This window comes from Streptomyces sp. NBC_00234 (assembly GCF_036195325.1).
GTDB lineage: Bacteria > Actinomycetota > Actinomycetes > Streptomycetales > Streptomycetaceae > Streptomyces.
In genome coordinates, this window is record NZ_CP108101.1 from 55706 (window position 1) to 112233 (window position 56528).

At 69.1% G+C, this 56528-nt stretch carries 51 protein-coding genes and 5 pseudogenes (2 of these 56 running past the window's edge); 24 read left to right on the plus strand and 32 right to left on the minus strand.

Annotation, left to right across the window (positions count from 1 at the left end):
• Positions 1–137 carry the 3' portion of an ArsR/SmtB family transcription factor gene (locus OG230_RS00305; protein WP_328908075.1) on the plus strand. Its footprint begins 400 nt before the window's first position, so 137 of the gene's 537 nt are visible here — the last part of the coding sequence; its start codon lies beyond the left edge, outside the window; it ends in the stop codon at positions 135–137.
• Complete coding sequence (locus OG230_RS00310) at positions 134–1429, plus strand: MFS transporter (RefSeq protein WP_328908076.1); 1296 nt, start codon at positions 134–136, stop codon at positions 1427–1429. The genes OG230_RS00305 and OG230_RS00310 overlap by 4 nt, the downstream gene beginning before the upstream one ends.
• Positions 1430–1659: 230 nt before the next feature.
• On the opposite strand, the pseudogene OG230_RS00315 reads toward OG230_RS00310, so the two are convergent.
• Both OG230_RS00315 and OG230_RS00320 read right to left on the minus strand, forming a co-directional pair.
• A pseudogene (locus OG230_RS00315) lies at positions 1660–2400 on the minus strand (transposase family protein).
• Between the two features lie 169 nt (positions 2401–2569).
• Positions 2570–3139 carry an SMI1/KNR4 family protein gene (locus OG230_RS00320; RefSeq protein ID WP_328908077.1) on the minus strand — a complete coding sequence of 190 codons (570 nt, stop codon included), beginning with the start codon at positions 3137–3139 and terminating at the stop codon, positions 2570–2572.
• Between the two features lie 1305 nt (positions 3140–4444).
• Here OG230_RS00320 and OG230_RS00325 point away from each other — a divergent pair.
• The 5 genes and pseudogenes from OG230_RS00325 to OG230_RS00345 all read left to right on the plus strand — a co-directional run bounded on the left by OG230_RS00325 (position 4445) and on the right by OG230_RS00345 (position 7088).
• Complete coding sequence (locus OG230_RS00325; protein ID WP_443051620.1) at positions 4445–5776, plus strand: LCP family protein; 1332 nt, start codon at positions 4445–4447, stop codon at positions 5774–5776.
• 154 nt (positions 5777–5930) lie between these two features.
• Positions 5931–6083 (plus strand): annotated as a pseudogene (locus OG230_RS00330) (IS5/IS1182 family transposase); the annotation flags it as partial.
• Between the two features lie 56 nt (positions 6084–6139).
• A pseudogene (locus OG230_RS00335) lies at positions 6140–6784 on the plus strand (transposase family protein); the annotation flags it as partial.
• Between the two features lie 23 nt (positions 6785–6807).
• On the plus strand, positions 6808–6966 hold the full coding sequence (locus OG230_RS00340; protein WP_328908079.1) for a tetratricopeptide repeat protein: 159 nt from the start codon (positions 6808–6810) through the stop codon (positions 6964–6966).
• Positions 6951–7088, plus strand: a complete 138-nt coding sequence (locus tag OG230_RS00345; RefSeq protein WP_328908080.1) for a hypothetical protein — start codon at positions 6951–6953, stop codon at positions 7086–7088. Before OG230_RS00340 ends, OG230_RS00345 begins: the two co-directional genes overlap by 16 nt.
• A gap of 28 nt (positions 7089–7116) precedes the next feature.
• Here OG230_RS00345 and OG230_RS00350 read toward each other — a convergent pair whose 3' ends face one another.
• The gene (locus tag OG230_RS00350) at positions 7117–7353 is read right to left on the minus strand and encodes a hypothetical protein (protein ID WP_328908081.1); all 237 of its coding nucleotides are present in this window, start codon (positions 7351–7353) and stop codon (positions 7117–7119) included.
• Here OG230_RS00350 and OG230_RS00355 point away from each other — a divergent pair.
• The 3 genes and pseudogenes from OG230_RS00355 to OG230_RS00365 all read left to right on the plus strand — a co-directional run.
• The gene (locus tag OG230_RS00355; protein WP_328908082.1) at positions 7352–8362 is read left to right on the plus strand and encodes a quinone oxidoreductase family protein; all 1011 of its coding nucleotides are present in this window, start codon (positions 7352–7354) and stop codon (positions 8360–8362) included. The two genes, OG230_RS00350 and OG230_RS00355, sit on opposite strands and share 2 nt — an antisense overlap.
• Positions 8363–8755: 393 nt before the next feature.
• Positions 8756–9146, plus strand: a pseudogene (locus tag OG230_RS00360) (ATP-binding protein); the annotation flags it as partial.
• Between the two features lie 173 nt (positions 9147–9319).
• A pseudogene (locus OG230_RS00365) lies at positions 9320–9844 on the plus strand (SMI1/KNR4 family protein); the annotation flags it as partial.
• 211 nt (positions 9845–10055) lie between these two features.
• Here the strand turns inward: OG230_RS00365 and OG230_RS00370 are convergent.
• Positions 10056–10877, minus strand: a complete 822-nt coding sequence (locus OG230_RS00370; RefSeq protein ID WP_328908084.1) for a class I SAM-dependent methyltransferase — start codon at positions 10875–10877, stop codon at positions 10056–10058.
• 151 nt (positions 10878–11028) lie between these two features.
• On the opposite strand from OG230_RS00370, the gene OG230_RS00375 reads away from it, so the two are divergent.
• Entirely contained in the window at positions 11029–11283 is a 255-nt protein-coding gene (locus tag OG230_RS00375) for a hypothetical protein (protein WP_328908085.1), read from the plus strand.
• Between the two features lie 292 nt (positions 11284–11575).
• On the opposite strand, the gene OG230_RS00380 is transcribed toward OG230_RS00375, so the two are convergent.
• The 3 genes from OG230_RS00380 to OG230_RS00390 form a co-directional block, all read right to left on the minus strand.
• Entirely contained in the window at positions 11576–12343 is a 768-nt protein-coding gene (locus tag OG230_RS00380; protein ID WP_328908086.1) for an RNA ligase family protein, read from the minus strand.
• A 215-nt stretch (positions 12344–12558) separates the two neighbouring features.
• On the minus strand, positions 12559–12780 hold the full coding sequence (locus OG230_RS00385) for a hypothetical protein (protein ID WP_328908087.1): 222 nt from the start codon (positions 12778–12780) through the stop codon (positions 12559–12561).
• A 248-nt stretch (positions 12781–13028) separates the two neighbouring features.
• On the minus strand, positions 13029–13157 hold the full coding sequence (locus OG230_RS00390) for a hypothetical protein (RefSeq protein WP_328908088.1): 129 nt from the start codon (positions 13155–13157) through the stop codon (positions 13029–13031).
• A 5-nt stretch (positions 13158–13162) separates the two neighbouring features.
• Here OG230_RS00390 and OG230_RS00395 point away from each other — a divergent pair, with 5 nt between their 5' ends.
• The 4 genes from OG230_RS00395 to OG230_RS00410 all read left to right on the plus strand — a co-directional run bounded on the left by OG230_RS00395 (position 13163) and on the right by OG230_RS00410 (position 16910).
• Positions 13163–13756: a DinB family protein gene (locus OG230_RS00395; protein WP_328908089.1), complete on the plus strand. Its 594-nt coding sequence runs from the start codon at positions 13163–13165 to the stop codon at positions 13754–13756.
• Between the two features lie 490 nt (positions 13757–14246).
• Positions 14247–16211 carry a HelD family protein gene (locus OG230_RS00400; protein ID WP_443051468.1) on the plus strand — a complete coding sequence of 655 codons (1965 nt, stop codon included), beginning with the start codon at positions 14247–14249 and terminating at the stop codon, positions 16209–16211.
• A 145-nt stretch (positions 16212–16356) separates the two neighbouring features.
• Positions 16357–16620 (plus strand): hypothetical protein, encoded by a 264-nt coding sequence (locus OG230_RS00405; RefSeq protein ID WP_328908091.1) that lies wholly within the window; start codon positions 16357–16359, stop codon positions 16618–16620.
• Positions 16617–16910: a DUF6221 family protein gene (locus tag OG230_RS00410; protein WP_328908092.1), complete on the plus strand. Its 294-nt coding sequence runs from the start codon at positions 16617–16619 to the stop codon at positions 16908–16910. The genes OG230_RS00405 and OG230_RS00410 overlap by 4 nt, the downstream gene beginning before the upstream one ends.
• A 138-nt stretch (positions 16911–17048) precedes the next feature.
• Here OG230_RS00410 and OG230_RS00415 read toward each other — a convergent pair whose 3' ends face one another.
• From OG230_RS00415 to OG230_RS00455, 9 genes are all read right to left on the minus strand, one after another.
• Positions 17049–17909 (minus strand): hypothetical protein, encoded by an 861-nt coding sequence (locus tag OG230_RS00415; protein ID WP_328908093.1) that lies wholly within the window; start codon positions 17907–17909, stop codon positions 17049–17051.
• Positions 17906–18475, minus strand: a complete 570-nt coding sequence (locus tag OG230_RS00420) for a sigma-70 family RNA polymerase sigma factor (RefSeq protein ID WP_328908094.1) — start codon at positions 18473–18475, stop codon at positions 17906–17908. The genes OG230_RS00415 and OG230_RS00420 overlap by 4 nt, the downstream gene beginning before the upstream one ends.
• Positions 18472–18633 (minus strand): hypothetical protein, encoded by a 162-nt coding sequence (locus tag OG230_RS00425; RefSeq protein WP_328908095.1) that lies wholly within the window; start codon positions 18631–18633, stop codon positions 18472–18474. The genes OG230_RS00420 and OG230_RS00425 overlap by 4 nt, the downstream gene beginning before the upstream one ends.
• Before the next feature lie 455 nt (positions 18634–19088).
• On the minus strand, positions 19089–20024 hold the full coding sequence (locus OG230_RS00430) for a PmoA family protein (RefSeq protein WP_328908096.1): 936 nt from the start codon (positions 20022–20024) through the stop codon (positions 19089–19091).
• Positions 20025–20324: 300 nt separating this feature from the next.
• On the minus strand, positions 20325–21116 hold the full coding sequence (locus tag OG230_RS00435) for an alpha/beta hydrolase (RefSeq protein WP_328908097.1): 792 nt from the start codon (positions 21114–21116) through the stop codon (positions 20325–20327).
• A gap of 205 nt (positions 21117–21321) precedes the next feature.
• Positions 21322–22143, minus strand: coding sequence for an alpha/beta fold hydrolase (locus OG230_RS00440; RefSeq protein WP_328908098.1), 822 nt, complete (start codon positions 22141–22143; stop codon positions 21322–21324).
• Positions 22144–22424: 281 nt separating this feature from the next.
• Positions 22425–25208, minus strand: coding sequence for a helix-turn-helix transcriptional regulator (locus tag OG230_RS00445; RefSeq protein WP_328908099.1), 2784 nt, complete (start codon positions 25206–25208; stop codon positions 22425–22427).
• 648 nt (positions 25209–25856) lie between these two features.
• Positions 25857–28697, minus strand: a complete 2841-nt coding sequence (locus tag OG230_RS00450; RefSeq protein WP_328908100.1) for an ATP-binding protein — start codon at positions 28695–28697, stop codon at positions 25857–25859.
• A 330-nt stretch (positions 28698–29027) separates the two neighbouring features.
• A complete protein-coding gene (locus OG230_RS00455) occupies positions 29028–29663 on the minus strand; it encodes an alpha/beta hydrolase (protein WP_328908101.1) in 636 nt (211 codons plus the stop codon).
• A gap of 536 nt (positions 29664–30199) precedes the next feature.
• Here OG230_RS00455 and OG230_RS00460 point away from each other — a divergent pair.
• Positions 30200–30958, plus strand: a complete 759-nt coding sequence (locus OG230_RS00460) for an MBL fold metallo-hydrolase (RefSeq protein ID WP_328908102.1) — start codon at positions 30200–30202, stop codon at positions 30956–30958.
• Between the two features lie 161 nt (positions 30959–31119).
• Here OG230_RS00460 and OG230_RS00465 read toward each other — a convergent pair whose 3' ends face one another.
• The 8 genes from OG230_RS00465 to OG230_RS00500 all read right to left on the minus strand — a co-directional run bounded on the left by OG230_RS00465 (position 31120) and on the right by OG230_RS00500 (position 38475).
• The gene (locus OG230_RS00465) at positions 31120–32649 is read right to left on the minus strand and encodes an alpha/beta hydrolase (protein ID WP_328908103.1); all 1530 of its coding nucleotides are present in this window, start codon (positions 32647–32649) and stop codon (positions 31120–31122) included.
• Positions 32650–32839: 190 nt separating this feature from the next.
• Positions 32840–33691 (minus strand): aldo/keto reductase, encoded by an 852-nt coding sequence (locus tag OG230_RS00470; RefSeq protein WP_328908104.1) that lies wholly within the window; start codon positions 33689–33691, stop codon positions 32840–32842.
• A gap of 62 nt (positions 33692–33753) precedes the next feature.
• Positions 33754–34731: an aldo/keto reductase gene (locus tag OG230_RS00475; protein WP_328908105.1), complete on the minus strand. Its 978-nt coding sequence runs from the start codon at positions 34729–34731 to the stop codon at positions 33754–33756.
• A gap of 88 nt (positions 34732–34819) precedes the next feature.
• Positions 34820–35659, minus strand: coding sequence for an SDR family oxidoreductase (locus tag OG230_RS00480; protein WP_328908106.1), 840 nt, complete (start codon positions 35657–35659; stop codon positions 34820–34822).
• The gene (locus tag OG230_RS00485) at positions 35656–35910 is read right to left on the minus strand and encodes a carboxymuconolactone decarboxylase family protein (RefSeq protein ID WP_328908107.1); all 255 of its coding nucleotides are present in this window, start codon (positions 35908–35910) and stop codon (positions 35656–35658) included. The genes OG230_RS00480 and OG230_RS00485 overlap by 4 nt, the downstream gene beginning before the upstream one ends.
• Complete coding sequence (locus OG230_RS00490) at positions 35907–36944, minus strand: alcohol dehydrogenase catalytic domain-containing protein (RefSeq protein WP_328908108.1); 1038 nt, start codon at positions 36942–36944, stop codon at positions 35907–35909. Before OG230_RS00490 ends, OG230_RS00485 begins: the two co-directional genes overlap by 4 nt.
• Before the next feature lie 56 nt (positions 36945–37000).
• On the minus strand, positions 37001–38035 hold the full coding sequence (locus OG230_RS00495; protein ID WP_328908109.1) for a zinc-dependent alcohol dehydrogenase family protein: 1035 nt from the start codon (positions 38033–38035) through the stop codon (positions 37001–37003).
• A gap of 68 nt (positions 38036–38103) precedes the next feature.
• Positions 38104–38475 carry a DUF2255 family protein gene (locus OG230_RS00500; RefSeq protein WP_328908110.1) on the minus strand — a complete coding sequence of 124 codons (372 nt, stop codon included), beginning with the start codon at positions 38473–38475 and terminating at the stop codon, positions 38104–38106.
• Between the two features lie 269 nt (positions 38476–38744).
• On the opposite strand from OG230_RS00500, the gene OG230_RS00505 reads away from it, so the two are divergent.
• Positions 38745–39656: a helix-turn-helix transcriptional regulator gene (locus tag OG230_RS00505; protein WP_328908111.1), complete on the plus strand. Its 912-nt coding sequence runs from the start codon at positions 38745–38747 to the stop codon at positions 39654–39656.
• 1069 nt (positions 39657–40725) lie between these two features.
• Here the strand turns inward: OG230_RS00505 and OG230_RS00510 are convergent.
• Complete coding sequence (locus OG230_RS00510) at positions 40726–41106, minus strand: winged helix-turn-helix transcriptional regulator (protein ID WP_328908112.1); 381 nt, start codon at positions 41104–41106, stop codon at positions 40726–40728.
• Positions 41107–41245: 139 nt separating this feature from the next.
• Between OG230_RS00510 and OG230_RS00515 the strand changes: the two genes are divergently transcribed.
• Together OG230_RS00515 and OG230_RS00520 are read left to right on the plus strand one after the other, a co-directional pair.
• The gene (locus OG230_RS00515) at positions 41246–41653 is read left to right on the plus strand and encodes a RidA family protein (protein WP_328908113.1); all 408 of its coding nucleotides are present in this window, start codon (positions 41246–41248) and stop codon (positions 41651–41653) included.
• A 460-nt stretch (positions 41654–42113) separates the two neighbouring features.
• Positions 42114–42329: a DUF6243 family protein gene (locus tag OG230_RS00520; protein WP_328908114.1), complete on the plus strand. Its 216-nt coding sequence runs from the start codon at positions 42114–42116 to the stop codon at positions 42327–42329.
• A gap of 195 nt (positions 42330–42524) precedes the next feature.
• On the opposite strand, the gene OG230_RS00525 is transcribed toward OG230_RS00520, so the two are convergent.
• Positions 42525–42986: a DUF3237 domain-containing protein gene (locus OG230_RS00525; protein WP_328908115.1), complete on the minus strand. Its 462-nt coding sequence runs from the start codon at positions 42984–42986 to the stop codon at positions 42525–42527.
• Between the two features lie 359 nt (positions 42987–43345).
• On the opposite strand from OG230_RS00525, the gene OG230_RS00530 reads away from it, so the two are divergent.
• Together OG230_RS00530 and OG230_RS00535 are read left to right on the plus strand one after the other, a co-directional pair.
• Positions 43346–44992, plus strand: coding sequence for an ABC transporter substrate-binding protein (locus OG230_RS00530; protein WP_328908116.1), 1647 nt, complete (start codon positions 43346–43348; stop codon positions 44990–44992).
• Positions 44993–45021: 29 nt separating this feature from the next.
• Positions 45022–46470, plus strand: coding sequence for an amidase (locus tag OG230_RS00535; RefSeq protein WP_328908117.1), 1449 nt, complete (start codon positions 45022–45024; stop codon positions 46468–46470).
• 451 nt (positions 46471–46921) lie between these two features.
• On the opposite strand, the gene OG230_RS00540 is transcribed toward OG230_RS00535, so the two are convergent.
• From OG230_RS00540 to OG230_RS00560, 5 genes are all read right to left on the minus strand, one after another.
• Entirely contained in the window at positions 46922–47710 is a 789-nt protein-coding gene (locus tag OG230_RS00540; RefSeq protein ID WP_328908118.1) for an ABC transporter ATP-binding protein, read from the minus strand.
• Positions 47703–48698, minus strand: a complete 996-nt coding sequence (locus OG230_RS00545) for an ABC transporter ATP-binding protein (protein WP_328908119.1) — start codon at positions 48696–48698, stop codon at positions 47703–47705. Before OG230_RS00545 ends, OG230_RS00540 begins: the two co-directional genes overlap by 8 nt.
• Entirely contained in the window at positions 48695–49552 is an 858-nt protein-coding gene (locus tag OG230_RS00550; RefSeq protein ID WP_328908120.1) for an ABC transporter permease, read from the minus strand. Before OG230_RS00550 ends, OG230_RS00545 begins: the two co-directional genes overlap by 4 nt.
• Positions 49549–50502, minus strand: a complete 954-nt coding sequence (locus OG230_RS00555) for an ABC transporter permease (protein ID WP_328908121.1) — start codon at positions 50500–50502, stop codon at positions 49549–49551. Before OG230_RS00555 ends, OG230_RS00550 begins: the two co-directional genes overlap by 4 nt.
• A 120-nt stretch (positions 50503–50622) precedes the next feature.
• Complete coding sequence (locus OG230_RS00560) at positions 50623–52296, minus strand: CocE/NonD family hydrolase (RefSeq protein WP_328908122.1); 1674 nt, start codon at positions 52294–52296, stop codon at positions 50623–50625.
• Positions 52297–52396: 100 nt separating this feature from the next.
• Here OG230_RS00560 and OG230_RS00565 point away from each other — a divergent pair, with 100 nt between their 5' ends.
• Entirely contained in the window at positions 52397–52963 is a 567-nt protein-coding gene (locus tag OG230_RS00565; protein WP_328908123.1) for a TetR/AcrR family transcriptional regulator, read from the plus strand.
• A gap of 239 nt (positions 52964–53202) precedes the next feature.
• Here OG230_RS00565 and OG230_RS00570 read toward each other — a convergent pair whose 3' ends face one another.
• Positions 53203–53793 carry a histidine phosphatase family protein gene (locus OG230_RS00570; protein ID WP_328908124.1) on the minus strand — a complete coding sequence of 197 codons (591 nt, stop codon included), beginning with the start codon at positions 53791–53793 and terminating at the stop codon, positions 53203–53205.
• A 437-nt stretch (positions 53794–54230) separates the two neighbouring features.
• Here OG230_RS00570 and OG230_RS00575 point away from each other — a divergent pair, with 437 nt between their 5' ends.
• Positions 54231–56012, plus strand: a complete 1782-nt coding sequence (locus OG230_RS00575; protein ID WP_328908125.1) for a histidinol-phosphate transaminase — start codon at positions 54231–54233, stop codon at positions 56010–56012.
• Positions 56009–56528 carry the 5' portion of a phosphatidate cytidylyltransferase gene (locus tag OG230_RS00580; RefSeq protein ID WP_328908126.1) on the plus strand. Its footprint extends 284 nt past the window's final position, so 520 of the gene's 804 nt are visible here — the first part of the coding sequence; its start codon is at positions 56009–56011; its stop codon lies beyond the right edge, outside the window. Before OG230_RS00575 ends, OG230_RS00580 begins: the two co-directional genes overlap by 4 nt.

The following is a 56528-nucleotide window of genomic DNA, read 5'->3' on the forward strand; positions in this document are numbered from 1 at the left end:
CGCAGCTGGGGGCGCGGTTGCAGGCTCTGGCGGACGAGTACCGGGAGCTGTCCGATCCGTCGCTGCCGGACGCGTCGCTCGTCTTCGCGCTGTTCCACCCGGCACCGCGCGAGCAGGCCGAGGGGGGCACCAAGTGACTTCAGACGTGAGGAAGTTGCCGACCGGATTCGGACGGCTGTGGACTGCGCAGACGGTTTCCTCGCTCGGTGACGGGGTGTCGCATGCCGCGCTGCCGCTGCTCGCATTGACGTTGACGCGGGATCCGATGGCGCTCGCCGTCGTCACGGCCGCCGGGACGCTGCCGTGGCTGCTCTTCGGGGTGCTCGGCGGTGCGCTGGTGGACCGCTGGGACCGCCAGCGCACTATGTGGGTCGCGGACACGGCGCGTGCGGTGCTGCTCGCGATACCCGCGGCGGCGGCCGTGCTCGACGTGCTGAGCATTCCGCTGCTCGCGGCCGTCGCCTTCCTGCTCGGCCTCGGCGGACTCTTCTTCGATACGGCCGCCACGGCCTATCTGCCGGATCTGCTCGGCCGCGACCCCGCACTCCTGGAGCGCGCCAACTCCCGCTTGCGCGGCGCCCAGACCGCCATGTCCGGCTTCGCTGGGCCGCCTGCGGGCAGTGCGCTGCTCGCGCTCGGGCGGGCGGTTCCGCTGCTCACCGACGCGGTCTCGTTCATGCTCTCCGCACTGCTCGTACGCACGCTGCCCGCCATGCCCCAGCCCGTGCCGGAGGTCCGCGAGTCGCTGCTTCGGCAGGCGCGGGCCGGGGCCTCGTACGTCTTCCGGAACCGGCTGCTGCTCGGCCTCGCGCTCCGCCCGGCGGTCGGGAACGTCGCCTTCCTCGCTGTGGAGACCGTCCTCGCGCTCTTCGCGCACGACCGCCTCGGCATCGACACCTACGGCTTCGGCCTGCTCCTCACGGCGGAGGCCACCGGCGGCCTGCTCGGTGCGGGCATCGCCTCCTACCTTGGCCGACGACTCGGCACCGGCACCGCACTGACCTGCACAGCCGCCATCGAAGGGCTTGCCATCCTGGGCCTGGCCGCTGCCACGAACCCGTACGTGGCCGGACTGGCGCTCGCCGTCTGCGGGGCCGGCATGGGCGCCACGATGGTGCTCGCGCCCTCCCTCCGACAGTCGATCGTCCCGGCCCACCTCATGGGCCGGGTCGCCTCCACCTCCCGCATGCTGGCCATGTGCGCCGCCCCCATCGGGGCCTTCCTCGGCGGCTGGCTGGCCACCACCTACGACATCCGCACCCCGCTCTACGCCGCCGCCGCCCTCCTCCTGGCGATGACGGCCGTCACGGCATCCATGACCAGCAACCGCCGGGTCGAAGCGGCGCTGCGCGCCGCAGCCCCGGCCGACGGCCCAGGTCACCCGGCATCCAAGAATCCCGCCCGGGAGAGTGCACCCGACGTGTTGTGACGCCTGCCGTGAAGGCGTCACGACAAGGCTCCCGTGCGCCGGCCGACCGTGATCAATCTCGGCGGCACCTTCTGTGCCGCAACTACTCACGCTCAGACAGCCCATCGCAGCCGCCTCACCCCGGAGCCGCGCCGTCCCACGTCATGAACATCGCGCAGAGCCGGGGGCAGGTGCCTCCCGAAGAAGTGACTGTTTGCTGCCTCAAGTGCTTCTTCATTCAGTGAGCGTTTTCAGCGTTGCCTTTCCAGGGTGAGGACGGCTTTGGCGATGACGGTCATCCGGTTGGGGCTGATGCGGGATCTGCGAAAGATCTGCCAGGATTTCAGCTGTGCCATGGCGCGTTCGACTGGGGCTCTGGCTTGGGCGAGGGCGCGGTTGAGGGTGCGCCGGGTGGAGGTGAGTTCTCCGCCGGGTGGTCGTTTGAGGCCGGTGGTGACGTGCGGTCAGGCGCCGGTGTAGGCGCGGTCGGCGAGGACTGGGATGCCCTGGCGTTCGCAGATACCGATGGTCTTGTGGGTGCGGGGGGGCGGTCAGGTCGTGGGTGCGGCCCGGAAGGGCGGGTGAGATCCACAGCACCTTGCCGGCCGGCTCGGTGACGACCTGGACGTTCACTCCGTGCCGACGTTGCTTGGCGGAGTAGTCGGCGCGGCTGTCGCCGACACAGTCGCACTCGGCGAGGGTTCCGTCGAGAAGAACGAAGTCCGGGTCGTGCGCGCGCAGCGTCTTCAGCAGGCCCGGGGCCCGGTCGGCGAGCATGTTGGTGACGGCCGTGACGTAGGCATGGGCGGTGCCGACGGATATCCCGAAGGCGGCTGCCAGGTGGGCGAGGGTGTCATGACGGCGTAGGTACACGAGCGCTCGCTGGTGCGGCGGGAGTTTGCACCGTCTGTCACCCTCACGGGTGACGATGAGTATCGTGCTCACTCGACCAGGGCGTGAGGCAGGTCGAGTGAGGTGGGATAGGGCACCAATAGGGCTCCTGTGCCGTTGGGTTGAGACGTCGAACACCTCCGTCAACGGCACGCCGGCCCTGTCCGTCGCGGCCCCTGCTCTCACGCTGCCTGTGGCACCCCATCGGTGGCCACGCTGAGGATGCTCGGAGAAAAGTGTCCACCGAAACAATCGGGGAGCGCATTTGCTTCACGACCAGACGAGTCGCCCTTCGGTGGCCTCGCAGACCGGATGGTTTCCATCGGCAATCTTCGTCAGTATCTCCGCCACGGAGTCGAAATAATGAGCCAGTGATTCGTACTCGCCCGTGGTCGTGATCTCACCCACGAACCACCTGCCGATCCGCCCGTCCCGCGTGTCGATGAACTTTCCCGTCCAGCCGTCCTGGTCCGACAGGAACGGGATCCACTCATTACGCCAGAACGGATTGTCCGGCTGGCCCGGAGGGTCGAATCCACCGGGCCTGGAGCGGTTGGCGTAGAGCGTCTCCATCGCCCGGATGCCCAGAAAGAAGCTGCCCTCATCCGGGAACCCGGCGAAGCCGCAACATGCCACATCGTCGTCCACATCTTCCTCAGGAAGATCAAGATTGTTCTGCAGCAGCCACGCCCGCAGATCCTGAGGGAGGGGGATACCCATCCGTTCCTCGGCTGCCGCGAGCATCTGTTCCGTAGCGGGCCCAGGCAGATCCGCGTGTTCGGCCGGGGCGTGCTGCTCAAGAAGATTCATCACGCGGGACCAGCTCTCCACCACACTCATTCCCCTCTGCCCTCTCTGCATGGATGCCCCATACGACTGCGCCACTGCAGGGGTTACCGTTCGAAGCGTCGATGCCGGGCACCATAGTCCCGAAACGCGTTTGCAGAAAAGCCACGTTGGGGAGCGCCGACCGGAGAACCTCGCAGGGATGGTACGCCGAGCAAGCCTCCTGCCCCACCCTCACGACCACCTGACACCTTCCGGCCCGAAGTGCAGGACCGACCGCTCGGCGAGGTGACCGCCCGCCAACTCCTCCCGGACACGACCGCTGTTCCTCGGCGGACCCAGCCGAGGAGCCGCCACAGCACCAGCGAGGACGACATTCGCCGTGGCGTCCTGCACGAGGACTGCACCGGGCGCCCGGCCGCCCGGCCGCCCAGTGAGGCAGTCGAGTACACAGACCGAACTGCCCTGATCCTGTGTTTCCCAGCCGACTTCTCTCGGGCCACCCGGGCCAGCTGGCCGGAGCCCGCATCAGCCCCCACCGCATGACGTCAGTCGCCAAGGCCGTCCTCACCCTGGACAGGGCAAGCTGAAAACGCTCAGTGTCTCGATGGAGACGCCCCAGGTCTCGTCCCAGTCCTCCAGATCGCTTGCGCACGAGACGAGTGGCTGCAGGTCTTCGGGATAGCCGGGCCAATAGGCGACATCGGCCCATGGCCGCTCGCCAGAGGTCCTGGCCCTGACTCTCGTGGACGCCGACCCGGCATACCTTCCGACCTGGGCGAAGCCCGATCTCCGGCTTCGACGCCATGCTTCGTTGACGCATGACGGCTTCAACAAGATTGGGCTCATCAAGCACGAAGCCAGTTGGAGCAAGCAAAGCCTGTGCCAGATCGCCCATCGTTGGCAGATTCCTCTCTGGCTGCTCAAGCGGATCCTCAGCCCACATTTCCCCAACGAACGACCAGTGCCGCGACCGACCATGCCGGAAGACACGCACCAACGGCTCAAGGACCACTACGCGCGGGGCCTCACCGCGACGCAGTCGTGGCGATCATTCCTCGACGACCACGACACCTGGCTCACGCTGTCGGCCGTCACGCAGCTCTACCTCAGCTTTCAAGACTCCACATCAATCAAGCCGCGCCGCACTGATCAAGCCGGAGCCTCGCTGCACCAACAGCTGCACGTTCGAAACGATCGTATAAAGTCCGGTGATCGACATCGGGCGTCTGGTGTCCGGTCACGCCGGGTGGTCGGGGCGGGGCGCGGGGGGCGATTCACATTAGTGGGACACGCGGACGAAAGAGTGCTCCGGCGGCCGGGCGCTCGCGTAGACGAGCGGGCGGGAAGTCGGACGGGCTGACGCGGCGGGGCCGGATCGTTGCCTGGACCGCCGGTATCGGCGCCGTGTGCGTCCTCGGCGCCGGCGGTGCCGGTGCGTGGATCTACAACGACCTCGACGGCAACATCCATGGCGCCCACCTCGACGGCAAGCTCGGCGACGACCGCCCGGAGAAGCTCAGTCCCGGGTCGCGGAACATCCTGGTCGTGGGCTCCGACAGCAGGTCCGGGGCCAACGCCCGGTACGGCGGCATGGAGGGGGGCACCATGCACTCCGACACGCTGATGGTCCTGCACATCCCCGCGAACCGGAAGTGGGCCGCGGTCGTGTCCCTACCCCGCGACTCCTGGGTGCGAATACCGGCCTGCGACAAGGGCGACGGTACGACCTCCGAGGTCCATCACTTCAAGATCAACGAGGCGTTCTCGCTCGGCGGCACAGGCGGCGATGTGGCCGACGCCGCCGCTTGTACCATCAAGACGATCGAAGCCAATACTGGTCTGCGCATCGACAACTTCATGTCGGTCGACTTCCAGGGGTTCAAGGGCATGGTCAACGCCCTGGACGGCATAGAGGTCTGCCCTGAGCAGGCCATCCACGACAAGAAGGCCCACCTCGATCTGGAGGCCGGCTGCCAGACGATCAGGGACGAGAAGGCGCTCGGCTACGTGCGTGCCCGCTACAGCGTGGGCGACGGCTCCGACACCGGACGCATCGGCCGCCAGCAGGAGTTCATGTCGGCGCTGTCCGAGAAGGCCAAGTCGAAGATCACCGACGCCGGTGCCCTCTACCAGTTGCTGCAGTCCCTCACCAAGTCCCTGACCACGGACGACGACCTGGCCGGTGTGAAGCCGCTCACCGGCCTCGCGTCCGTGCTGAAGGGCGTCCCCGAGGACCGGTTGACGTTCCTCACCGTTCCCAGCTATCCGCGCGAAGCCGACGTCCCGACGGACAAGGCCAACGTGGTGTGGCAGTACCCGCAGGCCGCCACCGTGTTCAGCGCCCTGGCCAAGGACAGGGAGATCGACAAGAAGCGCCTGGAGGCGGACGCGAAGAATCCGCTGTACGCGTCCTCCGTGCACGTGCGAGTCCTCAACGGATCGGACACCGAAGGAAAGGCCGCCGCGGTCGCCGAGAGACTGCGCGAGGCCGGGTTCACCGTCACGGGCACCGGCAACGCGCCGCACGCCGGCCGCACCACGGTCACCTATCCCCCGGGCCTCGCCGACCGGGCCGCGGTCCTCGCGTCCCAGGTGCCCGGCGCGCACGCTGTCGAGGACGCCGCCGCCCCGGCGGGCGAGGTCACCCTGGTGGCCGGCGCCGAACTGGACGTCGACGACCTGCGATAGGGCACCACATCGAGAGACCGAGCGAGCTGTGCTTCCGCGTCTGCGACAGGACGCGGGAGTACGGACTACGCATCCGTCCCGGATGCCGTCGTGCTGAGGCGGAACCAACGGTGCTGCCGGCCCGCGGATTCGCCCGCTGACGTCGACGCCGACAATCGAGCGCACGATCTCGTGGCTGTCCGGCTACCGCAGACTCAGCCCCCGCTACGAAGGCAACCCCCGCAACTACCTGGCTTTTCTCGACCTTGCCGCTGCCCTGTGCTGCTACAGACGACTCCTCAAACTCACCACACAGGACACCACTTAAGTGACCCAGGTCACTCAAACTTCGATGGCACAGGAAAATCTCGGCATTTCCTATGTATGTGTGGGGTGTTGAGGGTCGAGGCGTTGTGGGTTGAGACGTTCACGGGTCTGCGGATGGGTCAGTTCGAACGGCTGTTGCGGGTGGTGCGTGAGCGTGGTGGTGACGGTCCGCGGATTGGGCGGCCGTGGTGTCTGCCGTTGGCGGATCGGGTGCTGCTGGTGGCTGTGTACTACCGGACGAACCTCACGATGAGACAGCTCGCGCCGCTGTTCGGCCTTTCGCCGGCCACCGTGTGCCGGGTCATCCAGCGGATGGGACCGCAGCTGGCTCTGGAGCCGGTGGCCCGTCGGGACGAGGCGGTCGACCGGCTGTGGAACGTGGACGGGACGTTGCTCCCAGTCCGGGACCGCAAGGTCGCAGCCTCCTCCCGTAACTACCGGTTCTCGGCAAACGTGCAGCTCATCATCGATGCGGACACCCGCCTGGTCATCGCAACGGCCCCTCCGGTGCCGGGCAACCGGGCCGATGCCCGGGTCTGGCGCGAATCCGGGCTGGCCGAGCACTGTCACGGTGTGACGGTTCTCGGTGACGGCGCCTACATCAACACCGGCCTCGTCGTCCCTCACCGAAAGCGCCCCGGCCGGCCCTGGCACGCTTCAGCACGCTCAGTCGGCGTGGAGGCGCCGCGCATAGCGCCGCGGTCCGGTCGCAGCCGCGTGACGATATGGATGTACCGCTGGCGCTGACCATAGCCGCCCTTTCGATCGGCGCCCAGGGCCGCCACGCTGAGGCTCTCGCCACATACGACGAGGCCCTGCCGGTCTTCGGCAGGATCTTCGGGGCCGATCTCCCGCTGACCTCGCCACAATGGAGCAGGCCCTGACCGAACTCGGCTACGTGAACGTCCCCGAAGAACTACTGGAGAGCGACTACGAAGGCCCCAGCGCGCTGGAGCACTTCGCAGCGCGGCCCACGTGGTGGACGCGGTTCTTCGGCCTCTGGTGATCCGCCCACCGAGCCGAGCGAACAGCTGTCATCTCGCTGAGCACGTGACGCTGTCGGGGATCTTGGAGATGTGGAGCTCAGTGTGCGTGGCCGCACTTTGATCCCGCGGCTTGTGTACGACTCCGACCGACACCTTGACGGCGGCGGCCCCGTTCGTCAGGCAGCCGGCCAGCGCGTGGCGCTGGCGGGCGTTGATCTGCATGCCGGGAATCGGATCGCCATCCACGGGGTTGGTGGGGGATGTGAGCCGGAACTGGAGAGTCATGCGAGCGATTCAGGTATACGAAGTGGGCGGTCCCGAGGTGCTGCAGGAGGTCGATGTGGACCAGCCGCGGCCGGGTCCGGGCCAGGCGGTCGTGGAGGTCGCCGCATCCGGGGTCAACTTCCTCGACGTCTACCACCGCGAGGGCCGATACACCCTCCCGCTGCCCTTCACCCCGGGCACTGAGGGCGCGGGCACGGTCGTCCAAGTTGGACCCGACGTCGCCGACGTCGCAGTGGGGGACCGGGTCGGTTGGGTGGAGATTCCCGGCACTTATGCCGAGCGGGCCGTCGTGGACTCCACCCGGCTGGTGCCGCTACCCGACGATATCGGCTTCGAGACCGCCGCCGCCGTGCTCCTGCAAGGTATGACCGCGCACTATCTCGTCAAGGACGCCTACCCGGTCCAGTGGGGCGACACGGTGCTCGTGCATGCGGCTGCTGGTGGCGTGGGGCTACTTTTGACCCAGCTCATCACCCACCTCGGCGGCAGGGTGATCGGCACGACGTCGACCACGGCTAAGGCCGAACTGGCGAAGCGTGCCGGGGCCGCTGAGGTGATCCTCTACTCCGCAGTCGACGATCTCGCAGCCGAGGTGAGGCGGCTCAACGGCGGTCAGGGACTGCCGGTTGTCTTCGACGGCGTCGGCGCGCACACCTTCGACGCGAGCCTCGCCAGCCTGCGAACTCGCGGCCATCTCGTACTCTTCGGCGCCGCAAGTGGTGCCGTGCCGCCGTTTGATCCAATTCAGCTCGCCCACGGCGGTTCGCTGACCCTGATCCGGCCCAGCCTCGGGGACTTCATCGCCGATCGGTCCGAACTGCTCCGACGCGCCGCCGATGTGTTCGAGTGGGTGCGCTCCAAGGCGCTTGAGGTCACAGTAACGGCCCGCTACCCACTGGCCGAGGCCGCCCAGGCCCACAGCGATCTGGAGGCTCGGCGTACCACCGGCAAGCTGCTCGTTGTACCCGATGCAGCCGTTATCGGATACCGCGAGGGGACGCAGAGCTGATGCCGGGAGTGCAGTTCACTCGAACTGACACCGTAAGGGCCACGCCTCGGTTAAGGGCCGACGAATGCACCACCCACCGCTTCAGCACCACAGGGCGCAGCTCTGGCGTTTCGCGAACCCGTTACCGGGGGCGTGGTCCTGCACTCGCAGAGACCGGCAGCGGAAATCCCTCTGCAAGGGAAGGCGGGATCTACCTGCCAGCCACTCCCACTGAGCTCCACATCTCCAAGATCCCCGACAGCGTCAGCTACTGAGCACGTTCATCCGTACTTCACTGAGCACATTCTCGAGTACGCCGACACGAGGAGCTGCACCACGGTCTTCCTCCGGAGCAGCGCGGGCAGGAGGCCGGCGCCGTGGAGCTTGTCGCGGCTACCGCCCTCCTGGAGCTGGGCCGCGATGGCCGGCTACCGAGTCACGTACGTGTTGGCGACGAAGCTGGTCAACGAGCTCGTCGAAGCCGCCGACGAGAAGCAGCTGACCAAGACCATCGCCTGCTACGGCCGCGTCGATCTTTTGTGCATCGACGAGCTCGGCTACATGGAACTCGACCGCCGCGGAGCCGAACTCCTCTTCCAGGTCCTGACCGAGCGGGAGGAAAGGAACAGCGTGGCGATCGCCTGGAACGAATCCTTCTCTGGCTGGACAAAGACCTTCACCGACCCCGGCTCTGCGCGGCCATCGTCGACCGCCTCACCTTCGGCGGCACCATCATCGAGACCGGCACCGACTCCTACGCCTCGCCACCACCCGCGCCCGCGCCGAGCAAAAGGCAGCTGGCTGAGCCCCGTTTCATCGGCCGGCAGGGGCCTCGATCCGCTTGTCAGACGTGTGGGGCAAGATGGCGCCATGGCACAGCAGATCTTGCCCCCGTCGGAGTCCTGGTGCCTGATCGACGCCTGGCTGGAGACGCACGCGGCCGCCGATTTCGAGCTCCTCAATCCACCAGCGACATCGGACGAGATCCGACACGCGGAACGGATCCTCGGCACCCCGATGCCCGGTGATCTCGCTGAGTCTCTGCAATGCCACAACGGCGTGAGCACCTGGGCAACCATCCTGCCGGAGCAGTCCCCGCTCGCAGTGAGCGGCATCGTGGAACATTGGCAGACCTGCATGACCGTCGCTGCGGAGAACGATGGCCTGACTGCCCGCCCCTGGGACGACGAGCCTTGGGGGCACCGACTCTGGGTTCCCTGGGCTGAGAGTGCCGATGGCGCGACGCAGGTGATCGACCTGCGTCCTGGCCCAGAGAGCCGGCGTCTCGGCTGGGCAGGCCACAGCGGTGGAGGCGACTTCACCGATTCCTGGCTTGATCTGGCGAGCCTTCTCCACGCGGTCGCGCATGCACTGCATGACGCCGGAGGCGTCCGCGGGCTGCATCCCTACCTCACCACGGAAGGTGGGATCTGGTGGGACGAAGAGGGTTGCTTCGAGCTGAACGGTCACCCGCTGAGGGCCGCCCCAGTCGGGCTGTCCTAGCCAGCAGGTTCCACGCGAACCACCCGATCGTTCCTACTTCTCACGGACATTCCCAAGACACCTGACCCGGCATCGTTCTCAGAACGCATCAACAACCGTTCTTCTGGGTGACCTACGCAGCCACCCACCGTCACGGTTCACGGAAGTTGAGCCAGAACCCGTTCCCATGGACAAAGCCACCACTCCCTACGCGGCGGTTCCCCAAGCCTGTTCACCTTGGCGGCCACGCCACGGCACGAGCCGACCGTCGGCCCCGGACTGTCCATGCCCGGGATGTAAGTGCGATTGACCCGTCCGACCGCCTCGGCACGGTCTCGCTCAACTTGTCGCGCAACCCGTCCCGAGTGGCTGGGGCCAGGGCGGCGACATAGCCAGGAGCGGGACCTTGCCCGGCCATGAACGGCTCCCAGAAGTCCGCGAAGTCGGCGAAGACCATGGGAACCTCGATCGGGGCAACCGCCACTTCGACCAACCCCGCCTCCATCCACAGCGTGCGCAGCGGATCCGGACGGCAGAACGGGAACCGGCGGCCCTCGTCCAGTGAGGCTGCCGACGGGTCCACCGCGACCGCGGTATCCCAAAAGTGCCGGAGAAACGCCATGCCCTCGGCGTAGTCCCATACGTATGCCGCGACCAGTCCGCCCGGCCGCACAACCCGGGCCCATTCGGTCACTGCCGCGCCCGGATCGGGAAGGAAATTGAGCGCCAGTCCGCTGACGGCCATGTCGAACGTTTCGTCGCGCATCGGCAGCGACAGTGCGTCGGCCACCACGAAACTCGCCGAGGCGGGAACGGCATCACGGGCCGCCACGACGAACGCGGAGGACCGGTCCAGCCCCACCACGTTCCGGGGCCGGCACCGGGACGCCACCGCTGTGGTCAACGCCCCGGTGCCACACCCCACATCCAGCCACCGCAACCCGTCCCCGCAGTTGAGCCACGCCACAAACCCTTCCGCGACCGGACGGCTCCACCGGCCCATATAACGCTCGTAGGCATCGCCGACCGCCCACACGTCACGCTGCTCGTCCATGCCACCACGATCTCCGACCAGGTCCGCACGGTCCGCAGACACGCAGTCACCGGGCCCGGCATCGCTTCATCGGCCTCCCTCCGGGCGGAGGCTGTCTCGAACGGGCCGATCCCCCTTGCTCCCGCTCTCGGCTTTGCCTCTACCTTGCCGAGTGGGCCTCCTCGCCACCGGCCTCATCGCCACCGCACCGGATCGACGGGCGACAGTCCAGTGGACCCTGAAGTGCATCGACCGCGAGCTCAAGGTCCACGAATGGGTCGACGACACCCGCGCCGACACCACATGCGCTGTCGTCCGCATCGATCCCTGGTTCGGCTCCGTCCACGAGTTCAAGACCTGCGGCTCCGGCACCAGGAAGACCTTCTACAGCACCGACAGTGCGGACATCGCGCTGTTCCTGCGCTGACACCAGCTACACCCGCAACGGGAGCCCGGACCCTTTCGAGGTGGGCCAGCGGCGGGGAGTTGGCGGTGACGCTCTCCGCATTCTCCGGAGGCAGGAGGCGGCCCCTGGCTAGGTGTCGGCGAAGCCGCACGTTTTCGGTCGGCGGGGACATAGGACATTGCTGAGATGTCCGCGAACTTCTGTGCCCCGTTGCCTGCAGCCCATCGGAACCCTGTGGCCACGGCGTTGATGCCACGTCGGCGGTTCGGGGAGCCAGGGACGGCGGGAAGCGCCGGCTCAAGGGGCGTGGCGGTCAGCGAGTACGGGCCGTCTGGGCACGGCGCTTGAGGGTCCGCGCGTAATCCTCGAATCGGGCCTTCGCGATCACCGAACGGTCGGCGGTACGCAGCACCACACCTTCCGCACGGCCAGTCGCCCGGCCGTCCAGCGCTACCTGGGTCTGCAGCCAACTGGCGTTGAGCCAGTCACTCATCCCTTCGACACTGGTCGGCAGACTTCCCGGCGCGATGACGTCGAGGCGGGGAGTGAGCGGGAGACCTTCCATGCCGGCGGCTGTCGTCAGGGCCTCCTCGGCGAGGAACGACTGCCCACCCCCCTCGCGCCATGCAGAGATGCGCTCGACCGGCCGGCCCAGAACCTCCACCGGCACCGTCGCCACGTCGAACAGCCGGTACCCGACTTGCCCGGTCCCGGTGTACTGCTTCGCCGCAGCACCCACCTTCGCTCCGTACACCTCCAGGTAGAAGACGCTGATGCTGTCCCTCACCGAGAGACCTTCGGCGACAGTACGCAGCGCCCCCACGATCCCCAGGGCCGGGTTGGTGACCCGGTCGCCTCGGGCGGCGAGAAGCTCCTCGCGGCTGCCGATGAACCAGTCCCCACCTGGAAGCTGGATGATGCGAGCGTTCGTTCCGTCCACCTTCTCGGTCAGGACCACATCGCCGACGAACGGAGTGGCGTCTTCGGTGAGAGCGCCACGCTCACCGAGCACGTGATAGGTCGGGATGGACGGGTACTTGGTTGCCGAGTTCAGGGCGGCAAGATCGATGCTGTCGCTCATGCGGGACTCCTCGGGGCGGTCAGGTCTACGTGATGCGGGCGCTGCACCAAGCGAGCATGAGCGCCTTGATCTGCTCTTCTCCGGGTGCTCCCGCTTGTGCCAGCCGACGGACATCTTCCACTGCTGAGCGTGGGGCTGCACGTCAATTCCGCACGACGAGGATCTTGAACCGTGTTGGGGGCCGCCATGCCGTGTACACAGCGTCGATGGGGCGGTCAGGCGGGTGTATCGATCATGTCGCCGGTTTCGCGGATGATCGAGCGCACTGCCTGCTGTACGGGCGTCGCCCCGAAGGAGGAGGTACGTCGCCCCGTTGATGCCGGGGCGACGTTCGCCCGGACCACGGAGGTGGGCGACAGGGCCGCCACGGCATCGGCGTGCGGATCGCGGACAGCCGGGAGCAGCGTTCCTTCCACGCCCTTGGCTGCTCCCAGCACCCCAACTCTCCCTGCATCCCCGGCCCACAGAAGGTCGATCCCCGCGACGAAGGTCTCCAGCGGGATCTCACGGATTCCCGCTGACCGGCCCTCGCCGTCGAACCAGCGAACGGAGAGGGCAGTCATCCCTGCGCGGGCGAGTACGTGGCAGCGCTCAGCGACGATCCGGCCGCTCGATCCGGCCAGCACCCCGGTCGGGTCGGGTCGGGTCGGGCAGTGGTGGACCGGTCGAGGGCTTGGAGGTTGTCTCACGTGGCACGTTTCGCGAGCTTCTTGTAGCAGGTCAGGGCAGCGGCCATGGCCATGCCTCGGCTCTGCCAGTCGTTGCGGACCACGTACGGGATCTTGAGACCTCGAGCAGCCCATGGCAGGCTCATGCCGCATGATCGATGAATTCGCGAAAGACAACCTGCACGGGAGACTGCGGCGGGACCGCCAGGCGCTGCTCTGGAAACTCGACGGCTTGTCCGAGTACGACGCCCGCCGACCTTTGACAGCGACCGGGACCAACCTCCTCGGCCTCGTCAAACACGTGGCTCTGGTCGAGGCCAGGTACTTCGGCGAGGTCTTCGACCGCCCTTCTCCGGAACCGCTGTCCCGGTGGCAGGACTCCGACGGCAGCGATCAGTGGGCGGCCGAGGACGAGACCCGCGATCAGATCATCGGGTTCTACCGGCGCACGTGGGAACACTCGGACGCGACGATCAACGAGCTTCCCCTCGACGCTCCCGGCCACGTGCCGTGGTGGCCGGAGCCTTACGCCAACACGAACCTGTTCGCTGTGATGACCCATGTCCTCAGCGAGACCGTCCGGCATGCCGGGCACGCCGACATCCTGCGCGAGGGCCTCGACGGCCGGACCGGGCTGCGCGCCGAACACGAGCAGCAGATCGACGAGGATGCCCGTGCAGCCCACCGCGCGAAGATCGAGCAAGCCGCCAGGTCGGCCGCACCAATCAAGGCTGAGAACCTCTAGCAGAATGATCAACCGCCGAGCGCGATCCAGCCCATTCTGTGCTCGTCTCCTCGGTCGGGTCGCCAGCCGAAGCGACCAGATGCCGCCAGATGCCCCCTGGCAGTGAGCTCGATAGCGCCGGTCGCCTCGGCGAACCTTCCCCCCTTCCCGAGCGCGGCAAAACATCGGCATCCAAGGTCGGGCTCCCCATAAGGCATACGCGCATCGGGAGCGCAATTAACGATATACGGAGCGGCGGAATGCCTGATACGCCATACGGCCAGCCGTCATGGATTCAGCCGCAGGGCCATGACTTACCAAGTAAGTCAAGACTTACCTTTAAGGAACTTTGATCGTATGGTGTGGCTCGAATCGAAGGAGCCCCCTGTTGTCGAAGTCGAAAATGCATGATCCCGCTGTGCGCGCGCTTGAATCGGAGCGGGATTATGTGTCCTCCTTATATGAGTTGCTCACCGAGCGGCTTTCCGAGGCACGAGTACACCGAGCGAGTGTGCTGAAGGCCCCGGCGGAAAGCGCCGGTGAGGCATACGAGAGAGAAATCGCCGCCGAGCGTCTGGCCAAGGAAATCGGCCGTCTGGAGGGCGCCGAAAAAGGGCTGGTCTTCGGGCGCATCGACTGGACGGATGGCACGGCCCTGCGCATCGGGCGGATCGGACTGCATACGGAGGAGGACGACCTGCCTCTGCTCGTGGACTGGCGCGCGAACGCGGCGCGGCCCTTCTACGAGGCGACACCGGTCCACCCGATGGACCTGCGGCGGCGCCGGCACCTGCGCCTCGAGGAGCGCACGGTCGTCTCGGTGAGCGACGAACTGCTGGACGGGACAGCCCCGACCGACGAGGACGTCGTGGGGGACGGCCCGTTGACCGAGGCTCTGTCGGCACGGCGTACGGGCAGGATGCACGCGGCCGTCGCGACGCTGCAGGTCGAGCAGGACGAGATCGTCCGCTCCGCCCACCGCGGGGTGACCGTGGTGCAGGGCGGGCCCGGTACCGGCAAGACGGTGGTCGCCCTGCATCGGGCGGCCTATGTCCTGTACGCGTTCCCGCGCGCCGCGGAGGAGGGTGTCCTGGTGGTGGGCCCGAACGCCCGGTTCCTCGACTACATCTCCCAGGTCCTTCCCTCGCTCGGAGAGAACGACGTCGTTCTGGCGACCTGCCCGGAACTGGCCGGAGTGTCCACGGACACGGTGGACCCGTTCGATACGGCGCGGCTCAAGGGCAGCTCCGACCTCGCCGACGCCTTGGCCGGCCTGCTGCGCGTCCACCAAGCCCCCGCCGGTGACTTCACCGTGCGGGTCGGACAGGAGCTGGTCCACCTCTCCGGCGAGGAAGTCGCCACGGCACGCGACGCCGCCGTGGCAGCCGTACTGGGGCACAACCTCGCGCGCCAGGTGTTCAAAGAGCTCTTGATCGACACCGTCACCGACGCGATGCAACGGGACATGGGCGACCTCCTGGAGCAGATCGACGCCGATACCGAAAGGATGACGGGCCTCAACCTCGACCGGTTCACGGGAGCCGCCCAGCGCCGTGTCGAAGGTGCGCCCGATGCAGGGCCGGCCCACGAGCTGGACCTGGACGCCATCCGAGCCGATCTCCTCGGCGACGCCGGCGTCGACCGAGCGGTCGAGGTGTTGTGGCCGCGGCTGGTACCCGGTGACCTCGTGAAGGCGCTCCTGACGAACGCCGGCGCTCTCGCCGAGCTCCTCCCCCGCCTGACCGCGCAGGAGCGGTCCCTCCTGCTGCGCGGTCCGGACGACCCGTGGACCGATGCCGATGTGCCGTTGCTGGACGAGGCGGCGAGCCTGGTCGACGGCCCGCCCGAACGGACGTACGGGCACGTCGTCGTCGACGAGGCGCAGGAACTGACCGCCATGCAGTGGCGGATGATCGTCCGCCGCTGCCCGGCAAGGGCGATGACGCTGGTGGGTGACTTCGCCCAGGCAGGTCCGGTCGCGACAGCACGCGACTGGAAGGAAGCACTGAGCCCCCACGTCGGACCGCGGTTCAAACTGCACGACCTGACCGTCAGCTACCGCACCACGCAGGAGATCCTGGAGAGCGTCCGGGACCTGCTCACGCGGATCGCTCCGGACCAGAAGCCCACACGGTCACCGCGAAGCGGTGAGAGCCCTCGCGCCGTGACCATACCTCCGGACGGGTTGGTCACCGCCGTCGTCCAGGAACTCCGCGCCCAGAGCACCACGCACCCGGGCGAGCTTCTGGGAGTGATCTGCGCGGACACCAGGGTCAGCGAGCTGACGGCCCATGGCATCGCCCACCACGCACGCATCGTGCCGGCGTCCGAAGCGCGCGGCCTGGAATTCGACGGAGTCGTCGTCATGAACCCCGAGGAAATCATCACGGCCCGCCCCGGTGGGGAAAGGGACTTGTACGTAGCCCTGACCCGGGCCACCAAGCGCCTCTGCACGATCACCGTCCAGCCCACCTGACGACTCGGCGCCCGCGTCGTCGCCGCGGGCGCACCCGGCACGGTACAGACACCGGCCCGCGCGCACGGGGCTGTTCGCCGCCTCACCTCAAATAGGGCAACCTGGTGGCCTCATAGGTGGCCAGCGATCGTGGGAAGATGAGCCCATGGCCACCGACTACACACCCGACGGCGAAGCCACTCGCCTCTACGGCCGATACAGGCGCGCCCGCGAAGCCGAAGCTGAGCTCAAAGATCCCGTCCGGGTGCAGGCGGCGGTCGACCTCAAGGCCGGCGCGACCGTCGGCCAGCTGGCGAAGCTCACCGGCCTCACCTCTGAATACTTCAGGCGCGTCGCCCGCGCCGAGGGCGTCGAGCGGCTCCGCCCGCCGACCGTGGGCAAGCTCAAGCCGGAAGCGGAGTCCGCATGACCGCCTCCCTGGTGACCTTCCTCCGGGCCAGGCTGAATGAAGAGCTGGAGAAGGCACGCTTGACCGGCAACCTGATGGTCACGCAGTCCGCACGCTTGGGCGTCCAACCCGAGGACGCCGCCAAGCAGGCCCGATTCTCCCTGGCTACGGCTGAAGCCCGGCTCGCGCTCCTTGAAGACACCGTGGTGCCGTACCTGGGAACTGCGGGACCAGCCGGGCGGAACGCCGAGTTTCAGCTTCGGCTCTTCGCTGCGCCTTACGTTGAGCACCCGGACTATCCACACGACTGAGCCCCTTCAACCATGCGTAGTGGGTGACCTGGGCCGGCTACTGGGCGCCCAGGTAACGCTGCCACCGACGGGCCGGCTGCTGCTCCCCGGGCAGCCGACCTGGTGAGGCGGCTACCCGGGGGCCTTGCCGTCGTCCGCCTACCCCCAGCACCAGGTGGGGTGTCGGCGGGCGGCGGCAATGACCGGCCGGGTGGTTTTGGGTCGTGCCTGGAGGCCGTCGCGTACCCGGGGCTTGCTGGGGGGTGTGCCTGTGGTGGCGGTGAGGGCGCGGATGTGGTCGGTGAATCCCGGGGCGGGCAGGGGCAGGTCGAAGCCCTCGACGTGGCCAACGGCCGCGGGAACGTAGTCCAGTACGGCGCCGACCGCAGCAGGCACTGCGGCGAAGTCGGTTTTGAGTGCCCCGAGGATGCGCAGCGCGGTGGGCAGCATGCTCGCGTCGGTGGTCGTCACGGCGTTGAGGGCGTCACTGACCGGGCCGGGCACGACTTCGGGTTTCATGCCGGACCCGGTGGCGGTGGGGTCGTCGGTGGAGGGGGGATCGCTCTGGATCCGCTCGGTCTGCTCGTACCACCAGGTGGCTTCGCCTTGTTCGCCGAGGGCCAGGTGGTGGAGGTAGAGGCAGTAGGAGGCGACGGGGTCGCCGGCTCCGGCGGCGTACTGCCACCAGAAGCGGGCGTCCTCCTCCGACTCTGCGAGTTGCAGGATGCAGCCCAGAACGCGTGCGCCGGGTGGTTCGGGCAGTTGTGGGGTGAGGAAGGTGTCCAGGGTGTTGAGGGCGGTGTTGCGGGTGACGACGGTTTCGCAGAGGGTCTGCAGGTTCTGCGCGGCCTCCTGTTCCGTCGGCTCTTCCGGCTGGGACGGGGCAGGAGGAGTGGGGAGCGGGGTGGAGGTGTCGAGGCGGGCGAGAAGGCGGGCTTCGGCCGCCTCGATGTCTTCCTGGGTGTAGGGGGTGGGAACGAGGCGGGCTCGGGAGAGGAACTCCGTGATGTGGGGGGTCATCGTCGTCCTTCCATCGTGCGGTCGGGGCCCAGGATGGCCCGCAGCCGACGCGTCGCGTGGCGGACCGTGGAGCGGACGGTAGCGCTGGTTATGCCGAGGGCATCGGCGACTTCGGGGGCTTTCAGTCCGTGGAGGTACGTCATCACCATGACGTCGAGCTGGCGTTCGGTGAGCTGACGCATCGCCCGCATGAGTGCGAGGGACTCGGTGATCTGGCCGTACGGGTCGACGGCGTCCCGCAGGGCGAGGGTGTTGAATGCCTCGTCGTCGAGCAGCGGGGGCCGGCGGTTACGGGCACGGCCGTGGTCGGTGACCTTGTTACGCATGAGAATCCAGGCGTAACCAGCGGGGTTCTCGGTGAGCAGGACCTTGTCCCAGGTACGCAGGAGCTGCTCGAAGGCGCTGTCGATCGCTTCCTCGGCGTCGTGGCGGTTATGGAGGAACGTCTCGGCGTAGTGGACGTATGTCGGACGGTTCATCTGGTGGAAGGCGGTGAAGGAGAGATCGGGGGGCTGCTGGGTCATCGGCTCGGTGCCCCGACGGGTGCGGCTACGGCTCTCGTTCACCGGCCTTCCCTCCCTTCATTGGGGCGGCGGCTCATCTCGCTCACCCCGGCCCGGACGCCGGCGGCGGCCAGGCGTCGCAGCAGTGCGAGGGCGTCCTGACCAAAGACGCGGGCCGCGACCGCCAGGATCAGCAGGTCACCTACGAGTTGGATCGTCACAGGCAAGAGCCTCTGCTCGTGTGAAGAGCCGGGCGCGCGCTTCTTCGAGCCCGGGAAGTGCGCGGATCGTGCGCCCTTCACCACAACGACGCCCCAGAACGCACAGGTGTGCAGGGGCAATTGGAGGAAAGTTCCTCAGCACCCAAGCCCTGGTGGCATACAGATGTTCCCTACTGCTTATCCGGCGTCCCCAGCCATCCCACGCCACTCGAACGCCAGCGCCACCACCAGCACACACGCCTCAAGATCAACGCTTTGCATAAGTTTGCGCGAATCCAGCAACCCGTGGTAGTGATCCGGATCACACGCCTCCTGCGGTGCGAAACCGGCCCTACGGGGCCCTCGCCTTGGCAGGCCGGGGGGGGCACGGCCGTTCCGTACTGCCGGGACAACTTCTCCATACCTGCCGCATCGACCACGGACATCACGGCCCGGGCTCAGCGGGTGCGGCAGGTTCACCATGTCAGCCCCTTCTGGTGCGTGGCGACCTGGTCGCGGTCCCAGGCACCGTCGGCGACCACGATGCGGTAGCGGTAGGCGAAGGAGGCGCCGGGTGCCAGCTCGAACTCTTCGAAGAACGCCCAGGAGAAGGCGACGGTCGGGATGGGTTCGGAGCGTACGAACCAGTGCGAATCGTGGATCGCGCTCGCGTCGTCGAGGTTCTCGGGTGCATGCGCGAATACGAGCGTGGAGTACGCGTCGATGTCGTCGTGTTCGGCGGTGAAGGCCAGCCACGGGCTCTGGGTGCCCATCAGTTCGACCGCACCACTCGTGTCATCGCCGTCGTCGTCGGGGCCGAAGACAGTGCCGCCGGAGAAGTCGCGCGGTCCGCGCCACTGCAGGCCCGTGTAGCCGGCCATCTCACGCCCCGCAGTGGTCGGTGAGCCGAAGTGCAGAGGTTCTCCGCGGGTGTTGGTCAGTCGGATCGTCCAGTCGAGGGCCCAGGATCCAGCCTCCTCGTCGACCGAGTGGACGGTGATGCCGCGCTGTTCCCTGGCCCATTCCCGGCCGCCGTTTTCGATCCAGGTGAGCTCTTCGGCGAGGTGGAAGCGATCGTCCTCGACGTCGAGAGCGGGGAAACCGTCGTGGCGCATGGAACCGATCCGCTCCGGCAGGCGCAGATAGCCCTCGCCGTGGACATAACAGTTGCCGCCCCAGAAGTTCTGTCCCGACAGATGGCTCGCGCTCATCTGGAGACCCTTGTGCCAGCGGTGGTCGTTCGGGCGGTAGCCCGAGACCCCGTGTCCCGCGAGAGTGCGCAGGGGGTGGATGTACGGTTTGCGGGCCTCGAAGGCGTCCGGGTCCGGCGCGTAAACATAGCTGAGCAGCTCGACACCGCCGGACCGGACCGTGATGCGCTCGCCGTGGGTGTGGGTGACCTGGATCGTCATCGCTTGGGGCTCCAGTCGGGGTGGCTGCCGTGCACGGCCTGATAGTAGGGGCCGTCGACGGCGATCTCGCCCGCGAGCACCGGTTGGTCCGCTGAACGCCGACACATTGCGCGTGGCGGTGATTCACGGGTACGGCGGGCGCCGAAACCGCTCCTGGCGGCCGTAAGCCTTGCCGATGAGCGTGCCGGAACCAGGCGGTGGGCGGGTATTCGATGTCGTCGCAGCCGACCAACGCCACATCGCTCGGTACCCGCAGACCGTCCTGCACGCGGCGCCCGGGCGCCGCGTGCAGGACGCCGGTCAGGAGTGGTCCAGAGCCCAGTCCAGGGCGTGGTCGGCGATCTCCTCCCAGCCCTGCTGGGCGGGCATCAGGTGGGAACGGCCGGGGAACTCGACCAATTCGGTGACGGTGTTCGACTTGTAGTGCTTGGCGTTGGAGCGCTGGATCTTCGGCGGCATCAGGTGGTCGTTCTCACCGGCGACGAACAGCAGCGGCGCCCGGTTGTCGTTCCGGTAATCGACGTAGGAGTCGGCGTGACCGGGGTGGACGTTGGCCAGCGCGCTGTCCCAGAACACGTGGCCGGAGGCGGGGACGTGGTAGCGGTCGTACAGGGCGCGGGCCTCACTCTCGGGGAAGGTGTTGGTGAAGGCGTACCGCCACTGGTCGTAGGTCAAGCCCACCGCCCTGTGGCGGTTGGCGGGGTTCCTCAGCACCGGGAAGGCGGCTCTGAGCTGCGAGAGAGGGATCGTCGCGACGCCCTCGGTGGGGGCGGAGTTGATGGCCACCCCGGCGGCACCGTAACCGTGGTCGAGGAGGATCTGGGTGAAGACGCCGCCGGCGGAGTGGCCCATGATGATCGGCTGGGTACCGAGGTTGTCGATGAGCTTCTCCAGCGACTGGACGATCGCGGGGACGGTGAGTTCCTCGATCGGGGCCGGGTCGGCGTTGAGCGCCTCGACCTCGACCTCGAATCCGGGGTAGGCCGGGGCCACCACGTGGAAGCCCTTGGCCTGGTAGTAGGGGATCCACAGTTCCCAGCTGCGGGGGGTGACCCAGAAGCCGTGGATCAGGACGATGGTGTCGGGTTTCATGGGAGTTCCTTCAGCGAGTGGCGGCGCGGACGACAGCGGCGGTCGTACCGGGGGGCGCACATCGGGGCGACGTGCGAAGGGCGGATCTCGATGACGTGGCTGCCCGCGCGCGGCCATGAACCGCTGCGCGGCGGGCGGGACGACCCTTGTCCCCGGTCGGGATCAGGTACCAGGTGGGGAGGGCGGAGGTGGGAGGGCGAACGGATCAGTCGGCCAGGAAGGCGAGCAGATCGATGCCGAACTGCTCCTTGAACTCCCCCACCAGGCCGTGCGGAGCGCCCTCGTAGATCTTGAGCGTCGCGTCCTTCACGAGCTCGGCGGACTTCAGGGCCGCGGCCACGACCGGAACGATCTGGTCGTCGTCCCCGTGCGCGATGAGGGTCGGTATGTCGAATCGCGCCAAGTCGTCGGTGAAGTCCGTCTCGGAGAACGCCCGGATGCAGTCCAGCGCACCCTTGAGCCCCACCTGCATGCTCTGTAGCCAGAACGCGTCCGAAACCCCTTGGGAGACAGCCGCGCCGGGGCGGTTGAAACCGTAGAACGGCAGGCTGAGGTCCTGGTAGAACTGCGACCGGTCGGCGCTCACACCCGCCCGGATGGCGTCGAATGCCTCGATCGGCAGACCGTGCGGGTTGGCATCGGTCCGGAGCATCAGCGGGGGCACCGCTCCCAGCAGGACGGCCTTGCCGACCCTGGCGGTGCCGTGCCGGCCGATGTAACGGGTCACCTCGCCACCGCCCGTCGAGTGCCCCACGAGTACGGCGTCGGTCAGGTCGAGGTGCTCGATCAGCTGGGCGAGATCGTCGGCGTAGGTGTCCATGTCGTTGCCGGACCACGGCTGGCCGGAACGGCCATGACCACGGCGGTCGTGGGCGATGGCCCGATAGCCGTGCGAGGCGACCAGGTACATCTGGTCGTCCCACGCGTCGGCATTCAGGGGCCAGCCGTGGCTGAAGACGACCGGCCGGCCGCTGCCCCAGTCCTTGTAGAAGATCTCGGTACCGTCGGTCGTGATGGTGGCGGCCATGGTGTCGTCCTTCCCCTCGAGTGCGGTAGGCGTCGCCCCGTCTCCGGCCACGTCCTGCGCGGTGTAAGACGAGCGATCCCCGGTGGAAGCGCCCGCCTGGCCCTCCTGGCCCCGGCCGGTAGCTCCGTCGCCATCAAGCTAGGTGAGCAACCGGCAGCGGAAATCAGTCAGTTGACTGCACATCACCGAGCGCCGGGTGGTGACTCGGCACGGCAAGGGAGAAGAGGCGGTCCTCCCTCCCCGGGCCGGGCTGCGCTGTCTCCCGGATCCCTCTGCCGTCGTCAGCCCGGCGGCACCGTCGCGGCCCGCGTTCCCAACGCGTCGCGCAGCGCGGAGCGCGAGGTGATGCCGAGCTTGGGGAAGATGCGGTACAGGTGTGCACCGACCGTGCGCGGCGACAGATAGAGCCGCTCAGCGATCTTCTTGTTGCTCAGCCCCGAGGCCGCGAGATGCGCCACCTCCAACTGCTGGGCGGTCAGGCCGTGCAGGGCGAGTGCGGGCGAGCCGGGGACGGGGACCGTGGCGACGGCGATGCCCGAGGCTCGTAGTTCCTGTTCGGCGCGGCGGCGCCAGGCGGTCGCACCGACGCGGCCGAAGATCTCGGCGGCCCGCCGCAGTTCGGAGCGGGCGTCACCGGGACGCAGCCGGCGCCGGTGCAACTCGCCGAGCACCAGACGCGCCCGGGCGTGATCGAAGGGCCAGCGGTCCACGCCCGGCAGGGCCAGTGCCTTCCTGAGCAGCGCGACCGCCTCCTCCTCGGGTGAAACGAGGGCGCGGGCGGCATACAACTGCAGGCGCAAACGGCCGGTGAGGCCCGCGAGGTCGGCACGTTCCGCCGCCGCGACATGCGCGGCGGCCTCGCGATTCCGGCCGGTGCGCACAGCGGCGTCCACGAGGTCCAGGACGAGCCACGGCGCGTACGCGGCGTACGGGGCAAGTTCCCCGGCCGGGCTCACACGGACGCACTGTGTGTAGGCGCTCTCGTAGTCACCCTCGGCCAGCGCCGCCAATGCCAGGTTCCGGGCGGACATGGCCAGGTGCAGCGTGCTGCCCCGCGGAGCCGCCCACTGCTCGACAGTGCTGCTGTAAGCACGGGTGCTCTCGGTGTCACCGCGGCCGGCGGCGACCCAGCCCAGGCTGCAGCGCAGGTCATGGGCAAGGAGTTCCAGGTCGTGCCGGACGCACAGGTCCAGGCCCGCGAGCGCCGCGGTCTCGGCAGCTTCCCAGTCGCCGGACAGGAAATGGTCGTGCGCGGCGAACCAGTAGCCGCTCGCGGCATACGTCACCGCGCCGGCGCCGCTTTCCCGGACGATCAGTTCGCGCACCCGACCGCGATAGTCGTGCAACATATCCAGCCAGGCCGCCGCCCTGCAAAGTTCGGCCACCTGCCCCGGGGAGGCGTCGGCGGGGAGGTTACGGAACGCCTCCCGCAATCGCGGTACCAGGCCGTGGCCGGTACGCGACACATCACACAGCACTCCGTACAAGAGCTCGACCTGGTCCCCCCACTGCCCGGCGTGTTCGGTGACGACCTGCCGGACCTCGACCCACTCGGCAGGGTCCTGCGCGTAGGAGGCGGCGACGATGCGGACGAGAACGGTTCGCTCCGCAGCGGCGGGCAAGGCACTTGCCAGCAGCCGGCGCGCAGCGGCCAGATCGCCGTCACGCAACAACAGGATCCGCGCTGTGGTGGTCAGACCGCGGCCGGAGTGGCCCGGGTCGTCGAGATGCTCGCGCGACTGATCGAGGAGCTCCTGGGCCAGGCGGAGCTGACCCGCCTCGCTCGCCAGCTCGGCCGCCCGCTCAAGGCGCCGGGCGGCATCGCCCGGAGCGGGACTCAGCCCGGCGGCCCGCCGCCAGGCGGTCACGGCGAGGCCGGTGCCACCGCGCAGGGTCAGTGCCCGGGCGGCCTGCTCGATCTCGGCAGCGACGTCCTCTGCCGGCTCCACGGAGGCGGCAGCCAGGTGCCACACCCGCCGTTCGGGATCGCCTCGGTACTGCTCGGCCAGCATCGCGTGCGCGGCACGAACCTCGTCGGGGGCCGCGGTCCCGATGATCGCCGAGCGGACCAGCGGGTGGCGGAAGCGCAGTCCCGAGGGGGTGGAGTCGCGGGTGATCAGGCCGACGCGTTCGACCTCCTGGACGTCCAGCGAAGACAACGTCGTCGGCCGGGCGGTGGTCGCGCGGTGCTCGACCCGGTCGCCGTCCAGAGCAGTGAGGAGCAGCGCGGTGCGCAGTGCGGTCGGCAGGGCGAGCACGCGGCCGGCGTAACTGGATTCCAGTCGGGTTCGCACCGGTGCGCCGTCGGGCAGCATCTCGAGGCCGATTGCGGCGTCGGTCCCGAAAACGCCGGGGAGTTCGGCCAGAGCCAGCGGGTTGCCGGCGGCCTCACGCAGAGCCCGGTGACGCACTGACTCCGGCAGCCCCGGATACAGCAGGTCAAGCAGCTCCTCGGCCGCCAGCTCGTCCAAGGGCTCCACCTCAAACATCCGGATACCCGGCGTGACACGCTCGGAAGCGGTCAGTGGACGCCGGGCGAACACCGCCCGGATGTCATGAGGTTTCAACCGCAGCAGGAGAAACATCATCACCTCGCGGGTCGGAACGTCCACCCAGTGAGCGTCCTCCACCGCGATGAGCACGGGGCTGTCCTCGGCCACGGCGGCAATCACCGCGATCGTGGACACCGAGATGGCCAGCCGGTCCGGTGCTGGACCGGCCTCCAGGCCCAGAACCCTCCGCAGCACCGTCCGGTGGTACGGCTCAACCCGGTCCAAATAGTCCATGACCGGCGCAAACAGCTGATGCAGACCCGCGAACGCCAGCTGGGCCTCGCATTCGTAGCCGGTTCCACCCAGGATCCGTACGCCCTGCTGCCGGGCGTAGCCCACACAAGCCCGCAACAGAACCGACTTACCCACCCCGGGATCACCATGAAGCACGAGGTTGGGGGGTACGCCGGGGGCCCGGTCGACCAGCTCGCGCAGTGCGGCCAGTTCCCCGGCCCTTCCGATGATGTCCTGACTCATCTCGTCTCTCGGGGGTGAGGGGCCAGGTGTAGTCATCTGACTGATTGCCTGTCCTGGCCGGTGGACGACACTGGGGCGTACCAGCGAGGGAGTGTCCCGTGCCGCGTATGAGGGTGGGAGAGGAAGGCCGCGCCGAAGTGGGCCTCTCCTACGAGGACTTCGGCGACGCCCCGGCCCGTGGTGCGTGTGTGCGGGTGGCCGCCGACCCACGCCGCCCAGGACGGCAGGTGAGGGCTGTCGTCCCGGCCGGCCACGGGGTGGTCACGTTCCACCGGAGGGGGTGCGGCCGGTCCGCCTACCTCGCCACTCACGGCACCGGCCGGGTGGAGGCGGTGGCCCTGGCGAGTCCGGTCGTACGCAGGTCGGGCACCGGCAGCCCGACTGGCCGGCCTTGCCGACCTGGCCCGAGGCACGGTAGCGCCCCGATCGTGGACGACGTGTTCAGGCCGTACGAGGCCAGTGGCGCACGCCTCTGGCCCGAGCCGTCCCCGACGGTCGCACGGTGGTCCTCCCCAGGGCTCCGTACGGTGCGCAGTCGACCCACCCCCATCAGTGGCACGAGGCCGTGCTCGGCCTTCTGTCAGCCTGAGCCGTCCCTCTCCCCACTCATCGTGTGGCACGCGCGCGCCCGGTGCTTAGGTCACTTGACTGGGTACCGCTCCGCAACCATGAGAACCGGCCTGATCACCCCTGCCCCAGGCCGTCGAGGGCGCCCCGCAGCTGGCCCCGGGTGGTCACACCGAGCTTGGGAAAAGCCTGGTACAGGTGGAATCCGACCGTGCGCGGCGACAACAGCATCCGCTCCCCGATCTCCCGGTTGGTCAGCCCTTCGGCGGCCAGTCGGACGATCCTCAACTGCTGTGCCGTCAGCTCCCCCACCTTGACGTCCTGTTGCGCACCGGCAGGCGTGGTGACGCCGCAGGCCCGCAGTTCGGCGATCGCATCGGCCGCCCACGGATGGGCGCCGACCTGCTGGAATACGGCCAGCGCCCGCACGAGTTCCTGGCGGGCGTCGCCGGTCCGGCGCCGCCGCCGTAGCCACTGCGCGTACTCCAGGCGCGCCCTGGCCCGTTCGAAGGGCCACTGCTCTCCTGCCGGGTCGGCCAGCGCGGCCAGGAAGTGGGGCTCGGCTTCCGGAGGATCGGACAGTGCGGCCCGTGCCCGGTTCAGCAGCGCGGCCAGCCGCGCCGACACCCGGCCGGACAGGGTCTCTTCGGTGGACGCCAGGATCCGCCGTGCGTCGTCGCCACGGTTGGCACGTACCGCTGCCGTCGCCAGGTCGGCCATCCCGTAGTAGGACAGGTGATAGTGCAGTGGGCGCGGTTCGGGCCCTGCGGTGAACAGTCCGCGCAACTGCTCGTACGCCGGAATGTGATGTCCCTCCAGCGCGGCGGCGGCTCCCAGGACCAGCCGCGCCCGCACCGCCAGTCCTCGGCTGCGGGACAGCTCGAACCCCGTGACCGCGCGAGCCAGAGCGGAGCGGGCCCCCACCGCATCACCCTGCGACACACGAAGCAGGGCGGTCACGCAGCCCGCGGCTGCCGCCGCGACCTCCAGGCCGTCCTCCGCTGCCGTACGGGAAGCATCCTGCGCCAGGGCATCGGCGCTTTCCCATGCTCCTGTGTCGAACTGAGCCGTGGCGAGAGCCTGAGCCACGGTGGCATTGGTTCCCGCTGTGGTGGTTCGCCGCAGGTGGTTCAGTGCGCCCCCGAGCAGCGTGATGGCGGTGTCGGTCTCGTCCAGCACCCAGGCCGTGCCGCCGAGCAGGACCATGTCGGGCAACGGCCGCTCCGGGCCGGCGGTGGCCCTGCGCAGCAGAGACACCCGCTCCTCACGGTCGGCGAACGGATCGCACGCCACCGACGTCCACAGCCGCTGGGCATCGGTGCCCGCTGGTCCGGCGCTCGTGGCGATCCGTAGTGTGGCTTGTCGGGACGTTTCGTCCCCGGCGTTGTAGACGACGTGCGCGGCGGCGCTCAGAGCGGCCACGGCGCGGTCGGGCGAGGCGCCTGCGCGGGACTCGGCCAGGGGCAGAAGGATGTCCAGACACGCCGCGTGCCGGGAGGTCACCGCCAGCGCCCAGCCTGCGAGCGTGGCGGCTGCCGCCAAGAGCTCCGGATCGTCGGTGGCCGCCGCCGCCTTCGCCGCGAGCGCATCCACCCTGCGGGGCCGGCCCGCGAACATCGCTGTCTCGGCTGCGTCGACGAGCCGCCGGGCCCGGTCCTGCGCGAGAGGGCTCAGCTCGGCCGCACGCTCCAGAGCCACCGCCGCGGCGTGGTAGCCACCGCGTCGGCGGGCCCGGTCGGCGGTGTCCACGAGGCCCGCGGCGATGTCCTCGTCCGGAGTGAGGGTCGCCGCGGCCAGGTGCCAGACCCGTCGGTCGGGATGTCCTTCCAGCACCTCCGCCAACGCCAGATGTGCCTGCCTGCGGGCTGCGAACGGGGCTGTCTGGTAAACGGCCGAGCGCACCAGCGGATGCCGGAAGCGGACCTCCGCACTGTCCAGTCGGACCAGGCCGGCCCGCTCGGCAGGCCGCCACACCTCTGCCCCGTCGGGTGCGGTAGCGGCGACTGCCATCAGAGGAGCCGCCGGCAGGTCCGACCCCCCGGCTGCAGAGGCGAGCAGCAGGGCTCGCCGGGTGATATCGGGAAGTCCCGCCAGACGAGAGACGAAAATCCGCTCCAGCCGCTCCGTCAAAGGCAGGACCTCCACGTCCTCGCCTGCAAGCTCGGCGGCACGTCCCCCAGCCGACCGGGCAAGCTCGACCAGCGCGAGCGGATTGCCCGCAGCCTGCTCAAGAATCCGCGTCCGCATCCGTCCCACAGGCGCCTTCGGCTGCCGGTCCACAAGCCGCGCCGAGGCAGCCTCCGACAGCGGCTGCACCACCAATTGGTCGAGGAAGCCTCCGAGCTGCTCGGGTACATTCCCCGTGCGCGCACCGGCCAGCAGGGCGACCGGTTCGTCCGCAAGCCGCCGTGCGATGAAGGCAAGCGCGTCGAGCGATCCGGTGTCCAGCCACTGGGCATCGTCGACGATCAGGACCAGCGGCTTGCGGCTGCCGACCTCGCACAGCAGGTCCAGCGCAGCCAGATGAATGAGTACGGGTTCCAGACGCCTGCCCTCCGCATCCGGGCCGACGGCCCTTTCCTCCTGACCCGGCTCTCCGTGCGGACGGTGAGCCGGGTCATGAGGATCCAGGCCGAAGGCGCCCGCCAGTGACGTCCGTTGGCGCCCCGGCAGCACGGCCAGGCTGTCCAACACCGGCCGCAGCAACCGATACAGGCCGGAAAAGGCCAGCTCAGCACCCTCCTCCGCACCACGCACGCTCAGGACACGCCACCCCTGACGCTCCGCCGACACCGCGGCGGCAGCAAGCAACGTGCTCTTGCCCGAGCCCGGCTCACCTGCCACGACCAGCGGCGACCCACCCAGCCGCTGCGACAACAGCGACTCCAGAACGGCCAGTTCGTCCTCCCGGCCGATGATCTCCCCTGCGGCCAGGTCCCCCTCGAATACCCCGGTCACGCCTTCCCCCCTCCCGAGAACAGCCCGCCTACCCTCCCATGGGCTTGGAGGGATCGGTCATGCGCGACCGACCGGTCCGCCCGCCGCAACTCACCAGCCTGACCAGGTCACAGCATCGGCCCAGCCGGCCGGCACCGGGGAAGCCTCTTCGCGCCAGGGGCACATCATCCGCCACAGTGATCCACCACAGCGGCCGGACCGCGACCGCCCTGTACCGCATTGGCTGCGCCCGACAGGCGTTGGGAGCAGCTGAGCCGGTCCGCTACCGACGTGTGTCCGGAACGCTGTCGTCCTCGGTCCGGCGGCGAAGCTCCCGGGCAGAGGGTCGTATCAGCCCCGCGGTTGCAGAGAAGCGGTGAAGGCGGCGACGTGCGCGGCCGATACCTCGGGATACTGCTGGTGCGGTCCGTGCCCGGCGCGCGGATAGGTGATCAGGTGTACGGTGGCCAGCTGCCGGCTCAGGGCGTACCAGTTCTCCACCGGGAACATGATGTCGTGGTCACCTGCGATGTGGAGTACGGGAGTTCGCGTCGTCTTCAGCACGTCGAGGACCGCTCCGGCGGGGAAGACGGGATTGCGGGGTTCGCTGTCGATCTGGGCGGCGGCCCAGGGCCCCGGCACCGGGATGCTGCGGTCTTCGCTCCGGGCCGCGATCCGTTCCCAGGAGCGTCGGGCGCTTTCTCTGCTGCCGGGGTCCGACGGTTCGAAGAAGAGCGTGACCTCGTCGGCGAAGTCGTTCTCCGGCTTGGTGGAGACGTCGTAGAAGAGCTGCTCGGACGGCTTGACCATGTGTCCGGGAGGGTTGGTGCCCAGGAGCACGAGTGCGCTGACCAGTTCGGGGTAAGTCGCGAGACCTATCTGGGCCGCGATGCCGCCGAGGGACCACCCGGGGGGTGCGGCCCTTGCTCTCGACGAAGCGGTTGGGCGCTGCGATCGCGCTCGTGCCGGAGACGTTCTCGGGATCATCGGCAGCGGTGATCGTGGTCACGGCTCAGCCCCTCTCATGGTGTGTCGGTATGCCGTCGGCGGTCCGATGCGAGACTGCCGACTCGGGCCGGTGATGCCCTGCATGGCTGCTCCGCCTCTCTGACGTTAGGAAAGCTCGCGGGCACGGAAATCCGTCAGTTGACTGCATGTCGCAACGGAGTCGGCGCACCCCGAATCTGCGCTCAGGCCGAGTTCGATCCCAGGCTCATCCCCAGGGCACAGTGGCGCCCGGCCCGCAGCTCGGCACCGCGGAGCGTGCCGGTTTCCGACAGCACCTCCGCCGGACCGTGGAGCCGCACAGGTGAAGTCATCCGACTGATGACGCGTCACACACTTCTGGCGCACGCTGTTGGCCGTGACCGAGCGGGTCACCCCGACGCCCACACCAGTTCGCCGGGCCAGTGCCAAACGCCCCCGGGCGCAGCGACCTTACGAAGTACGTCGGTGCGACGACCGGGAAGGCGGCACCACCCTCCCGGGCGGATCCGTCGGCCGGCAAGACTCCAAGGAGAGCCATGAAGACGACCCTCACCTCCATCGGGACCGCGACCGTCATCCTCGAAGTGGGCGGTCTTACCCTCCTGACCGATCCAGCCTTCGACCACGCACCCACGGAGTACCCGACAGGGCCCGTCACCCTTCGCAGCCTCGCAGGCCCCGCCGTCGAGGCTGCGGACCTGCCGGCCCTCGACGCCATCCTGCTCAGCCACGACGAGCACCCCGACAACCTGGATACCGCGGGCCGGGCGCTGCTCGAGGGCCGGACCGTCCTCACCACCGTCAGCGGTGCCGGGCGGCTCGGTGGCGGCGCGGTCGGACTCGCGCCGTGGCAGACGTACGAACTCACCAACGAGCGCGGAACGCTGCTCGTCACCGCCACCCCGGGCCGCCATGCCGGTGATGTGATCGGCTTCCTGATCCGTACACCCGACGAGGACGAGGCCCTCTACGTATCCGGCGACACGGTCTACTACGACGAGCTCGACGAGATCGGTCGGCGCTACTCCGTCGGGGCCGCGGTCCTCCACTTCGGCGCCGCCGTCGTGCCGTACTTCGGTGATGACTTCATCACCATGGACGGCGCGCAAGGGGCGCGGCTGGCACGGTCACTGGGCGCCAAGACGGTCGTGCCCGTCCACTACGACGCCTGGGACCACTTCACCCAGGGTCGCGACGGCATCAAGGACGCCTTCGTCCGTGCGGAGTTGGACAGCCGCCTACGCTGGCCGGAGCGCGGCGTCCCGACCGTGATCGACACCCGCACGTCCTCCTGATGCGTGTCGCAGGGGGCTGGGTCCGCGGAGGATCTTGTGGTGCTCCCTGCGGGCGAAGGCGTGTTCCCGGTGCCGCTGTACCGATGTTCCCCGAGGCCGGTCTCGGTCTGTGCGCCCGGCGACGCCGGCACCGCCCGCGTCGCCGGGTACCGCTGCCAGGGCTACGGCTCGCAGGTCAGGTCGTGCGCGGGGAGCCGTCCCGTGCGCAGGTAGGCGTTGACGTGCTCGTCGACGCAGGCGTTGCCGTACTCGCCGTACAGGCCGTGCTGGCGGGCGCCCTCCACGGTGAGCAGCCGGGAGCTCGGCCACTGCTCGCGCATGGCCTCGGCATCGGCGTAGAGGGTGCGGGGGTCGCCGGTGGCGGCGACGAGCAGGGCCGGGACGTCGTTGTCGAGCACGGTCGGTGCCTCGGCAGGCCGGTCCCAGAACTCGCAAGGGGTGATGTTGTTGGCCAACGGCCCGGTGAGGGGGTAGCGCTCACGGGATTCCTCGACCGCGCGCCAGTAACTGCCGACGCCGCGCCGCTCGGCCACGTCGCCGCAGACGATCGCGGTCATCTGGCCGGCGGGGGCGGAACCTGCCCCGGTCAGTAGGAACTCCAGCTGCCCGGCGAGCGTTTCGGACGGCTCGACCGGTTCCCGGTCCGCAGCGCGCGCCAGGAGACGCACGGTCTCGGCCAGGTCGGCGCGCCGCTCGTCGAGGTCGCTGCCCAGGCCGCCGATGAAGATGGCGGGGAGCACGTGCTCGTCCAGCAGATACGCCTCCCCGATCCTCAGCGGCTCTTCCGCGGCGGCACCGAGGATGTGCTCCACCGTTGCCAGGACCTTGCCGCGCGTGGTGCCCAGCCCGTAGGTGTCGTGCCGTGCGGCGGCCCATGACGCCCACGCGCGCAGGGCCGCCTCGTTGGCCGCCTCAGCGCCGCGCAGCAGCGTGTGGCTGTAGCGCTCCGGGGAGTTGACGCCGTCGAGCACCATGCGGTCGGTGCGGCCGGGGAAGAGCTGCGTGTAGACCTCACCGAGGTAACTGCCGTAGGAGTAGCCGAGGTAGGACAGGGCGTCCTCGCCGAGGGCGGCGCGGATGACGTCCATGTCGCGGGCGGTGTTGCGGGTGGTGACGTACGGCAGCACGTCGCCGTGGGCGCGCTCGCACCGCCCGGCCAGCTCGCGCGCGACGGCGACCTCCTCGCGGTACGCCGCCAGGTCGGCGCCCGCGGAGCGGAGGGGGGCGGAGCCGAGGTCCCAGCCGCAGTCCAGCGGGGTGCTCCGGCCGACGAACCGCGGGTCCATGCCGATCAGGTCGTAACGGTCGGCGACGTCTCCCATCACCTCCGACTTGGTCAGTGGCATGTGGAGGCCGGGGCCGGCCGGTCCGCCGTCGTTGAGCAGCAGTGGGCCGACGCGGTGGGCGGTGTCGGTGGCCTGCAGGCGGGACAGGGCGACGGTGATGGTGCGACCGCCGGGGTCGGCGTAGTCGAGCGGCACGGTGATGCCGGCGCAGGCGGCGCCGGCGGCGTCCAGCGCCTGGCCCAGGTCGTCGCCGGCGCCGAGGGCGCAGGCGTGCCAGTCGACGTGCTGGTCGAGGAAGCGGGCGAACGGGTCCGGTTCGGCAGCGGTGGCGGTGGTCGTCGCGGAGGCGGCGAGCAGCACCGCCACACACGCCGCGAATGCCTTGGTGCGTCGGGAAGTTGACATACCCGCACGCTAGGGGCGGCGGACACCTCGGCACACTCCGGGAAGACCCCGAAAGCGGGTGGGGTTACCCCCGAGAAGACTCGGCCCGCACGGGGGGGTGAGCACCCTCTGTACCGCGCCTCCTCACACCCGGGCGCTCACGGCACCCGGCCGTCCCGCCGCAGCGCAGAGCCCGTCGCGCGTACGGAATTCAGCTGTCCAGGCGGCGCTTGCTGAGCCAGGCGACCATCTCCGGGTCGTGGTGGTCGAAGAACAGCGTCGTGCCGGTGTCGAGGGCGGTGATACGCGCCATCTGGGCGTCGGTGAGTTCGAAGTCGAAGACGTCGAAGTTCTGCGCCATCCGGTCGGGGCGGACCGACTTGGGGATGGTGACGATGCTCCGCTGGACAAGCCAGCGAAGGACGACCTGTGCCGCGGACTTGTCGTGCGTCCTGCCGATCTCGCCAAGGACGGGGTGGGCGAACAGGTTGTTCCTGCCTTCGGCGAATCCGCCCCACGACTGGTGCTGCACTCCGTGCTCACGCATCAGGTCGTGGTCGGCGGTGCGCTGGAAGAACGGGTGGGTCTCGATCTGGTTGACCGCAGGGGTGACCTCGTTGTTGAGGATGAGGTCCAGGAGCCGATCGGGGTAGAAGTTGGCGACGCCGATCGCCTTGGCCAGTCCCTCGCGGTTGACGGCCTCCATCGCGCGCCACTGGCCGTAGACATCGCCGTAGGGCTGATGCATCAGGTACAGGTCGACGTGATCCAGGCCCAGCTTGGCCAGGGACGTCTCGAAGGCGCGGTGGGTGTTGGCCTCGGCGGGGGCGTCCTGGACCCAGAGCTTGGTGGTGACGAAGAGCTCCTCGCGCGGGATCCCGCTGTTCTTGATGGCGCGGCCGACAGCCTCCTCGTTGCCGTAGGCGGCGGCGGTGTCGAGGAGCCGGTAGCCCGCGGCGAGGGCGTCGGAGACGGCCTGCTCGGTCTGCTCCGGCTGGATCTGGTAGACGCCGAAGCCGAGAATCGGCATCTCGATGCCGTTGTTCAGGGCGACAGTCTGCACGGGGATCTTCCTTGTCTGTTCCGGTGGGTGGGAGCCGTTGAGTGGTCGGCGGGGTGATCGGGTCAGCGTTCGAGCATCTGTGCCTGGGCCTCGGTGTGCGTCGCGCCGGCGGCGGGCGGCAGACTGCTGAGCGTGCCGATCTGGGCAGCGGTGAGCTCGATGCCGTCGGCGGCGGTGTTCTCCTCGACCCGGGTCACACGCTTGGTGCCGGGAATCGGGGCGATGTCGTTGCCCTGCGCGAGCAGCCAGGCCAACGCGACCTGAGCGGGCGTCGCGCCCGCCTCGGCGGCGAGGGCCTGGACCTCGTCGGCGATCGCCTGATTGCGCCGGAGGTTCTCGCCGCTGAAGCGTGGGTTGTCGCGCCGGAAGTCGTCCTCGTCGAACTGGTCGGTGGTGCGGACCGTGCCCGTCAGGAAGCCGCGGCCCAGTGGTGAGAACGGCACCAGGCCGATACGCAGCTCGCGCAGGACCGGCAGGACCCGCTCCTCCACGCCCCGGGTCCACAGCGAGTACTCCGACTGCACCGCGGTCACCGGATGGACGGCGTGGGCGCGGCGGATGGTGTCCGGGCCTGCCTCGGACAGGCCGAAGAAGCGGACCTTGCCCTCGGCGATCAACTCGCCGACCGCGCCGGCCGTCTCCTCGATCGGGGTGTCCGGATCGACCCGGTGTTGGTAGTACAGATCGATGTGGTCGGTACCCAGGCGCCTGAGCGAGCCCTCGACGGCCGTTCGGATGTTGACAGGGCTGCTGTCGAGGTTCCACGGGCCCTTGCCCGCGTGCGAGACGAGGCCGAACTTCGTCGCCAGCACCACCTGGTCCCGGCGGCCTTTCAGGGCCCGGCTGAGGAGTTCCTCGTTGGTGTAGGGGCCGTAGATCTCGGCGGTGTCGATCAGCGTGACGCCCAGCTCCAGCGCCCGGTGCACGGTTCGGACCGACTCCGCCTCGTCAGTCCCGGATCCGGTGTAGCCGTGCGACATCCCCATCGCACCCAGACCGATCCGGGAAACCTCCAGGTCACCCAGGTTGATGTGCTTCATGTCCGTTCTTCTCCTGACGGGTTGATCGCGAGGTGGCCGCCGCGCCCTTGCGCGTGACGGGCTGCTTCCACCTGGGACGCTGGGACGGTCATTCCCCGGTGGGAAAGTCCGTGGAGGCCGCCAGGTCACGTTGCGCCTCGAAGCTGTCGATCCGATCACGCAGCACACCGAGCGTGGAATCCAGTGCCTGGGATCCAAGCACCATCCGCAGCGGGGCCGGGCTGACGTCGACGGACTCGATGATGCGAGCGGCCATGCGCTGCGGGTCGCCGGGCGCAAGGCCGTTGGCGGGGTCGAGCATCGCCTGAAAGGCGTGGGCGGGGTTCCCGTCGTAAACCGGCATGAGTTCGGCGACCTGCGCACTGCCGTAACGGAACTCGGTTCGCGCCCCGCCCGGCTCCACGATCGTCACGCCGATGTTGAAGGGGGCGACCTCCTGGGCTACGGACTCGGCGAAGCCCTCGATGCCCCACTTGGTGGCGTGGTACATGGAGTTGCCGGCGAAGGCGACCTGCCCGCCGTAGGTGGACATCTGCACGATGCGTCCGCCGCCCTGGGCGCGCAGGTGCGGCAGGGCGGCGCGGATCAGGGTGATGGAACCGGTGAGGTTGGTGGCGATGATGTGGTCGACCTGCGCGTCGGTGATCTCCTCGGCGGCGCCGAACAGGCCGTATCCGGCGTTGGAGACGATCACGTCGACGCGGCCGACGGCGAAAGCTCCGTCCACCACCGTGCGTACGGCGGCGGTGTCGGTGACGTCGAGGATCTCCGCGCGGAAGGTGTCGGGGTACTGCTTCTGCAGGTCGGCGACCTTGTCCAGGTTGCGGACGGTACCGATGACGTGTTCGCCACGCTCGAGGAGCTGGGTGGTCAGCGCGTTGCCGAAACCACTGCTGACACCGGTGATGAGCCAGGTACGGGAGGTCATGCGTGGTCCTTCGAGGGCGGGGCCTCATCGGCCGGGGTGATGGCGTCGACTGCGGCCAGGGCGTTCAGGGTGCGGGGGTAGCCGATGAACGGCAGCAGCCCGGTCAGGACGGCGATCAGGGCGTTCCGGGTATTGCCGACGTTGAGGTTGGCGGCGACATGTCCCTTCACCTGGGCGTCCGCCCCGCCGAGCGCGGCGAAGAGCCGCTCGTGCGCGGCGGTGGCGGCGGCGTTGGGCCTGCGGGCGGTCACGGGCGCACCAGCACCTTCAGTCGGCTGCGTTCGTCCATGGACGTGTAGGCGTCGGCGACCTGGTCGAGGCCGACCTCGGCGTCGAAGACCCGGCCGGGATCGATGCGGCCCGCCAGGACGTCGGGAATGGTCTGCTCGATGTAGGCGCGCACGGGGGCGGGGCCACCGGTCAGACCGGCGTTCTTCCCGAACAGCGACCCGAAGCCGACGGGCGCCTCCTCGTACTGAGGTACGCCGACGCGGGAGATGATCCCGCCGGCTCGCACGATGCCGTACGCCTGCTCATAGGCGGGCATCAGCCCGACCGCCTCCAGGACCACGTGGGAGCCCTCGCCGCCGGTCAGGTCCATCACCTCGGCGATGCCCTCCGCGCCGCGCTCGGCCACGACGTCGGTCGCGCCCCACGCGCGTCCCAGGTCGGTGCGGGAGGTGTGGCGGCCCATGAGGATGATGCGCTCGGCACCCATGCGGCGGGAGGCCAGTACGGCGGACAAACCCACCGCACCGTCGCCGATCACGGTGACGGTCTTACCTGCCTCGACCCGGCCCATGTGGGCGGCGTGGTAGCCGGTGAGGTAGACGTCGCTCAGGGCGAGCAGCGAGGGCAGGAGAGCCTTGTCCACGTCTGCGGGGATCTTCACCAGGGTGCCGCCTGCCTGGGGAACACGGATGGCCTCGGCCTGGGCGCCGCCGACGCCTCCGGCGCCGTACCAGCCGCCGTGCGGACAGGCGGTGTGGAAGCCGTCCCGGCAGATCGGACAGGTGTTGTCGGCGAAGGCGAACGGGGAGACGACGAAGTCGCCGCGCTTGAGGCCGGTGACCGCCGAGCCGGTCTCTTCGACCACTCCGAGGAACTCGTGCCCCATCGGGACACCCTGGTCGGTCTTGTCCATGGAGTGGTAGGGGTGCAGGTCGGAGCCGCAGACGCAGGCCAGGGTGATCCTGACGATCGCGTCCGTTGGCTCGACGATCCGGGGGTCGGGGACGTTCTCGACCCGGACGTCGCCGGGGCCGTACATGAAGGTGGCGCGCATGGCGGTGGTGCCTTTCCAGATGCGGAGTGGTGCGAGACGAAGGGCTCTGCGGCGGGTCAGGGACGGACGAGGACCTTGAGAGCCTCGCGGTCGTTCATGGCCCGGTAGCCCTCGCCGATCTCCTCCAGGCCGACGGTGCGGTCGAAGACCCGGCCGGGACGGATCGAGCCGTCGAGGATGTGCGGCATGAGCTCTTCGATGTAGGCGCGGGCCGGGGCGACGCCGCCGGTGAGGGTGATGTTGCGCATGAAGTCTCCGAAACCGAACGGCACGTCGGTGAACTGCGGGGCGCCGACGCGGCTGATCGTGCCGCCGTCGCGGACCACGCCGAAGCTCTGCACGATCGCGTCCTTCAGCCCGACGCATTCCAGGACCTTGTGGGTGCCCTCGCCGCCGGTCAGCTCCTTCACCCTGGCGACGCCCTCCTCGCCGCGCTCGGCGACCACGGCGGTGGCGCCGAATTCGAGGCCCAGGTCCGTACGCGCACGATGGCGGCCCATGAGGATGATCTGCTCGGCGCCCAGCAGCTGCGCACTGATGACGCCGCCCAGCCCCACGGCTCCGTCGCCGATCACCGTGACCGTGTCGCCGCGCTGAACGCCCGCCGTGCGGGCGGCGTGGTAGCCGGTGCACAGGACGTCCGACAAGGTGAGCAGGTCCGGGAGCAGCTCTGAGTCCTCGCCGACCGGCAGCTTCACCAGAGTGCCGTCCGCGAACGGGACGCGGGCGGCCTGGCCCTGACCGCCGTCGACACCGTTCACACCCCACTGGCCGCCGTGCACGCACGAGGTCTGCAGACCCTCACGGCAGAAGGCGCAGGTGTTGTCGCTGTAGACGAACGGGGCCACGACCACATCACCAGGCGTGACGACGGTGACCTCGCGGCCGATCTCCTCGACGACACCGAGGAACTCATGACCCATGTGGCGAGGGCTGTCCGTGGGCGGCGCGGACTTGTACGGCCACAGGTCACTGCCGCAGACGCACGACACAACGATCCGCACGACCGCGTCGGTAGGGTTCTGGATCTTCGGGTCGGCGACGTCCTCGACACGGACGTCGTCGGCACCGTACAGCAGGGTGGCGCGCATCAGCGCAGCTCCTTGAATCTTGGAAGGGGTACGGGGGCCGCGCTCTGCGGCGGCGGGGGTTTCGCGGGTCAGCGCGGTTCCAGGCGCAGGGTGGAGGCCCGGGACTGATCGGTCAGGACGTGTTCGACGATGCTGGTGTAGTGCCCGTACTTGTTCCGGTAGGCGGCGTCCACGTCCCCGTACTCGCCCGGGTCTGCCGCCTGGAAGGTGACCTGCCGGCGTATGCCGCCGGCTGCGATGCGGCCCTGGTGGCGGGACTGCGTTCCGCGGTACCACGGCCCCGTCGTGCCTTTGACCGAGCGGACGTACAGGTGGTCACCGGCACGGACGACCCACATCGTCACCGGATCGCGCAACGCGCCGTCGACCCGCTCGGACTCGAGGTCCAGTTCCTCCGCGGCGCCGATCTTCTCCAGCTCAGCGCTGTTCCACTGCTTCATCGACGGCTCCTTTCGATCCTCAGCCGCAGGTCGAAGCCGCGACTGCCTGTGCCAGAACCACCGTCCCCCGGTTCCCAGGGGCTCGCCACGGGATCAGCACCCGGCGAGGTAGGCCCTTGCCCGCCGAGAACAGCGAGCAACACAGTCCAGACTGCCGCCGCGCGCACGAGTTAGGCAGGCCGAGCCGTGCCAGGGGGTAGCCAGCGGGGGTGTAACAGGGCCCCCCTCGACGGAGATGTCCTGCAGGCTGCGGGAGAGACACTGGCGATATGGCACCCGAGCAGAACACCGGCGGCGACGAGCTGGCGCGCTTCCTGCGCGCCCGCCGCACCCAGACCAGCCCCCAGTCCGCCGGCCTCACCCCCGGCCCGGGCGTGCGCCTCACCCCCGGCCCGGGCGTGCGCCGCACCCCCGGCCTGCGCCGGGAGGAACTGGCCACGCTCGCCGGCGTCAGCATCGACTACTACACCCGCCTTGAACGCGCCAAGGAAACCCGCCCCAGCCCGGCCGTGATCGACGCCTTGGCCCGTGCCCTGCAGCTCGACGACGCCGAGCACCAGCACCTGCGCGACCTCGCCGTCCGCGCCGCCCGCTACGCACCCCAGGCCGCCCCGCCCCCCAGCCGGACCGTACGCCCCCACCTGAAGCTGCTGCTGGAGACGTTGCGCCCGAGCCCGGCCTACGTCGTCAGCCGCAGCATGGACGTGCTCGCCCACAACCCCGGCGGCCTCGCCCTGTACGCGGGCATCGACGACTGGCCCGCCACCCAGCGCAACCTCGCCCGCTACCTCTTCCTCCACCCCGCCGCCCGCGAGGTCCTCCCCGACTGGGACAACCAGATCCGCGGCTGCGTCGCCCGCCTGCGCGCACTGGCCGGCACCGATCCCGACGCCCCCGACCTCACCCACCTCGTCGGCGAGCTGCTCCTGAAGAGCCCGGACTTCGCCGGACTGTGGGAACGCTACGAGGTCACCGGCCGCAAGATCACCACCAAGACCTTCCAGCACCCCCGGGTCGGCACGCTCACCCTCCACTTCCAGGGCATGGCCCTCGAAGGCACCCCGGGCCAGCGCATGGGCATCTACACCGCCGAACCCGGCACCCCCGACCACGACGCCATGCTCCTGCTCGACCTGACCGCCCCCCACACCGAGCCGGCACCCTCCCCTCAGAAGCGGTAGACAACGGATCCCCGGGATTTCCGCGCGAGGCACGGTCCTCATCGGGGCGGTTCGGCGTGCGCTCCGGCTGAGCTGCCCTGATGTAGCCGGCGGAGCCGCGGAACTCGCGTTCGGTGTCGTACGGGTCTTGGTGGCTGGCGACGGCCGGCCCGCATCTCGTCGTACCCGACCGGGCACTCGCACACGAGCGCCACCGACTTCCAGCATCCCCGGGCGCCCGCAAAGTTCCTTTTCATCCTTTTCGGGGAGCGTCCGTTTCAATGGCACCGTCAGCCCTGAAGGCCCCAGCCGCTACACGATCGAGGGGCAACTGGACGCCTACTGCTCGCACGGGACCGCGACCCGCCAGTCGGCCATCTTCGGCTACAGGAACTGGAACGGGACCTGGCACTACCAGAGTTTCTGGTGTGACGAGACGCCCGTCCGCATCTCCGTGCGTGGAGACCGGCACGAGGGCGGCTCGGTGGAAATGGTCGTGGGAGCCACCAGCGCCGCGTTCAACCTCTACAACTACGGCAACGTGGAGTTCTACCGAATCGGTGAGTGATGCCCTGAGCGGGCGCCGGGTTTCGCCAGTCCTCACCAGCGCGGACGACATCAGTCCGGGTTGAGCTGTGCTCGACGTTGGCGCAATGCCGTCCGCCTCACCGTCCACGGTGAGGCGGACGGCAGGACTGACCGCCGCGGCCACGCGACCGTCCTTCGCACCGCGGCCAGGTGAGCCGGGCAGACGACTTGCCCACGCCGCCATCGATGAGTTCCTACCGCTCCACCGTGAAGCCCAGCTGCTGATCGGCCCCGCCCTGTCCGTCGGTGGTGACCTGCTCCCTGCCGACGACCGTCGCACCGACGGACAGGGAAGTGTCAGCGGGAACACGCACTGTGGTTCACCGGCCAGGTGGACGGCACAGGGGGCCGGCTTCTGCCCGGTCACACCGCCGAACGCATTCGTGGCCCGGCTCGTCAACGACACCGGCTGGCCGGGCTTGGCCACGGCCTCGGGAGTCACCGACTCGACGTGCACGCCAACCGGCGAGAACCGAGTCCCCCAGCGGGATTCCCGATCCCATCAGGCATCGAAGCGGTGGCGGGAGGTCTCGATGTGTCCGAAGTACCGGTGGGTCCAGTCACACATTCCGTCGACGGTCGCCCGGAGGGCCTGGCCCGCCTCAGTGAGGGTGTACTCGACCCGCGGCGGCACGGTGGGGTGCACGTTCCGGTCGACCAGGCCGTTGCGTTCCAGCATGCGGAGGTTCTGGGTGAGCATCTTGTGGCTGATCCCCTCGACCGCGTTCCGCAGTTCAGTGAACCGCAGCGTGCGCTCACCGAGGGACTCGATGATCAGGAGCGCCCACTTGTTGGCGATCTCCGAGAAGATCTCCCGTGCCAATGAGTCCGCGCGTGTGAGGTCTGCTTCGTCGGGCGAGCCTTTGAGCTGCTTGGTCACCATGGGGTTCCCCCGTCACCGAAAAGTGCGTTCTTCCAGGTCGGTGCACACTCTCCTATCGTTCCTGAGTAACCACAAGAGACCAAGGTGTCCTGGTTCGGTGGAAGCGAGCCCACGGGCGCATGACGAGGAGGCAGGCAGCATGGCCATCACCCTGGTGAACCCCGAAGGACTGACGAAGGTCGACCTCTACCGACAGGTGTCGGTCGCCACTGGGTCGAAGCTGATCTTCGTCGCCGGGCAGGTCGCCTGGGATGCCGATGGCACCACTGTCGGCGAAGGCGACCTCGCCGCTCAGGTCGAGCAGTGCTATCTCAACATCGGCACCGCCCTTGCCGAGGTCGGTGCTTCCTTCGACAACGTGGTGAAACTGACCGTCTACCTCGTCGACTGGACCCCCGACAAGATGCCCCTGTTCACCGAGGGGGTCGCTCGGGCGTCGGCGAGGCTGGGGGTGTCCCCGACCCCTCCGCTCACAGGAGTGGGTGTGCCCGCCCTGGCCGGGCCCGACTTTCTGGTCGAGGTCGAGGCCACCGCGGTCATCGACTGAGACGACGCACTTCACCCTGCCCCCTTCCGTACCGAGGAATTGATCACGGTGTGGTCGCGCTTCTTGGGAGCGGGTTCAACGCGCTCGTACGGCAGCCGCGAGGCGACGCGAGAAAGTGAGCGGGGCGCCAACTCGACTCGCAGCGCCTGCAGCCAGTGCGGCTTCCTCTCCATCTCGGCGCGAACGTATGCCGGGCTGCGACCACCGGCGGGTGCGGGCATCGGTGAGATCCCGGGCAGGAAACGACTGCCCCAGGCGCTCGCCGAAGACCTGGCCGAGGCCGTGAGGCGAAAGCCTTGGTGCGAGTGACCGACGGAACCGGGTAACGTCTCGGTCATATTCTTCCAAGCGCCGATTTACGAGTGAGAGCGTGATGGGCCCCTGCTGACGCCCTTCGACGTCGCCGCCCGTCCCCCACCGATGAATCCGTAGATCACTTCACATCATTACCGGAGAACCCGTGACCGTGAGCAAGAACATCAACAACCCCGTGGGCATGGGCGGCGGCCAGCGCAAGAGGCTGTCCCGCGCCGAACGCCAGAACAACGGTCCGCACCGCAACCTCGACCGCCAGGGTGCAGCCGACCAGAAGGCGGAGCTGGTGCGCAAGATGCGCGAGAAGGCAGCCGCAGCCGAGGGCGCCGGGCAGACGGGCGACGACGCCGCACAGAGCTGAGGCACCGCCGCCGCAAGGCGACACAGCACCACAGCAGGGCCCGGACCGCGACGCGCGGTTCGGGCCCTGCTGCCGTGCAGGTGACGACGATGTGCGCCGCCCGCGCCTCGGCCCCGAGCACGGAGACAGCCCTTCCCGGAGGGCATCCCCTGCGCCACGGCCCGCGCGGCCGATGCGCCGGCCGTGGCGGGACCGCTACTTGAGCGCGTACATACGGATGACGACGGTGGTGTCGCCGTCCGGGCGGGCGAGCCCCACGAAGACCGTCTCCGCGAGCCAGCGGTGAGCGGGGGCGTCCGTACGGAAGACCGGCGACGTGCGGTAGTAGTGGCCCGCCTCCGAGACCTGCACTTCCCCGTCGAACTGGTCCGGGGTGTCGGCCTTGGGGCGGTAGTAGCCGCGATTGACGACGTCGATCACGGCGCCGTCCTCCGCCTGGAGCAGGTAACGGGCCTCCAGTTCGCACACCTCTCCGCGCGTGCTGCTCCAGTCGCCTCCGCCAGGAAGGACCTTCCCGCGCAGCCGGGGCCCGTCCACGCCGCCACCGGTGATGGGGGTGAACTCGGTGACCTCCCCGTCGCCATTGCCTATGTGCAGCGTGCCGGATACCTCGGCACGGATCTCGAACACGAAGTCGAGGGCGGGAGTAAAGGACATGCTGGTTCTCCGCTTCTGTGAGAGGGCGGCCTGTCCGCGGTCGGCGCGATGCACCCCTCCCTCCACGGGCGAGGACGGGCCGTCGGCACCCCGGAACGCGGGGGGCGGCGGACATCGTGAGGCCGCGGGACATCGCCGCCGGTCAGGCCGATTCCGACGCCGTGGCGATCTTGTCGGAACGGGCGCTGATCCGTGAGACGGTCACGTCTTGCTCTTGACGCGTTAGCTCACCACATGCAAGCGTGAGATGCAACAGCGTTATATGACGTTCGTTTATGACGGCTCGTCGGCGTGTCCCATGTCCCCCCATGTCGAGCGTCCCCTCCTCTCCTCACCCCTCTCGGCAAGGAGCATCAGCTATGGCTGCGAAGAAAACGGTGCTGACGTTGTTCACGAGCGCGGGACTGCTGGCCGCGACGGCCTGCACCAGCTCGTCGAACGGAGACGACGCGGCCCCCAAGCCCGAGCGTCTGACCTCCACCACGGCACCCGGTACCTCCGAAGTGGACCGGGTCGCCTGGGCCCTGCCCTACGGGGAACCGACGACGCTCGACCCCGCGAAGATCGGCGACTACTCGCCCCAGGCGGTCGAAGCGAACCTCTGCGACACCCTGACCCGGATGAACGCGGACTTCTCCCTGAGCCCCGGCCTCGCCCGGAAGGTCACCTGGGCCGACGACCACACCCTGGTTCTCGACCTCCGTCCCGGTGTCACATTCTGGGACGGCTCGACCATGACACCCGCAGACGTGATCCACAGCCTGGAGCGACAGCGGGACCCGAAGACGCAGGCCCTGTACGGGAACTACCTGACGGCCGTGACCTCGATCAAGGCCACCGGCCCCCACCAGGTGACCCTGCAGACCAAGGGGTACGACCAGACGCTCCCCAAGGCGCTGGCCACATCGTTCGGCGCGGTCAGCCAGAAGGCGTACACCGAGAAGGCCGGTCCCGCTTACGGCACCGCCAAGGGCGGCTTGATGTGCACAGGGCCGTTCAAGCTCGGCTCCTGGAAGTCCGGCAGCGGCATCACCCTGGAGCGCAACGACGCCTACTGGGACACCGAGCTCAAACCGAAGGCGAAGCAGGTCGAGTTCCAGTTCATCACCAACAACAACACGTTGACCAGCGCACTGCTGTCCGGCGAAGTGGACGGCACATACGAACTGCCGCCCAGTGGCGCCACCGCGCTCGCAAGAGCCCGCAACGGTGAGGTGCACCTCGGCCCGTCGACCCAGAACGTGCTGCTGATTCCAGGCAACGCCGAGTCGCCCGCGTCCGACCGCAAGCTTCTGGACGCCTTGTCCCTGATCATCGACCGCGACGCGCTGATCAAGAATGTCTTCGGTGGTGACGCCACCACCCTGAAGTCGCTCGTCCCACCGCTGACCTGGCGCGGGGACAGGGCCGCGACCCAGTTCGACGCCGCCTACGCCGCGCTTCCCGACGTCCCGAAGCCGGATGCGGAGAAGGCGAGGAAGCTGGTCGCGGAGGCCCGCCCGGTCACACGTCCGCTGGTGGCCGCCATCCCCGCAGGGGACCAACGCGGACTGCAGACGCTGACGTTCATCCAGGCCGCGGCCAAGAAGATCGGCGTCGACATCGAGATCAAGCAGCTCCAGCCCACCGAGATGTCCTCGCTCTTCTACGACCCCTCGGTCCGCAAGGGCCTCGACCTCATCCTCACGTTCGGCTACGTCACGATGCCCGACCCGGCGTCCTACGTGGCCGAGAGCGTCACCCCCCGTGGCATCTTCAACTGGACGGGCTACAACAACCCCGAGGTGACCCGGCTGCTCGACCGCGCCCGCACCTCCTCCGACCCCGCAGCTTCGGCCGATGCCTATGCCGATGCCCAGGCCCTCTTCACCCCCACCACCCCGGCAGTGTTCCTGGCCACCACGCACGAGCGGATGTTCATGAACAAGCGCATCAGCGGCGCGCCGACCTCCTTCGCGTACATGGGCATGCCGTGGGCCGCCTACCTCGGCGGCACCGCCAAGTGACCACCAACCCTTCGAATCAGGAGACGACGATGACCGACACCACCGGCGGCACACCGTTGTGGGACCACTCGGCCGCGGAACTTGCCGCCGGCATCCGCGCGAAGACGTTCTCGGCGACCGAGGTGGCCGAGGCGTTCCTCGCTCGCATCGAGGAGACCAATCCGGCGCTCAACGCCCTCGTGGACATCCGGCCGGAGGAAGCGCTGGCCCAGGCCGCCGCCGCCGACGCGGCGGTTGTGGCCGGCGGGGTCCTGCCCCCGTTGCTGGGCGTCCCGGTGTCCACCAAGATCAATACCTCGCAGCGGGGATACGCCAGCTCCCACGGAGTCCCCGCGTGGGCCGGCGCCGTCGCCCAGGACGACGCGGTCTGTATCGCCGGTCTCCGCAACGCCGGCGCGACCCTGCTGGGCCGCAGCAACAGCCCGGCCTTCGCCGTGCGCTGGTTCACGAGCAACGACCTGCACGGCAAGACGCTCAACCCGTGGAACCCCGGCCACACCCCTGGGGGGTCCTCCGGGGGCGCCGCCGCGTCGGTCGCCGCGGGCATGACCCCGATCGCGCAGGGCAATGACATCGGCGGCTCCGTCCGCTTCCCCGCGTACTGCTGCGGCGCTGTCGGCCTGCGCCCCACCATGGGCCTCGTCTCCGGAGTGGAACCGCGCGGCGCGGAGGAGTTCGACAGCCCGCTGTCCTTCCAGACCATGGCGGTCCACGGGCCACTCGGCTGGACCGTCGACGACGTCCGGCTCGGCCTGCACGCCATGGTGAGCCCGGACCTGAACGACCCCGTGGGGCTCCCGGTGCGCCCGCCTCTGGGTGAGCCCGGCCGGGTCAAGGTCGCCGTCGTGCGCGACGCGGGAGGCGCCAAGCCTCATCCCAGCGTCAATGCTGCCCTCGACGACGCGGCCCGCTGGCTCAGCGAGGCCGGCCACGACGTGGAGGAGGTCGAGCTCCCCCTCCTCGGCGAGGCCGCCCGGCTGTGGTCGCTCCTGCTCTACCAGGAACTGAAGACGATGATGTCCGAGATCGAGCTGTTCGGTGACGACTCCGTGCGTGTCTCCCTCGCAGCTTCCTTCGCTGCCGCCGCGGAGACCTGGGGCGAGCAGCCCACCCTCACCGACTACATCCGGGGCTACGCCCGCCGCGGCACCCTCATCAGCCGACTCCAGCAGTTCCTGGGCCAGGACCGGATCCTGCTGACGCCTGTCTGCGCCGAGCCGCCGTTCGAGCAGGACGCCGACCTCGCAGGCGACGCCCGGGTGAGCGAGTTGCTGGCCGCGCAGTGGCCGATGCAGGCGGTCCCGGTGCTCGGGTTCCCAGCCGTCTCCGTGCCCACCGGACTGCGCGACGGACTCCCCTCCGGCGTGCAGCTGATCGGTGGCCGCTTCCAGGAGGATCTGCTGCTCCACGTCGCCTCGGCGATCGAGGCCCGGGCCACGCGTACCCGCCCGTCCCTCTCCTGGGCACACACCGGCTGACCGCCCGCTCCCCCAGCCCGTCAACGGCGTGCCCCGGCAGTCTCCACCGACTGCCGGGGCACGCCGTTCCCTTTCGCAGGGCTACGCGGCGGCTGAGCAACAGGGCCGCGGTATTGAGGCCCTCGTGCGCCCGAGGGCCCGAGTGTTCACGGTTCACGACGCGACGGGCAGTTTGGGGTGTGGCTCGGGCGCTGTTCGTGTCGAGTTCCTGAAGAGGCGGGACAGCTGCTTCAGGAGAGAGCAGCAATCGGCGCCGTTGGCGTATGCGGTGTCGGCGGGCAGCGCCGCGAGATCGTGTTGCTGTTCTGCGTGGAGCCGTGCCGGGGTGGTTGTTGGTCTTCGCCGAACACGAGGTCCCGTGCTCCGGGGGCGAAAAGAGCGAAGACGTCTGCCCCGCACCTCTTGCCGGGGCAGACGTCTTCGCTCAGTGGGCGGGGTAAGAAACGGAACGTCAGGCTGCGGCTCTGTTCGCCCTTCTCTGCGGCTTCCAGCCCGGTTTCGGGATAGAAGCGATCAGGCGCTGGGTGTACGCATCCTGAGGGTTGCCGAGGACCGTTGCGGCGGGGCCGTGTTCGACGACCCTTCCTGCCTGCATCACTAGGACGTCGTCGCTGATGTGCCGGACGGCGCCGAGGTCGTGCGTGATGAAGAGCAGGGCGGTGCCGGTGTCCGCCCGGATGCGGGCGAGCAGAGTCAGGATCTGTGCCTGGATGGACACGTCCAGGGCGGCGATGGCCTCGTCCAGGATCAGTATCTGTGGTTCGGCGGCCAGGGCGCGGGCGATGGCGACGCGTTGGCGCTGTCCGCCGGAGAGGGCCTTCGGCAGGGAGCGTGCCTGCCGGTCGTCCAGGCCCACCGTGTCGAGCAGTTCGGCCACGCGGGCGCGGAGCTGGTCGGCGGGCAGGCGCTGATGCAGCGCGACCGCCTCGGCGACGGCGTCGCCGACGCGCTGGCGCCGGTCGAGGGAGGAGTAGGGGTCCTGGAAGACCATCTGGATCTGCCGACCGCGGACGCGGCGTTCGCGTGAACTCAGCCGCCCGGCCCGGCGCTCGTCGCCGGCGAGGACGATGTGACCACCGCTCGGCGCCTCCAGGCCGGCGATCATGCGGGCGGTGGTGGTCTTGCCCGATCCCGACTCGCCGACGATCGCCAGGGAACCCTGCTCCGGGAGCGAGAACGTCACGTCGTCCACGGCGACGAATTCGCCGAACTTCTTGCGGAGCTTGCGTACCTCAAGCATGGCCGGCGGCCTCCTCGGGAGTGCAGGTGCGGGGGAAGTGGCAGGCCACTGTGGCGTCACCGGCGGATGTCGGCTGCGGCTGGTCGTTGCGGCAGAGGTCCTGAACGTGGGCACATCGTTCGCTGAAGGCACATCCGTCGGGCGCTTCGAATCCTGACAGGGGGCTGCCGGGTATCGAGCGGAGTTCCGCGGCGGCGTCGGAGACCGAGGGGCGAGAGGCGAGCAGGGCGCGCGTGTAGGGGTGGGCGGCGTGGCCGCGCAGGCGGCCGGCAGGGAGTTCTTCCACGGTCGTCCCCGCGTACATCACCACGACCCGGTCGCACACGGCGGTCGCGAGTTCCAGGTCGTGGGTGATGAAAAGCATGGAGAGACCGCGGGCTTCGCGGGCCTCGCCGATGATGGCCATGACCTCTTCCTGGGTGGTCACGTCGAGTGCGGTGGTCGGCTCGTCGGCGAGGAGCAGGCGTGGCTCGGCGGCCAGCGCGGCGGCGATCATGACGCGTTGGAGCAGGCCGCCCGACAGTTCGTGGGGCCGTTGGCGCATGCGCCGGCCGGCGTCGGCGATGCCGACCTCCCGCAGGATCTCCGTAACTTTCCTGGCCGCTTCGGCGGTCGGGACGCGGCGTGTGGTGGTCAGTCCTTCGATCAGGAAGTCGCCGATGCTGCGGGCGGGGTTGATGTGCGAGCGCGGGTCCTGGAACACCATGGCGACCTCTGTCGCACGGAAGGCGCGCAGGCGCGCCGGCTTCATCCGCGGGACGGACTCCCCGGCGAACAGCACGTCTCCGTTGATCCGGGCGTTCCTGGGCAGGAGTCCCATGACGGAGCGGGCGGTCAGGGACTTGCCGGATCCGGATTCGCCGACCAGGGCGACGGCCGCGCCTTCGGGGACGGTGACGTCGGCACGGTGGACGACGGTGCGCAGCGCTCCGTCGAGGAGCAGGTCGATGCCGAGCGCGTTGATGTGGAGCAGTGGTGTGGAACTCATGCGCTCTCTCCGAGCAGACGTCGGGACAGTCCCGTCCCCAGCAGGTTGAACGCGACGACGACCATCAGGATGGCGATGCCCGCGTACAGCGACTGCTGCGGCTGGCCGGCGAGGATGGAGGGGGCTCCGTTGGACACCATCAGTCCCCACTCCGGGTCCGGGGGCTGGCTGCCGAGTCCGAGGAAGGAGATCGCGGCCACGTCCAGCAGGGCGTAGCCGAAGCCGATGGTGGCCTGGACGAGGACGAGCGGCAGCAGATTCGGCAGCAGGTGCCGTAGCCAGATGCGGGCGGTGGGCGCACCGAGGAGCTGGAGTGCCGACACGTACGGAAGGTTTCGTTCCTTGATCGCGGCGGATCGTACGACACGTGTGATCAGGGGGAGGTACGCGATCGACAGGGCGACGATCGGTGCGGTGAGTCCGGCGCCGAAGACCGCAGCGACGAGGACGGCCATGATGAGCCCCGGAAAGCCGAAGACGATGTCGAGGGCGCCCGAGACGAACCGGTCGAGACATCCTCCGGACCAGGCTGCCGCCAGCGCCAGGAGAGTGCCGAGCGTGGTGGACACGGCGATCACGACGGCCGGGGCGGCAAGGCTGGCGCGGGTTCCGGCGATGAGCCGGGACAGCAGGTCGCGTCCGGTGTCATCCGTCCCGAGGAAGTGGGTGGCGGACGGTAGGGCGTTGACGTTCAGCGGATCGACGGCGTTCGGGTCGTGCGGGGCGAGCAGCGGCCCGAGCACGGCCAGCAGGACGAACAGGGCGACGACACATCCCGCGCCGAGCGTCAGGTGGTCGCGTCGGTGTCCGGTCCGCCGCTTGGGCGCGGTGCGGGTGAGCAGGGCAGTCGTCATCGGGCAGCCGCCTTCTGTGCGGTTCGGGGGTCGAAGGCGGCGCTGACCAGGTCGACGGTGGTGTTGATGACGACGAAGACGATCACGAAGATCAGGGACACGGCCTGGACCACGGCCATGTCCTGCTTGGACGCGGCCTCGATCATGAGGGCTCCGAGCCCTCCGGTGCCGAATGCCTGCTCAGCGACGGCCGCTGTGGCGATCAGTCCGGCGATCCCGACACCGGAGACCGCGAAGACGGGGCCGGACGCGTTGTGCAGGACGTGTCGTCTGATCACCGTGCGCTCGGGCACGCCTCGGCTGCGGGCGGTCTCCACGTGTTCCGAGCGCATCTCCGCTCGGACTGCGGTCCGGGTCACTTGGGCGACGTAGCCGATCCAGCTCAACGCCAGCGCGACGGCCGGAAGCGTCAGGTGCATCAGAGTGCCGGTGAAGCCCTGGCCGGAGCCGTAGACGGGGAACCACGGGAGCTGGACGGCGAAGAGCCAGATGAGCAGGACTGCCATGACGAAGGTCGGTACCGCCATCGCCGCCGTTGTCAGGGTCGTGGCCAGCGTTTCGGTGCGTCCGCCGCGCAGTGCCGCGACCGTGCCGATGAAGGTGCCGGCGGCGAGGACGAGGACGGAGGCGTAAGCGACGAGTGCGAGGGTGTCTCCGGCGCGGGCGCCGATGAGGCCGGCGACGGAGTCACGGTAGACGAGGGACTTCCCGAAGTCCCCCTGGAGGAAGTTGCTCAGCCAGTGCCAGTAGCCCTGGATGAACGGATCGTCCAGGTGGTACTCGCGATGGATCTGCGCCAGTACGGCGGGGTCGGGGTTGCGGCTGCCGCCGACAAGCAGTGTGGCGGGATCCCCGGGGGTGAGGAACATCGCGCCGTAGATGGCCAGGCTGGAGGCGAGCACGGTCAGGAGGAGCATGGTCAGCCGGATCGCGACGAATCGCAGACTCACTTCGGACCGCCTCCTTCACAACACCGTTCTACGGCCGGGTGGTGCACTGTTGAGCCGGTTGGCGGCGGCGGGCTGGGGAGATGTCGCAGAGGGAGCATGGGCTCTCCCGGGGTGCAGGGGCTATTCGCCGCGATCGGGCAGGACGGTCAGACGCAGGCGGGAGGGGCAAACGGGGCCGGTCCGGAGGTGCTGCCGGCTCGCCTTGGGAGCAGTGGTCAGCCACGGGCTCTCCAGGGAGCCGGAGTTGGGCAGGTGGTTCGGGAAGTCGCTGCCGGCGATCATCAGTGCGAGGCGGTGGCCCGGGCGCACCCGGTAGCCGGTGTGTCCCAGGGCGATCTCCACCTCCCCCGGCCTGTCGGCCTGGGCGCATCCGCGCACGATCAGGCGCGCCGTGCCGTCCTGGGCCAGATCGAGGAGGCGGACGAATACGTCGAACGTGGGCGCAGTGCTCTCCACGTGCAGCACCGCGTGGGCGGGGCCGGCCAGGTCGAGCGGCCGGTCGGAGGCAGGGGTGGTGAACACGAGGACGTCGTCCCGGTCGAGTGTGGTGCGCTCGTCGACGTGGTCGCGCAACTGCAGGAAGGTATCGGCTGCGGCCGACGGCACGAGATCGTCGGGGTCGTACCGCCACTCCGCCGATTCCGGTGCATCGGCCGGGCACAGGGCCAGTTGTCCGCCTGGGACCGCGCCGTTCGCCGCTTCCGGCTCCGCCAAGTACAGCTCGGTGGCCGTGGCTTCCGGCAGCGGCCACGTGGCCGAGGTACGCCAGCCCTCGTGGCCGAGCTTCCAGCGCACCCGGGGAAGCGAGTCGGGAGCGGCGATGCCCTTCAGGAAGACGTCGAAGAACTCGATCGCGGGACCGGCGTAGGAGTCCAGCATGCGTTCGAGGGCGGCGTCGCCGGCCAGGTGGTCGGTCTCCGGCGTCGCCGGGGCGTCTTCCAGGAAGTAGTTCTCGTGGTCGATCGTGTCCGCGATCAGGTACTGGACGGCCGCCCAGCCGGGACGCTTCGCCAGCTCCATGTAGTCGCGCATGTGGGAGATGCCGAGGTTGTCGAACCAGCCCACGCAGTGCAGCACCGGTACGGGGCGGGCGCTATAGGGATGCGGACCGTTGTACGGGGCAAGAGGGATCCCGCCGACGATGAGGTCGAAACCGGGCGAGCGCTTCCCGATCGCGGTGAACGCCTCCTCGTACGCGGCGACAACGGGGCGCCTCCCGAGATCGACGTCGAACTCGTAACTGTCGTTGTCCGTCCAGACCTGCGCCTGGTAGGTGGTCCCCTCCAGCCACACAGGCTGCGGGCCCGATCCAGTGTCGTAACTGGCGATGCCCGGACCGATGTTGGTGCAGGTCACCCGGGGAACGATGGCACGCAGAGCAGGGTGCTGGCTGGAGACCGCCGACCACTGGGTGAAGCCGTAGTACGAGTCGCCGAACATGCCGACGATCCCGTCGGACCACGATTGGCGGGTGATCCACTCGATGGTGTCGTATCCGTCGTCCACCTCGCCGGTCCAGCCCAGCGTCTGCCCCTGCGAGCGGAACTTGCCGCGGACGTCCTGGACCACCAGGACGTAGCCGCGCGCCGTGAACCTCTCTGCGATCTTGTCGAAGAAGACGTACCTGCTGTTCTTGTCATAAGGGACGCGGGCCAGGACGGTCGGTGCCGGCGCCCCCAGGTCGGCGCCATAGACGTCCGTAGCCAGCAGGGCTCCGTCACGCATGCGCACCATGTGCTGCCGCACGTGCGGAGGGATGGGTTCCGGGGTGATGCGTTGGACGGCAAGGCTCATAGGGCTCTCCACGGAAGCAAACGTTGAGAAAACAACGTGATATAACAGCGTTGCATTCAGATGTGTTCAACGTCAACCCCCTCTGAGCTAGGTTGCTTCCATGCCGATCGACGTCGACGAAGTCCAGCGCCGCAAGGCAATCGCCCAGGCCACCCTCGCTGTCGCCGCCCGGGAGGGCGCGCGCGCCGTCACCATCCGTGCCGTGGCCAAGGAGCTCGGCGGGTCCACGGCCATGGTCACGAACTACGTGCCCACGCGCACGGAGCTGATCACCAATGCAGTGCGCGCCGCGGAGTCCCAGTGGCGAGCCGACCTGGACGCCCAACTGGGCGATCTGACCGGCGCGGACCGGCTGCGCGCCACGGTCGAATGGCACCTCAGCACGGAACCCGAGGACCTACTGCTCCGTGCACTCTGGGTCGAGATGCTCTCGTCCGCGCACGCCGACCCCAACGGCGTCGACCGCCGCGAGCCGCGCGAGTCACGCCAGGAGTTCCGCGACGCGTCCATCGCCGCGGGAGTACCCGACGCCGGCCTCGCCGCCGACCTCCTCTCGCTGATGACCCGCGGCTACTACGTCTCCACCATGGAGGAGCCGGGCTATTGGACACCGGAGCGGGCCGGCCGTGTCGCAAGAGCCGTCGTGGACGCCCTCATGGACAGCTGAGCGTGCAATTCAGCGGACCCCAGCGGCCGGGCGTCCGGGCACTCCAACAAGGACTACGAGCAACCGTTCGATGACAAGACCCCCTTCAACCGGCCTCTCCCGGCGACCGAATCGGCCAGGTCACGCAGTCAGACCTGGGCGGTGAAACCGTGCTCCGCCACGGCTGCGACTGCCCCATACCGCTCGATCGCGAAGGTCAGCGGCCCAGCGGGTGACGTCGCAGCCGACGTCCATCGCGATCAGGATGTCGGGATCGCCGTGCTCGGCAGTGGCACCACGGGACCGCGGGGCTCGACGGTCAGCGCATGCGTGCCGAACCGCATCCGGTACCAGCCGCCCCTGTCCACGACGGGGGGCGGGGACGCATGGCCGTAGAGGGCCAGCGCCTGGGCCACTAGCACAGGGATGACGTCACCGTGCGAGCAAGCCACCACGTGGCCACCGGGGTGGGCATGGCCCATCTCGATCAACACTGCAAGGGCCGCCCCGGCCATCCAGGCCCCGCCCAGCTCCCGCTCGAACGGGGAGAAGAACCCTTCGGTCCATTCCCGCGGCTGGTAGGTGCCATCGGGGGTGGCCAGGCCCGGAGCGGTCGCAATGCTCAGGCCCAAGCACCGGGCCAGCGGCTCAACCGTCTGCACACACCGCTTCGCCGGGCTGCAGTAGATCGCATCGATGCTGTCCCGCATGACCACGGCCAGGGAGTCGGCCTGGCGAAGGCCCCGTGAGCTCAGCGGACGCGCCAACTCTCTGCCCGTCCAGCCCTCACGTGCGACCGACCGGGCGTGGGGTACGAGGTCCACAGTCAGGTCGTCCAGTGCCGCGATCATTCGCGGATCGTAGCCACCACGGCCACCGCCGTCCACGGAAATCGCCTGGAGGCCGCCCGAAGTACCCATAGCCGGCGGCAAGCACAGGGGTGATGCCGCTCACCGAACGAGGACCGTAACTGCCCGCAGTCAGTGCGCAGGTTGGCCCGGTCACCACTGAGGAGTTCCCCTACTGCCTGACTCTGTGGCGTGACGGGGCTGCTGGTCATCTGCAACTGGACTACGACGGAGACTCGGCCAACATCGAGATTCCGTACCGCCACCCGAGAAGCGAAGCGTTGCCGATCAGGTACTCAGGTACGGCTACTCATGTGCGGCCGCAGGTCACCGCAAAGGATGTCCGCATAACGCGAACCTTCGGTGGAGAAACGGAGACGGCCCTCCGACAAGGTGCGTTCCGGCGCTCCCCCACGGGGGACTCCCCGAAAGAGGCATTCATGAGTCGCGACCTGCACATACGAGTTGCTGATCCCGAGGACCTGGTCTGGATCCACGAGTTGAGGCACCGTGTGTACGCCCAGGAGCTCGGTCAGCACGCACCGCGCCCGGACCGACGGTTGCACGACGCGCTGGACGGCGACAACGTCTACCTTGTCGCGGCCCGAGGGCCGGTCCGCATCGGCTTCGTCAGCGTGACCCCGCCGTGGCTGGGCCGCTACGGCCTCGACAAGTACGTCACCCGCGACGAATTGCCGCTGCTGTCCGAGGGTGGAGTCTTCGAGGTACGCATCCTCACCGTGGAGCCGCGCTGGCGCAGCACCGCGGTGGCGCCGCTGCTGATGTACGCGGCCCTGCGCTGGATCTCCTCCCGGGGAGGCCGCACGGTGGTGGCGATGGGCCGCACCGAACTGCTCGGCATGTATCAGGCGGTTGGCCTGAGGCCCCTCGGGCACACCGTCCGCAGCGGTGCGGTGACCTTCGAGGTGCTGACGGGCGAGGTGGCCGAGCTGACGCAGGTCGCCACCACCCGGTACCGCACCGCACTGGAGCGGTACCGCTCCGTCGTGGACTGGCAGTTGGACATGGAGTGGGAGCTCGGGCCGGACGGCTGTGAACACGGCGGCGCCTCCTTCACCGCCATCGGAACGGACTTCCGCACCTTGCACCGGCGCCACGAGGTCGTTGCTGCCGACGTGCTGGACGCCTGGTTCTCGCCCGCTCCAGGGGTACGCGCGGCGCTCGCGGAAGACCCGGCCTGGTCAGCCCGGACCTCGCCTCCCACCGGCGCTGAGGGCCTGCTGTCGGAACTCGCGAAGGCCCGGGCACTGCCGGTGGAGACGCTCGTGGCCGGAGCCGGCTCGTCGGACCTGATCTTCCGAGCGTTCGGACGCTGGCTGACCCCGGAGAGCAGGGTCCTGCTGCTGGATCCCGGGTACGGCGAATACGCCTATGTCACCGAGCGCGTGATCGGATGCCGGGTGGACCGCTTCCGGCTGCACCGCAAGGACGGGTGGCGAATCGACATCGACCGGCTGGCTTCTGTCGTCGGGGCGGGTCGTTACGACCTGGTGGTCGTGGTCAACCCGAACAACCCGACCGGACGCCACGCACCCGCGGCCGAACTGCGCACCCTGATCGAGGCTGCCCCGGCCGGGACCCGCTGGTGGATCGACGAGGCTTATCTCGGCTACGTGGACCTGGCCGAGTCGCTCGCCCCGCTGGCCACGGTGGACCCGCGGGTCGTGGTCTGCACCTCGCTGTCCAAGATGTACGCGCTGTCCGGGGTACGGGCGGCCTTCCTGGTGGCCGAACCCGCCACGGCTGCACTGCTGCGCCGGTGGACGCCGCCCTGGGCGGTGGGCCTTCCCGCGCAACTCGCCGCGGTGGCCGCACTCCGGGACCCCGCGCACTACCGCGCCTGCTGGCTCCGCACCCACGCCCTGCGCCGTCAACTGGCCGCCGACCTCGCCCAGGTGGACGGCACCGCCGTGGTCGAGGAAGGTGTTGCGAACTTCCTCAACATCACGCTGCCGCACGACGGACCGAGCGCTGCCCGCCTGGTGCGGGAGTGCCGCCGGTACGACGTCTACCTGCGCGACCTGTCGCCCCTGTCGCCGCAGTACGAAGGGCGCACCGTACGCGTCGCGGTCAGGGACGCTGCGGAGAACGCACGCATCGTTGCGGCGTACGAAGCCGCGCTGGAGACGTTGCGACCCAGTTCCCCTTCGCGGCGGGCCCTCAGACTCCCGGCCAACGCCGCCGCCGGGTACGCCCGGTGATCACCGTCGCCTCCCTCGCGCCCTTCCTCGGCGGGGCCCTGACGGTCGGCGGGATCGCCGCAGCGCTCTCGGGCCGACGTGAACTGCTGGTCCGGTGGTGCTGCTGGGCGGTCGGAGTGCCCCTGGTCGTCGGGGCGTTCTGGTGGGGCAGCCCGGGGGTGACGGTTCTCGCCCTTGTGGTCGGAGTGGTCGCGGCGCTGGAGTACGGCGGGCTGATGCGCCTGTCCCGGGCGGACAGGACCGTACTGGCCGCTGCCGTCTCCGGCGTGGTACTGACCTCCTGGCTGGCGCCCGGCCAGGAGGTACGGGCGGTAGCGGTCGGCGCCCTGGCCATCGCCGCGGTCCCGCTGCTGGCGGGTGACTCCACCCACGGTCTGCGACGGCTCGGGGCCGGTCTGCTCGGGCTGGTCTGGCTGAGCGTGCTCGCCGCTCTGGCGCCGCTCGGCGCGACCGCGCTCGCCCTGTTCGTCGCTGTCTCGGTGGGCGACATCGTCGCGTACTTCACGGGTCAGCGGC

What these genes read in the sequence shown, in the direction of transcription:
- OG230_RS00565 (WP_328908123.1), top strand. Translation starts at nt 52,397, where the DNA reads ATGCCGATCGACGTCGACGAAGTCCAGCGCCGCAAGGCAATCGCCCAG.
- OG230_RS00405 (WP_328908091.1), top strand. Translation starts at nt 16,357, where the DNA reads ATGGCCACCGACTACACACCCGACGGCGAAGCCACTCGCCTCTACGGC.
- OG230_RS00435 (WP_328908097.1), bottom strand. Translation starts at nt 21,116, where the DNA reads ATGAAACCCGACACCATCGTCCTGATCCACGGCTTCTGGGTCACCCCC.
- OG230_RS00345 (WP_328908080.1), top strand. Translation starts at nt 6,951, where the DNA reads ATGGAGCAGGCCCTGACCGAACTCGGCTACGTGAACGTCCCCGAAGAA.
- OG230_RS00460 (WP_328908102.1), top strand. Translation starts at nt 30,200, where the DNA reads ATGAAGACGACCCTCACCTCCATCGGGACCGCGACCGTCATCCTCGAA.
- OG230_RS00515 (WP_328908113.1), top strand. Translation starts at nt 41,246, where the DNA reads ATGGCCATCACCCTGGTGAACCCCGAAGGACTGACGAAGGTCGACCTC.
- OG230_RS00495 (WP_328908109.1), bottom strand. Translation starts at nt 38,035, where the DNA reads ATGCGCGCCACCCTGCTGTACGGTGCCGACGACGTCCGTGTCGAGGAC.
- OG230_RS00380 (WP_328908086.1), bottom strand. Translation starts at nt 12,343, where the DNA reads ATGAGCGACAGCATCGATCTTGCCGCCCTGAACTCGGCAACCAAGTAC.
- OG230_RS00525 (WP_328908115.1), bottom strand. Translation starts at nt 42,986, where the DNA reads ATGTCCTTTACTCCCGCCCTCGACTTCGTGTTCGAGATCCGTGCCGAG.
- OG230_RS00445 (WP_328908099.1), bottom strand. Translation starts at nt 25,208, where the DNA reads ATGACTACACCTGGCCCCTCACCCCCGAGAGACGAGATGAGTCAGGAC.
- OG230_RS00475 (WP_328908105.1), bottom strand. Translation starts at nt 34,731, where the DNA reads ATGAAGCACATCAACCTGGGTGACCTGGAGGTTTCCCGGATCGGTCTG.
- OG230_RS00480 (WP_328908106.1), bottom strand. Translation starts at nt 35,659, where the DNA reads ATGACCTCCCGTACCTGGCTCATCACCGGTGTCAGCAGTGGTTTCGGC.
- OG230_RS00410 (WP_328908092.1), top strand. Translation starts at nt 16,617, where the DNA reads ATGACCGCCTCCCTGGTGACCTTCCTCCGGGCCAGGCTGAATGAAGAG.
- OG230_RS00370 (WP_328908084.1), bottom strand. Translation starts at nt 10,877, where the DNA reads ATGGACGAGCAGCGTGACGTGTGGGCGGTCGGCGATGCCTACGAGCGT.
- OG230_RS00545 (WP_328908119.1), bottom strand. Translation starts at nt 48,698, where the DNA reads ATGAGTTCCACACCACTGCTCCACATCAACGCGCTCGGCATCGACCTG.
- OG230_RS00570 (WP_328908124.1), bottom strand. Translation starts at nt 53,793, where the DNA reads ATGATCGCGGCACTGGACGACCTGACTGTGGACCTCGTACCCCACGCC.
- OG230_RS00455 (WP_328908101.1), bottom strand. Translation starts at nt 29,663, where the DNA reads ATGATCCCGAGAACGTCTCCGGCACGAGCGCGATCGCAGCGCCCAACC.
- OG230_RS00575 (WP_328908125.1), top strand. Translation starts at nt 54,231, where the DNA reads ATGAGTCGCGACCTGCACATACGAGTTGCTGATCCCGAGGACCTGGTC.
- OG230_RS00440 (WP_328908098.1), bottom strand. Translation starts at nt 22,143, where the DNA reads ATGGCCGCCACCATCACGACCGACGGTACCGAGATCTTCTACAAGGAC.
- OG230_RS00430 (WP_328908096.1), bottom strand. Translation starts at nt 20,024, where the DNA reads ATGACGATCCAGGTCACCCACACCCACGGCGAGCGCATCACGGTCCGG.
- OG230_RS00560 (WP_328908122.1), bottom strand. Translation starts at nt 52,296, where the DNA reads ATGAGCCTTGCCGTCCAACGCATCACCCCGGAACCCATCCCTCCGCAC.
- OG230_RS00320 (WP_328908077.1), bottom strand. Translation starts at nt 3,139, where the DNA reads ATGAGTGTGGTGGAGAGCTGGTCCCGCGTGATGAATCTTCTTGAGCAG.
- OG230_RS00540 (WP_328908118.1), bottom strand. Translation starts at nt 47,710, where the DNA reads ATGCTTGAGGTACGCAAGCTCCGCAAGAAGTTCGGCGAATTCGTCGCC.
- OG230_RS00355 (WP_328908082.1), top strand. Translation starts at nt 7,352, where the DNA reads ATGCGAGCGATTCAGGTATACGAAGTGGGCGGTCCCGAGGTGCTGCAG.
- OG230_RS00490 (WP_328908108.1), bottom strand. Translation starts at nt 36,944, where the DNA reads ATGCGCGCCACCTTCATGTACGGCCCCGGCGACGTCCGGGTCGAGAAC.
- OG230_RS00500 (WP_328908110.1), bottom strand. Translation starts at nt 38,475, where the DNA reads ATGAAGCAGTGGAACAGCGCTGAGCTGGAGAAGATCGGCGCCGCGGAG.
- OG230_RS00390 (WP_328908088.1), bottom strand. Translation starts at nt 13,157, where the DNA reads ATGAGCCTGCCATGGGCTGCTCGAGGTCTCAAGATCCCGTACGTGGTC.
- OG230_RS00550 (WP_328908120.1), bottom strand. Translation starts at nt 49,552, where the DNA reads ATGACGACTGCCCTGCTCACCCGCACCGCGCCCAAGCGGCGGACCGGA.
- OG230_RS00465 (WP_328908103.1), bottom strand. Translation starts at nt 32,649, where the DNA reads ATGTCAACTTCCCGACGCACCAAGGCATTCGCGGCGTGTGTGGCGGTG.
- OG230_RS00350 (WP_328908081.1), bottom strand. Translation starts at nt 7,353, where the DNA reads ATGACTCTCCAGTTCCGGCTCACATCCCCCACCAACCCCGTGGATGGC.
- OG230_RS00530 (WP_328908116.1), top strand. Translation starts at nt 43,346, where the DNA reads ATGGCTGCGAAGAAAACGGTGCTGACGTTGTTCACGAGCGCGGGACTG.
- OG230_RS00510 (WP_328908112.1), bottom strand. Translation starts at nt 41,106, where the DNA reads ATGGTGACCAAGCAGCTCAAAGGCTCGCCCGACGAAGCAGACCTCACA.
- OG230_RS00340 (WP_328908079.1), top strand. Translation starts at nt 6,808, where the DNA reads ATGGATGTACCGCTGGCGCTGACCATAGCCGCCCTTTCGATCGGCGCC.
- OG230_RS00535 (WP_328908117.1), top strand. Translation starts at nt 45,022, where the DNA reads ATGACCGACACCACCGGCGGCACACCGTTGTGGGACCACTCGGCCGCG.
- OG230_RS00505 (WP_328908111.1), top strand. Translation starts at nt 38,745, where the DNA reads ATGGCACCCGAGCAGAACACCGGCGGCGACGAGCTGGCGCGCTTCCTG.
- OG230_RS00415 (WP_328908093.1), bottom strand. Translation starts at nt 17,909, where the DNA reads ATGACCCCCCACATCACGGAGTTCCTCTCCCGAGCCCGCCTCGTTCCC.
- OG230_RS00395 (WP_328908089.1), top strand. Translation starts at nt 13,163, where the DNA reads ATGATCGATGAATTCGCGAAAGACAACCTGCACGGGAGACTGCGGCGG.